Annotated in this window: 56 protein-coding genes, 1 tRNA gene and 2 pseudogenes; 25 read left to right on the forward strand and 34 right to left on the reverse strand. The window is 73.9% G+C overall.

Annotated features, from left to right (window positions below; genetic code table 11):
• Positions 1-103: 103 nt before the first annotated feature.
• Positions 104-180: transfer RNA gene (locus tag ACFWTC_RS27090), tRNA-Trp, on the reverse strand.
• 54 nt (positions 181-234) lie between these two features.
• Positions 235-378, reverse strand: coding sequence for a hypothetical protein (locus ACFWTC_RS27095; protein ID WP_384029308.1), 144 nt, complete (start codon positions 376-378; stop codon positions 235-237).
• 408 nt (positions 379-786) lie between these two features.
• Between ACFWTC_RS27095 and ACFWTC_RS27100 the strand changes: the two genes are divergently transcribed.
• Together ACFWTC_RS27100 and ACFWTC_RS27105 are read left to right on the forward strand one after the other, a co-directional pair.
• Entirely contained in the window at positions 787-2118 is a 1332-nt protein-coding gene (locus ACFWTC_RS27100) for a glycoside hydrolase family 18 protein (protein WP_383921710.1), read from the forward strand.
• Positions 2119-2409: 291 nt separating this feature from the next.
• Positions 2410-3306 (forward strand): aldo/keto reductase, encoded by an 897-nt coding sequence (locus ACFWTC_RS27105; protein WP_384029310.1) that lies wholly within the window; start codon positions 2410-2412, stop codon positions 3304-3306.
• Between the two features lie 44 nt (positions 3307-3350).
• On the opposite strand, the gene ACFWTC_RS27110 is transcribed toward ACFWTC_RS27105, so the two are convergent.
• Complete coding sequence (locus ACFWTC_RS27110; RefSeq protein WP_383921715.1) at positions 3351-4367, reverse strand: PfkB family carbohydrate kinase; 1017 nt, start codon at positions 4365-4367, stop codon at positions 3351-3353.
• Entirely contained in the window at positions 4364-5059 is a 696-nt protein-coding gene (locus ACFWTC_RS27115; RefSeq protein ID WP_384029312.1) for a bifunctional 4-hydroxy-2-oxoglutarate aldolase/2-dehydro-3-deoxy-phosphogluconate aldolase, read from the reverse strand. Before ACFWTC_RS27115 ends, ACFWTC_RS27110 begins: the two co-directional genes overlap by 4 nt.
• A gap of 88 nt (positions 5060-5147) precedes the next feature.
• Between ACFWTC_RS27115 and ACFWTC_RS27120 the strand changes: the two genes are divergently transcribed.
• Positions 5148-6038 (forward strand): IclR family transcriptional regulator C-terminal domain-containing protein, encoded by an 891-nt coding sequence (locus ACFWTC_RS27120; protein WP_383921720.1) that lies wholly within the window; start codon positions 5148-5150, stop codon positions 6036-6038.
• Here ACFWTC_RS27120 and ACFWTC_RS27125 read toward each other — a convergent pair.
• Complete coding sequence (locus tag ACFWTC_RS27125; RefSeq protein ID WP_384074755.1) at positions 6010-8304, reverse strand: hypothetical protein; 2295 nt, start codon at positions 8302-8304, stop codon at positions 6010-6012. The two genes, ACFWTC_RS27120 and ACFWTC_RS27125, sit on opposite strands and share 29 nt — an antisense overlap.
• 121 nt (positions 8305-8425) lie before the next feature.
• Positions 8426-8587 carry a hypothetical protein gene (locus ACFWTC_RS27130; RefSeq protein WP_383921724.1) on the reverse strand — a complete coding sequence of 54 codons (162 nt, stop codon included), beginning with the start codon at positions 8585-8587 and terminating at the stop codon, positions 8426-8428.
• A gap of 119 nt (positions 8588-8706) precedes the next feature.
• On the opposite strand from ACFWTC_RS27130, the gene ACFWTC_RS27135 reads away from it, so the two are divergent.
• Both ACFWTC_RS27135 and ACFWTC_RS27140 read left to right on the forward strand, forming a co-directional pair.
• Positions 8707-8808, forward strand: coding sequence for a hypothetical protein (locus ACFWTC_RS27135; RefSeq protein WP_383921891.1), 102 nt, complete (start codon positions 8707-8709; stop codon positions 8806-8808).
• A 372-nt stretch (positions 8809-9180) separates the two neighbouring features.
• On the forward strand, positions 9181-10920 hold the full coding sequence (locus tag ACFWTC_RS27140) for a sigma-70 family RNA polymerase sigma factor (RefSeq protein ID WP_383921727.1): 1740 nt from the start codon (positions 9181-9183) through the stop codon (positions 10918-10920).
• Between the two features lie 49 nt (positions 10921-10969).
• On the opposite strand, the gene ACFWTC_RS27145 is transcribed toward ACFWTC_RS27140, so the two are convergent.
• Positions 10970-12361 (reverse strand): glutamate decarboxylase, encoded by a 1392-nt coding sequence (locus ACFWTC_RS27145; RefSeq protein WP_383921730.1) that lies wholly within the window; start codon positions 12359-12361, stop codon positions 10970-10972.
• A 424-nt stretch (positions 12362-12785) separates the two neighbouring features.
• Here ACFWTC_RS27145 and ACFWTC_RS27150 point away from each other — a divergent pair, with 424 nt between their 5' ends.
• Positions 12786-13178 (forward strand): tyrosinase family oxidase copper chaperone, encoded by a 393-nt coding sequence (locus ACFWTC_RS27150; RefSeq protein ID WP_383921733.1) that lies wholly within the window; start codon positions 12786-12788, stop codon positions 13176-13178.
• Positions 13175-14023, forward strand: coding sequence for a tyrosinase family protein (locus ACFWTC_RS27155; RefSeq protein ID WP_383921736.1), 849 nt, complete (start codon positions 13175-13177; stop codon positions 14021-14023). The genes ACFWTC_RS27150 and ACFWTC_RS27155 overlap by 4 nt, the downstream gene beginning before the upstream one ends.
• Here the strand turns inward: ACFWTC_RS27155 and ACFWTC_RS27160 are convergent.
• Positions 13978-14682: a response regulator gene (locus ACFWTC_RS27160; protein WP_383921739.1), complete on the reverse strand. Its 705-nt coding sequence runs from the start codon at positions 14680-14682 to the stop codon at positions 13978-13980. The two genes, ACFWTC_RS27155 and ACFWTC_RS27160, sit on opposite strands and share 46 nt — an antisense overlap.
• Positions 14679-16472 (reverse strand): ATP-binding protein, encoded by a 1794-nt coding sequence (locus ACFWTC_RS27165; protein ID WP_383921742.1) that lies wholly within the window; start codon positions 16470-16472, stop codon positions 14679-14681. Before ACFWTC_RS27165 ends, ACFWTC_RS27160 begins: the two co-directional genes overlap by 4 nt.
• A gap of 106 nt (positions 16473-16578) precedes the next feature.
• Between ACFWTC_RS27165 and ACFWTC_RS27170 the strand changes: the two genes are divergently transcribed.
• Both ACFWTC_RS27170 and ACFWTC_RS27175 read left to right on the forward strand, forming a co-directional pair.
• Entirely contained in the window at positions 16579-17982 is a 1404-nt protein-coding gene (locus tag ACFWTC_RS27170) for a cation:dicarboxylate symporter family transporter (protein WP_383921745.1), read from the forward strand.
• 270 nt (positions 17983-18252) lie between these two features.
• Positions 18253-20016, forward strand: a complete 1764-nt coding sequence (locus ACFWTC_RS27175) for a S8 family serine peptidase (RefSeq protein ID WP_384029336.1) — start codon at positions 18253-18255, stop codon at positions 20014-20016.
• A 130-nt stretch (positions 20017-20146) separates the two neighbouring features.
• On the opposite strand, the gene ACFWTC_RS27180 is transcribed toward ACFWTC_RS27175, so the two are convergent.
• From ACFWTC_RS27180 to ACFWTC_RS27190, 3 genes are all read right to left on the reverse strand, one after another.
• A complete protein-coding gene (locus tag ACFWTC_RS27180) occupies positions 20147-20815 on the reverse strand; it encodes a (2Fe-2S)-binding protein (protein WP_384029316.1) in 669 nt (222 codons plus the stop codon).
• 74 nt (positions 20816-20889) lie between these two features.
• Positions 20890-21015, reverse strand: a complete 126-nt coding sequence (locus tag ACFWTC_RS27185; protein WP_383921751.1) for a hypothetical protein — start codon at positions 21013-21015, stop codon at positions 20890-20892.
• Between the two features lie 126 nt (positions 21016-21141).
• The gene (locus tag ACFWTC_RS27190; protein ID WP_384029318.1) at positions 21142-21942 is read right to left on the reverse strand and encodes an alpha/beta fold hydrolase; all 801 of its coding nucleotides are present in this window, start codon (positions 21940-21942) and stop codon (positions 21142-21144) included.
• 140 nt (positions 21943-22082) lie between these two features.
• On the opposite strand from ACFWTC_RS27190, the gene ACFWTC_RS27195 reads away from it, so the two are divergent.
• Positions 22083-22769 carry a GNAT family N-acetyltransferase gene (locus tag ACFWTC_RS27195; RefSeq protein WP_383921757.1) on the forward strand — a complete coding sequence of 229 codons (687 nt, stop codon included), beginning with the start codon at positions 22083-22085 and terminating at the stop codon, positions 22767-22769.
• Between the two features lie 133 nt (positions 22770-22902).
• Here ACFWTC_RS27195 and ACFWTC_RS27200 read toward each other — a convergent pair whose 3' ends face one another.
• Complete coding sequence (locus tag ACFWTC_RS27200; protein ID WP_384029319.1) at positions 22903-23931, reverse strand: TolB family protein; 1029 nt, start codon at positions 23929-23931, stop codon at positions 22903-22905.
• Between the two features lie 310 nt (positions 23932-24241).
• Here ACFWTC_RS27200 and ACFWTC_RS27205 point away from each other — a divergent pair, with 310 nt between their 5' ends.
• Positions 24242-25567 (forward strand): alpha/beta hydrolase-fold protein, encoded by a 1326-nt coding sequence (locus ACFWTC_RS27205; protein ID WP_383921763.1) that lies wholly within the window; start codon positions 24242-24244, stop codon positions 25565-25567.
• A 36-nt stretch (positions 25568-25603) separates the two neighbouring features.
• Here ACFWTC_RS27205 and ACFWTC_RS27210 read toward each other — a convergent pair whose 3' ends face one another.
• Entirely contained in the window at positions 25604-27145 is a 1542-nt protein-coding gene (locus ACFWTC_RS27210; RefSeq protein WP_384029321.1) for a carboxylesterase/lipase family protein, read from the reverse strand.
• Positions 27146-27270: 125 nt separating this feature from the next.
• Here ACFWTC_RS27210 and ACFWTC_RS27215 point away from each other — a divergent pair, with 125 nt between their 5' ends.
• Entirely contained in the window at positions 27271-27630 is a 360-nt protein-coding gene (locus tag ACFWTC_RS27215; RefSeq protein WP_384029322.1) for a hypothetical protein, read from the forward strand.
• Between the two features lie 97 nt (positions 27631-27727).
• Positions 27728-28006 carry a chaplin gene (locus ACFWTC_RS27220; protein ID WP_351278881.1) on the forward strand — a complete coding sequence of 93 codons (279 nt, stop codon included), beginning with the start codon at positions 27728-27730 and terminating at the stop codon, positions 28004-28006.
• A gap of 83 nt (positions 28007-28089) precedes the next feature.
• On the opposite strand, the gene ACFWTC_RS27225 is transcribed toward ACFWTC_RS27220, so the two are convergent.
• The 4 genes from ACFWTC_RS27225 to ACFWTC_RS27240 are packed head-to-tail and all read right to left on the reverse strand — an operon-like array spanning position 28090 to position 30259.
• Entirely contained in the window at positions 28090-28953 is an 864-nt protein-coding gene (locus tag ACFWTC_RS27225; RefSeq protein WP_383921772.1) for a tyrosinase family protein, read from the reverse strand.
• A gap of 16 nt (positions 28954-28969) precedes the next feature.
• Positions 28970-29338 carry a tyrosinase family oxidase copper chaperone gene (locus tag ACFWTC_RS27230; protein ID WP_384029324.1) on the reverse strand — a complete coding sequence of 123 codons (369 nt, stop codon included), beginning with the start codon at positions 29336-29338 and terminating at the stop codon, positions 28970-28972.
• A 59-nt stretch (positions 29339-29397) separates the two neighbouring features.
• The gene (locus ACFWTC_RS27235) at positions 29398-29934 is read right to left on the reverse strand and encodes a GNAT family N-acetyltransferase (protein WP_384029326.1); all 537 of its coding nucleotides are present in this window, start codon (positions 29932-29934) and stop codon (positions 29398-29400) included.
• A 16-nt stretch (positions 29935-29950) separates the two neighbouring features.
• Positions 29951-30259, reverse strand: a complete 309-nt coding sequence (locus tag ACFWTC_RS27240) for a TRIC cation channel family protein (protein ID WP_383921897.1) — start codon at positions 30257-30259, stop codon at positions 29951-29953.
• Positions 30260-30276: 17 nt separating this feature from the next.
• On the opposite strand from ACFWTC_RS27240, the pseudogene ACFWTC_RS27245 reads away from it, so the two are divergent.
• A pseudogene (locus ACFWTC_RS27245) lies at positions 30277-30839 on the forward strand (DinB family protein).
• 312 nt (positions 30840-31151) lie between these two features.
• On the opposite strand, the gene ACFWTC_RS27250 reads toward ACFWTC_RS27245, so the two are convergent.
• Positions 31152-31346, reverse strand: a complete 195-nt coding sequence (locus ACFWTC_RS27250; RefSeq protein ID WP_383921779.1) for a hypothetical protein — start codon at positions 31344-31346, stop codon at positions 31152-31154.
• 211 nt (positions 31347-31557) lie between these two features.
• Between ACFWTC_RS27250 and ACFWTC_RS27255 the strand changes: the two genes are divergently transcribed.
• Positions 31558-31833, forward strand: a complete 276-nt coding sequence (locus ACFWTC_RS27255) for an isoamylase early set domain-containing protein (RefSeq protein WP_383921782.1) — start codon at positions 31558-31560, stop codon at positions 31831-31833.
• Positions 31834-31973: 140 nt separating this feature from the next.
• On the opposite strand, the gene ACFWTC_RS27260 is transcribed toward ACFWTC_RS27255, so the two are convergent.
• The 5 genes from ACFWTC_RS27260 to ACFWTC_RS27280 all read right to left on the reverse strand — a co-directional run bounded on the left by ACFWTC_RS27260 (position 31974) and on the right by ACFWTC_RS27280 (position 36158).
• Entirely contained in the window at positions 31974-32171 is a 198-nt protein-coding gene (locus ACFWTC_RS27260; RefSeq protein ID WP_384029328.1) for a hypothetical protein, read from the reverse strand.
• A gap of 104 nt (positions 32172-32275) precedes the next feature.
• Positions 32276-33940: a serine/threonine-protein kinase gene (locus ACFWTC_RS27265; protein WP_384029330.1), complete on the reverse strand. Its 1665-nt coding sequence runs from the start codon at positions 33938-33940 to the stop codon at positions 32276-32278.
• Between the two features lie 219 nt (positions 33941-34159).
• Positions 34160-35335: a cytochrome P450 gene (locus ACFWTC_RS27270; RefSeq protein WP_383921790.1), complete on the reverse strand. Its 1176-nt coding sequence runs from the start codon at positions 35333-35335 to the stop codon at positions 34160-34162.
• The gene (locus ACFWTC_RS27275) at positions 35332-35982 is read right to left on the reverse strand and encodes an MAB_1171c family putative transporter (RefSeq protein ID WP_384029331.1); all 651 of its coding nucleotides are present in this window, start codon (positions 35980-35982) and stop codon (positions 35332-35334) included. The genes ACFWTC_RS27270 and ACFWTC_RS27275 overlap by 4 nt, the downstream gene beginning before the upstream one ends.
• On the reverse strand, positions 35979-36158 hold the full coding sequence (locus tag ACFWTC_RS27280; RefSeq protein ID WP_383921796.1) for a hypothetical protein: 180 nt from the start codon (positions 36156-36158) through the stop codon (positions 35979-35981). Before ACFWTC_RS27280 ends, ACFWTC_RS27275 begins: the two co-directional genes overlap by 4 nt.
• Before the next feature lie 66 nt (positions 36159-36224).
• Here ACFWTC_RS27280 and ACFWTC_RS27285 point away from each other — a divergent pair, with 66 nt between their 5' ends.
• Positions 36225-37331: an AI-2E family transporter gene (locus ACFWTC_RS27285; RefSeq protein WP_383921799.1), complete on the forward strand. Its 1107-nt coding sequence runs from the start codon at positions 36225-36227 to the stop codon at positions 37329-37331.
• A gap of 6 nt (positions 37332-37337) precedes the next feature.
• Here the strand turns inward: ACFWTC_RS27285 and ACFWTC_RS27290 are convergent.
• A pseudogene (locus ACFWTC_RS27290) lies at positions 37338-38352 on the reverse strand (saccharopine dehydrogenase family protein).
• Positions 38353-38423: 71 nt separating this feature from the next.
• Here ACFWTC_RS27290 and ACFWTC_RS27295 point away from each other — a divergent pair.
• Positions 38424-39404 carry a GlxA family transcriptional regulator gene (locus ACFWTC_RS27295; RefSeq protein ID WP_383921805.1) on the forward strand — a complete coding sequence of 327 codons (981 nt, stop codon included), beginning with the start codon at positions 38424-38426 and terminating at the stop codon, positions 39402-39404.
• Positions 39405-39452: 48 nt separating this feature from the next.
• On the opposite strand, the gene ACFWTC_RS27300 is transcribed toward ACFWTC_RS27295, so the two are convergent.
• The 3 genes from ACFWTC_RS27300 to ACFWTC_RS27310 are packed head-to-tail and all read right to left on the reverse strand — an operon-like array spanning position 39453 to position 42744.
• Positions 39453-40577: an acyl-CoA dehydrogenase family protein gene (locus ACFWTC_RS27300; RefSeq protein ID WP_383921808.1), complete on the reverse strand. Its 1125-nt coding sequence runs from the start codon at positions 40575-40577 to the stop codon at positions 39453-39455.
• On the reverse strand, positions 40574-41764 hold the full coding sequence (locus tag ACFWTC_RS27305) for an acyl-CoA dehydrogenase family protein (RefSeq protein ID WP_383921811.1): 1191 nt from the start codon (positions 41762-41764) through the stop codon (positions 40574-40576). Before ACFWTC_RS27305 ends, ACFWTC_RS27300 begins: the two co-directional genes overlap by 4 nt.
• The gene (locus ACFWTC_RS27310) at positions 41761-42744 is read right to left on the reverse strand and encodes an NADPH:quinone oxidoreductase family protein (RefSeq protein WP_383921814.1); all 984 of its coding nucleotides are present in this window, start codon (positions 42742-42744) and stop codon (positions 41761-41763) included. The genes ACFWTC_RS27305 and ACFWTC_RS27310 overlap by 4 nt, the downstream gene beginning before the upstream one ends.
• 234 nt (positions 42745-42978) lie before the next feature.
• Here ACFWTC_RS27310 and ACFWTC_RS27315 point away from each other — a divergent pair, with 234 nt between their 5' ends.
• From ACFWTC_RS27315 to ACFWTC_RS27325, 3 genes are all read left to right on the forward strand, one after another.
• Positions 42979-44220, forward strand: a complete 1242-nt coding sequence (locus ACFWTC_RS27315; protein WP_384029332.1) for a hypothetical protein — start codon at positions 42979-42981, stop codon at positions 44218-44220.
• A gap of 50 nt (positions 44221-44270) precedes the next feature.
• A complete protein-coding gene (locus tag ACFWTC_RS27320; protein WP_384029334.1) occupies positions 44271-45200 on the forward strand; it encodes an SDR family oxidoreductase in 930 nt (309 codons plus the stop codon).
• Positions 45201-45303: 103 nt separating this feature from the next.
• Positions 45304-45951 carry a TetR/AcrR family transcriptional regulator gene (locus ACFWTC_RS27325; protein ID WP_383921823.1) on the forward strand — a complete coding sequence of 216 codons (648 nt, stop codon included), beginning with the start codon at positions 45304-45306 and terminating at the stop codon, positions 45949-45951.
• 30 nt (positions 45952-45981) lie between these two features.
• Here the strand turns inward: ACFWTC_RS27325 and ACFWTC_RS27330 are convergent, their stop codons facing one another.
• Both ACFWTC_RS27330 and ACFWTC_RS27335 read right to left on the reverse strand, forming a co-directional pair.
• Positions 45982-46815, reverse strand: a complete 834-nt coding sequence (locus ACFWTC_RS27330; protein WP_383921826.1) for an enoyl-CoA hydratase/isomerase family protein — start codon at positions 46813-46815, stop codon at positions 45982-45984.
• 54 nt (positions 46816-46869) lie between these two features.
• The gene (locus tag ACFWTC_RS27335) at positions 46870-47634 is read right to left on the reverse strand and encodes a PIG-L deacetylase family protein (RefSeq protein ID WP_383921829.1); all 765 of its coding nucleotides are present in this window, start codon (positions 47632-47634) and stop codon (positions 46870-46872) included.
• A 394-nt stretch (positions 47635-48028) separates the two neighbouring features.
• Here ACFWTC_RS27335 and ACFWTC_RS27340 point away from each other — a divergent pair, with 394 nt between their 5' ends.
• Positions 48029-48316: a hypothetical protein gene (locus ACFWTC_RS27340; protein ID WP_383921833.1), complete on the forward strand. Its 288-nt coding sequence runs from the start codon at positions 48029-48031 to the stop codon at positions 48314-48316.
• 121 nt (positions 48317-48437) lie between these two features.
• Here ACFWTC_RS27340 and ACFWTC_RS27345 read toward each other — a convergent pair whose 3' ends face one another.
• A complete protein-coding gene (locus ACFWTC_RS27345) occupies positions 48438-48881 on the reverse strand; it encodes a transglycosylase SLT domain-containing protein (RefSeq protein WP_384074759.1) in 444 nt (147 codons plus the stop codon).
• Positions 48882-49176: 295 nt separating this feature from the next.
• Entirely contained in the window at positions 49177-49755 is a 579-nt protein-coding gene (locus ACFWTC_RS27350) for an AMP-binding protein (protein WP_384029047.1), read from the reverse strand.
• Between the two features lie 212 nt (positions 49756-49967).
• Here ACFWTC_RS27350 and ACFWTC_RS27355 point away from each other — a divergent pair, with 212 nt between their 5' ends.
• Positions 49968-50357, forward strand: coding sequence for a VOC family protein (locus tag ACFWTC_RS27355; RefSeq protein ID WP_384029049.1), 390 nt, complete (start codon positions 49968-49970; stop codon positions 50355-50357).
• A gap of 255 nt (positions 50358-50612) precedes the next feature.
• Positions 50613-51071 carry a hypothetical protein gene (locus ACFWTC_RS27360; RefSeq protein ID WP_383921842.1) on the forward strand — a complete coding sequence of 153 codons (459 nt, stop codon included), beginning with the start codon at positions 50613-50615 and terminating at the stop codon, positions 51069-51071.
• An 82-nt stretch (positions 51072-51153) separates the two neighbouring features.
• On the opposite strand, the gene ACFWTC_RS27365 is transcribed toward ACFWTC_RS27360, so the two are convergent.
• Positions 51154-52047 (reverse strand): hypothetical protein, encoded by an 894-nt coding sequence (locus ACFWTC_RS27365; RefSeq protein ID WP_384029051.1) that lies wholly within the window; start codon positions 52045-52047, stop codon positions 51154-51156.
• A gap of 10 nt (positions 52048-52057) precedes the next feature.
• Complete coding sequence (locus tag ACFWTC_RS27370) at positions 52058-52621, reverse strand: papain-like cysteine protease family protein (RefSeq protein WP_383921848.1); 564 nt, start codon at positions 52619-52621, stop codon at positions 52058-52060.
• Between the two features lie 328 nt (positions 52622-52949).
• Here ACFWTC_RS27370 and ACFWTC_RS27375 point away from each other — a divergent pair, with 328 nt between their 5' ends.
• Entirely contained in the window at positions 52950-53213 is a 264-nt protein-coding gene (locus ACFWTC_RS27375; protein ID WP_383921851.1) for a hypothetical protein, read from the forward strand.
• Positions 53210-53368, forward strand: coding sequence for a hypothetical protein (locus tag ACFWTC_RS27380; protein ID WP_384029053.1), 159 nt, complete (start codon positions 53210-53212; stop codon positions 53366-53368). The genes ACFWTC_RS27375 and ACFWTC_RS27380 overlap by 4 nt, the downstream gene beginning before the upstream one ends.
• Positions 53369-53522: the final 154 nt, after the last annotated feature.

A 53522-nucleotide genomic window follows, 5' to 3' on the forward strand; every position in this document is an offset into this window, starting at 1 on the left:
ACTGAATGGCGCCAAGAGGTGCAGCTGATCCTTCATGCACTCGGCTAGCACGATTACTCACAGTGCACTGATCACACAACCTGAGCCAGAACCCGTGAATTGATGGCAGGGGCGGCAGGATTCGAACCTGCGACCTTCGGTTTTGGAGACCGGCGCTCTGACCAGCTGAGCTACACCCCTTCGGTGAAACCAACCATGACACGACAGGGTCTGAAGATCCACTGATTTCTGCGGTCAACCGGGTGGAATTTCGGCGGCGACGTGCGCACCGGATGCCTTGAGCCAGTCGATCAGCTCGACGTCCTCGCTGTTCAGAGCGATGTCGAGCGGCGTCAGCCCGTCGTAGCCGATCCAGTTGATGTCCGCTCCTTGAGACAACAGGTATTGCGCCGTGGACAGTTGAGCGCGGGGCGGGTCTCCAGGAGGCTCCGCAGTGCGGACAGGTCGCCGCCGCAGATCGCGGCCGCGACCGAGACGGCGAGCGGGTCGCCGGCTTCCAGCGTCTGGGGCCGCATGGGGCGTCCTCCCGTAGGCTGCCGACCGGCCTACGAGCCCTCCGGGCCCACCGCGGCCGGTACCCCGGCCCGGGCGGGCGGAGCGGCTGCCGAACGACCGGCGCAGCGAGCCGTCGCCACCGCCTCGGCGTTCTGCGCACCCGCCGGTCGACGTGCCCGCGCCGCACCGATTTCCGGCCGCCCTCTTGACCACTCTGGTCCAGACCAATAGTTTCCGGCATGCACCGCGCACGCGCTCACGCCCCACTCCCCGCATCCGCAAAGGAAGCCCATGCGCCGCAGCATGCTCGGCAAACTGGCCGTCGCCGCCTGCTCCCTCTCCCTGCTGACCGCCTTCGCACCCTCCGCCGGCGCCCATGGCGACGGTGGGAAGGGACACGACCGCTCGTACAAGAAGGTCGGCTACTTCACCCAATGGGGTGTCTACGGACGGGACTTCCAGGTCCAGGACCTCGACGCGAACGGCTCCGCCGGCAAGCTCACCCACATCAACTACGCCTTCGGCAACGTCAGCGCCGACGGCAAGTGCTTCACCGGCAACGTCCCCGGTGAAGCCGATGCCTGGGCCGACTACGCCCGGCCCCTCGACGCCGCGAACTCCGTGGACGGTGTGGCGGACACCTGGGACCAGCCGCTCGCCGGCAACTTCAACCAGTTGCGCGAGTTGAAGGCGAAGCACCCGGGCCTCAAGGCCCTGATTTCCCTCGGTGGTTGGAGCTGGTCCACGCACTTCTCGGACGCCGCGTTGACGCCCGCCTCCCGCAAGGCCCTCGTGACCTCCTGCCTCGACCTCTACATCAAGGGGAACCTGCCGCAGGACGGCGCCCGCGGCGGTGCGGGCGCCGCGGGCGGTGTGTTCGACGGGATCGACCTCGACTGGGAGTGGCCCGGTTCGGCCGGTGACGCGGACACCAAGTTCCGGCCGGAGGACAAGGCCAACTTCACCGCGCTCGTCAAGGAGTTCCGCACCCAGCTCGACGCGTTGGCGAAGAGCCAGAAGCGGAAGGCGAAGTACGAGCTGACGGCCTACGTCCCGACGGCGACGGCCAAGATCGACGCGGGCTTCGACGTCCGCCGGATCATGCGCGACTTCGACTTCGTGAACCTCCAGGGCTACGACTTCCACGTCTCCGGCGAGGGGACCACGGCCCAGCAGTCCGCGCTCCGCGCCCGGAACGACTTCAGCGTCGACGGCACGGTGGAGGCCTGGAAGCGGCGTGGCGCGCCCGCGCACAAGCTCGTGGTGGGCATGCCGTTCTACGGGCAGGGCTGGACCGGCGTCAGCGGTGGCGGGGACGGCATGGGCCAGCCGGCCACCGGCCCGGCGCCGGCCACCTGGGCCGCCGGGTACGAGGACTACAAGGAGCTGAAGAAGCTCGCTGCCTCCGGGTCGTACCAGGTGCACCGCGACCGTCGTGGCGGCCATGCCTGGCTCTTCGACGGCACCACGCTGTGGACGTACGACGACCCGCAGGTGCTGCGCACGAAGACCGCCTACGTCCGCGAAGAGGGCCTGGGCGGCGCGATGTTCTGGTCGCTCGACGCGGACACCGCCGACGGCGAGCTGATCACCGCCGTGGACCGCGGCCTGCGCGGCCGCTGACCGGCGCCCCCGCGGGGGCCCTGCAGACCGGCGCCGCCGGGCCGCGGACACCGATCCGGCCCGGCGGCGTCACACCACGTACCACCCCGCCCGGCCCGTACGACCCCGCGCACACCGGGCCGTGCGGGGCCGTACGGGCCGTACGGGCCGGGGAGCGCGGCCCACGAACCCACGGCCGCTGCGCGGGAGTCGCCCCGGCAGGCCGCCGGCCGGCTTCCTCCGGCCGTTCGGCGCCCGGTCGCCCCGCGTCCCGGCCGCGGGCCGGACCGGGACACCCGGTACGGTCACCCGATGACCACCGAAACGATCGCCGCAGCCTCCGCGGGGACCTGGCAGCTCGGCGACCTGACCGTCAACCGGATCGGCTTCGGCGCGATGCGCCTCACGCACCTGGCCGACGGCTCCCCCTCGGACCGCGCGCGCGTGACCGGGGTCCTGCGGCGCGCCGTCGAGCTCGGCGTGAACCACATCGACACCGCCGCGTTCTACTTCTCCCCGCTGCGCTCCGCGAACGAGCTGGTCAACCGGGCGCTGGCTCCGTACGCCGACGACCTCGTCATCACCACGAAGGTCGGACCGGGCTGCGACGCGTCCGGTGCGTGGTGGTGGGCGGAGCCCGGGCAGCTGCGCGGGCAGGTGGAGGAGAACCTGCGCCAGCTGGGCCGCGACCACCTGGACGTGGTGAACCTGCGCATCGCTCGCCGCGAGACGACCGGGTCGATCGCCGAACACTTCGGCGCGCTCTCCGACCTCCGGACGGCCGGGCTCATCCGTCACCTCGGCCTGTCCAACGCCCGGCCCGACCACCTCGCCGAGGCCCGGGCCATCGCGCCGGTGGTGTGCGTGCAGAACCCGTACGGGATCGGTTCCCCGGCCGGGGACCACGCGTTCCTCGACGCGTGCGGGGAACAGGGCATCGCCTTCGTCCCCTTCTTCGCCATCGCCGGGGCGGGCCGGGAGGCGGGCGTGATCGCGGACGACGGCGAGCGGGTGCGCGCCGTGGCCCGGGCCCACGGCGTCTCGGCGGCGCAGCTGCGCCTCGCGTGGACGCTGGGCCGCGGACGGCACGTCCTCGCCATTCCGGGGACCGGCAACCCGGACCACTTGGAGGAGAACCTCGCGGCGGGGGCCGTCCGCCTGTCACCCGGGGAGATCGCGCTCCTGGGCGCGGCGGAGCCGACGGCGTAACGGCCCCGCGGACCCCGCCGCGCCCCCACCGGCCACGGCCCCGGCTACCGGACAGCCCCCTCGCCGAGGCCTCCGCCGCGGGTCGCCTCGTGGGTCGCTCCGTGGCTCGCTCCGTGGGCCGCCGCCAGCGCCGCCGTCTCCGCGAACGCGGGGACGCACCCGGTGCCCCCGCGCCCGGACACCGAGAGGGACGCCGCGGCCATGCCGTACGCCACCGCGTCCGCAAGGCGGTCGCCGAGGGCGATCCGGGCGGTGGTGGTACCGGTGAAGCAGTCCCCCGCGCCGGTCGCGTCGACGGGGGCGGGGTTGACGGGTACGGGGTGGTGCGCGACCCGTCCGCCGTCGTCGAGCAGCAGCGGGCCCGCGCCCGCGGTGACGGCCACCGTGCGGGCGCCGAGCGCGCGGCAGCGGGCCACGGCCGTACGCGGGTCGGCCGTGTCCAGGAGCGCGAGCGCGTCGGCGGGGCAGGACGTCTTGAGCAGCCCGGTCAGCGGGGCGATCAGGGCGAGCAGCTCCCGGGCCTCGGTCCGACCGGTCAGCCGGGAGCGGAAGTTGGGATCGTACGAGAGGTGCCCCCCGGCCCCGTGCACGGTCCGGGCTGCGGCCAGCACCGCGTCTCGGCTCCCGCGCGAGAGCGCGCCGGTGATCCCGCTGGTGATGAGCGCCTTCGAGCCGGTCAGCAGCGCACGCCAGGAGTCGACGTGGGCGGGCGAGAGGGTGGAGCCGGCGCTGTGGGTGCGCCAGTAGACGAACTCGCGGTCGCCCTCGGTGTCGGCGCCGAGCAGGTAGGCCCCGTTGGGGCGCGGGGCGCGGCGTACGTGGGAGACGTCGATGCCGAGGTCGGCGGCGCGGCGCAGCAGCGGGATGCTGAGTTCGTCGTCTCCGACGACGGCGAGCAGGGCGGTCCGGGCCCCTGCGGCCGCGGCGGCTGCCGCCGCGTTGAGGGCGTCCCCGGAGTAGGAGATGCGGGCCGGGGTGCCGTCGGCAGCGGCGCGCAGGGCGGCGTCGGCGTGGACCTCGACAAGGACTTCGCCGAGCACGAGCACGTCGTACCCGGTCACGCCCGCCCCTCCGGGACACGGCCGCCGCCGGCGACACCGCCGGCGCCACCGACACCGGCCTCGGCGCCGGAGCAGTCGGCGCAGCACGGGCCCGCCAGCGCGGCGAACACGGCGGCCAGTTCACCGGGGTCGTCCGGCAGCCCGTTTCCGATGCCGACCGCACCGGCACCTGCGGCGAGCCAGTCGCGTACCTCTTCGGGCCGGATCCCGCCGGTGGGGATGATCAGGGCCTCGGGCAGGACGGCCTTGAGGGAGCGGATGAACTGTGGGCCGCCCACGTGGGCCGGGAACACCTTCGCCGCACCGGCGGACCGGACGGCCGAGGCGACCTCCCCGGGAGTGAAGCCGCCCTCGATGAAGACCGCGGACCGGCGGGCGGCGGCCGCCCGGACCTCGGGGGCCGGGTACGGGGAGATCAGGAACGCCGCACCCGCGTCCAGGGCGGCCTCGGCCTGGGCGGTGGTGGAGACGGTGCCGACGCCGACGAGGGCGGGACGGCCGTGGGCGTCGGCAAGCGGGACCGTGCGGCGGACGGCGTCGGCCCAGCCGGGCGTGGAGGTGGTCAGCTCGACCGCGCGGCAGCCTGCGGCGAGCAGGGCCGAGGCCCTCCGGACGGCTGCGTCGGCGTCGGGGCTGCGCAGCACCGGCAGCAGCCGCTGGGCGGCTATCACCGCGTACGGGTGGCAGGACAAGGAACCCTCCCGCTCGTTCCACGTAGTGGAACGAGGTATCGTGTGCCGGAACCAGTTGGTCTAGACCCTACACAGGACGGGAGTTCCCGTGTCACCGAACGACCCGATCGACCGGCCGACGGACAGCCCCACGGACCAACCGACGGACCGAGCGACGGACCAGGCGACGGACCAGGCGACAGACCGGCCGACAGACCGGCCGACGGACAGCGCCCCGGACGACGCGCGCGGCGGACGGACCTCCTCCGCCGGGTCGGCGCTGGAGAAGTCCCTCCGCATCCTGGAAGCGGTCGCGGCGCCCGGCGGCCCGCACCGGCTGGCCGACGTGACGGCGGCGGCGGCCGTGCCCAAGTCGAGCACCTTCCGTATCCTCGCCTCGCTGGTCGAGCAGGGCTTCGTACGCCAGGACTCCGAGAGCCGCTACGGGGCGGGTCCGCGGCTGCGCGGCCTGTCCGCTCTGGTCACCGGCGGGGAACCGGCGAGCATCGGGCGCATCCTCGGTGAGCTCCAGCAGACCACCGGCCAGACCGTGCACCTCGCGCTGCACAGCGGCGAGACCATCACCTACATCCAGAAGCTGGAGAGCGACCAGCCGTTCCGCACGGCGTCCCGCGTCGGCATGCGCATGCCGCTGCACACGACCGCCATCGGCAAGAGCATCCTGGCGCACCTGCCCGAGGCGGAGGTCCGGGGGCTGATCGCCGCCGCCGGACTCCCGGCGCGGACTCCGCGCACGCTGACCACCGCCCGGGAGCTGAGCGCGCAACTGGCCGAGGTGCGCGCCCGTGGCTTCGCCCTGGACGACGAGGAGAACGAACCCACCATCCGCTGCATCGGTGCGGCGGTCCTGCGGCCGGACGGCCGCCCGGTCGGCGGGGTCAGCGTCACCACCGTCACCTTCCTGGTCTCGCGCGAGGAGATCGAGGCGTACGCCCCTGCCCTGCGCAGCGCTACGGAGGCCCTGGCTCCGCTGCTGTGAGCCCGGCGCGGAGCGCGCGTGCGCGCCACAGGTGGCGGTGGCCCGGCTCCAGGAACTCCCCGGCCTCCACCAGCACCCGGGACAGCAGCGCGGAGGCCTCCCCCCGCCGCCCGGCGGCGATCAGCGCCCGCGCCCACTCCAGCCGGGAGTGCACGACGTGCGGGTGCTCCGGGCCGAGGACGCGGGCGCGGTCGGCGGTCAGGGCAGCCCAGGCCCGCACGGCCTCGGCGGTGCGCCCGGTACGGGCCGCCAGCGCCGCCTGACCGGCGCGGACCGCCAGGGTGTGCGGATCGTCGGGGCCGAGCCGGCCCTCCGTGTCCGCGAGCAGCGCGGCCCACTCCCGCCCGGCGTCGGCGGGTTCCGCCCGGCGGTACCAGATCAGGCCGCGCCGTACGGCCAGCACCCGGGGGTGGTCCGCCCCCAGTACGGGCACGGTGTCGGCCAGCAGGGACGCCAGTTGCCGGGCCGCAGAGCGGGGGTCGCCGGACTCGCCGGTGAAGAACGCCAGCTGGTGACGGGCGGCCAGGGTGTCCGGATGCCCCGCGCCGAGCACGGCCCGGGCGTCGGCGACGAGCAGCCCGAACCGCGCGGCGGCGGCGCGGGGATGCCCAGCCTCCCCCGTGAAGAAGGCCAGTTGGTGACGGGCGGCCAGGGTGTCGGGGTGGCGGGGGCCGAGCCGCAGTTCACGCCGCCGGGTGATCGCGGCCAGGTCGGCGGCGGCCCGGCGCGGCCGGCCCGCGTCGCCGACCGCGAGCGCGAGGGGCAGCTCCGCCTCGGCCACCCCGCCCCGCCGGGCCGCGGTGAGGGCCCGTACCGCGCGGGCTGGCCGCCCTTCCTGACGGGCGACGAGGCCCAGGTCGTACGCGTCCCCGGGCCCGGCGCGGACCAGCAGCCCCTGCCACAGGTGCTCGGGAACCGGCCCGAGCCCCGGCGCGTCCAGCAGGCGGCGGTCGGCCGTGTACCCGAGCCGGTCGCTCCCGGCCAGCAGCCCCCGCGCGGCCGCGCCGGGGACCGCCTCGCACGCCCATGCCAGGGCTTTCGCGAACGCCTCCTCCGCGTCCCGTCCGGCTGCCGCAGCGGCGCCTCGGCCGACATCCGCTCCGGAACCGCCGCCGAGGGTCCCTCCCGGAGCCCCCTCGGAACGGCCGCCGAACGCGTCCCCGGGACCCCGGCCCGACCCCGCCCCGAAACCCCCGCCGGGGGTCTGCCCTGCGCGCCTCCCGCGCGCCTCCTCCGGAGCCGGCCCGCACGCCCCGCCCGAAGCCCGCCTCCCGCAGTCCGCCCCGGACCCCGGGCCGGTGCCCCCGTCCGGCGCGGGGTCCGGGGCGGACTCCGCGCCGTCGGGCGAGGGCAGGTAGGCCGGGTACAGCGCCCGCAGCCACGCGCGGGCCACCGGGCGGCGCAGCCCGGCCCGCCGGCAGTCCACCGCCGCGGCGACCACGGCGGCGCCGCCCGGCTGGGCGCCGGGGGGCGGGCCGCCGGTCCACCGGGCCACCAACCGCTCGCCGCCCGCCAGGACTTCGGCGGGACCGCGGCCCTCCCCCGCATCCAGGGCGGCCCCGATCCGCGGGTCCTCCCGGCGGGCGGCCGCCCTGCCCAGTTCCCGCGGCGTCCAGGACCGGGCGAGGGGGACCACGACCGCGCGGCCGAGCAGGTCGTACTCGGCCCGCCAGGCACCCCGGTCGCAGCCGGTGAGCCGGCTCGCCTCGCGCGCCCGGTACCGCCGGTACTCCGCGGCCCGCATCGTGGCCACCACCACCGCCCGGCGCAGCCCGTCGAGGTGCGCGGCCGTGAGGCCTCCGGCCCCGAGGTGGTCCTCCAGGCCGTCCAGCCACAGCACCGCGCGCCGCCGCCGCGCGGCGACCCGTACCGCCTCGGGCAGGGCGGCACGGGAGAGCGGCCGGACGAACGCGTACCGGGGGTGAACGGCCCGCACCACCTCGTACGCGAGCCGGGTCGCACCGGCGAGGGCCTCCCCCACCACCAGAACGAACCGGGGGCCGGGCTCGGCGAGGGCGGCCCGCAGCAGGGTCTCGGCGTCGCGCGGCACGTACGCGGGCGGTCCCCCCGGGCCCTCGGCCGGGTGCGCCCCGGCCCGCTCGGGCGGTACGTCCCGCAGCAGCGGAATCCGGCCGCCCGGAGTCCGCCACACGTCCGCGTCCGCGCGGGGCCCGCCCCGCGCGGATGCGTTCCCGCGCGCCGGTGCGGTCTGCCGCGGCGAGAACAGCTCCGGTAAGAACTTCGTGGTCGAGAAAGATGCCGACATGCCGCCCCCCACATGCCCCGTGTCGTCCTATGGTTCCCCGTAAGTCCGTTCGACTACCCCAACGAACCTGCGGGAAGCCGCAGTTCCCCGGATCGGATGCGGCCGTGCACCGCGCGGCCGGTCACCGCGCGGCCCTGCACCGCCCGGCCCTGCACCGCCCGGCCCCCGCGACGAGGACGAGGCGGGTGCGCACCGCTTCGCCGACGGCCCAGCCGCAGCGGACGGCCGCGAAGGCGAGGGCCAGCGCCGGCAGGGGCAGCAGCTGGAGCGCGTGCATGCCCACGAAGTGGGCGATCCTCAGGTCTCCCCCGGTGGCGTCCCGCCCACGCAAGCCCCGGGACCGCACGAAAGAGAGAATTCACTTTGCGCATAGGCGCGTTGAGCCGCACCACGGGCGTACCGGTGCCCACGATCAAGTTCTATCTGCGCGAAGGCCTCCTGCCGACGGGCAAGTTGAGCAGCCCGAACCGGCGCATTACGGCGAACGGCACGTCCGCAGAATGAACTTGATCCGCGCCCTCACCGACGTCGGGAGCCTGCCCCTGGCCGCCGTCGGCAAGGTGGTGGAGGCGGTGGAGGACCTGGACCGTCCGGTGCACGGAGCGGGTGGTGGTCGGCACCGTCCTGGGGGATGCGATGCCGGCCTGCCTGCGGCGGCTCGCCCAGTCGGACGCATCGGCGCGGCGCTACCCGCGCCCGGACGCCCCGGAGGCGGCCCGGCCGACTTCGGGATAGACGTTCGAGAGGGACGCGAACGAGGGACGCGCGGGAGGGACGTCCGGAAAAAGTGTTCGAGAAAAGCGTTATCGAGGCCCCTCTCGACGGTCTCCCAGGTATCGGGCATCATCGACCGCCGGTACGGACAGGGAACATCACATGAGTACTCAGCACACGGCAGCGCTGGTGGCAGCGGCCCGCGCGGGCGATCCCCGCGCCCAGGACGAGCTCGTCAGCACCCACCTGCCGCTCGTCTACAACATCGTCGGGCGGGCCCTGAACGGGTCCTGCGACGTGGACGACGTGGTGCAGGACACCATGCTCCGGGCGCTCGACGGACTGGGCGGCCTGCGCGCGGACGACAGCTTCCGGTCCTGGCTCGTGGCGATCGCGATGAACCGGGTACGGGCGCACTGGCAGGCCCGCCAGAACGGTCTGGGCACGAGCGGCCTGGAGGCGGCCGAGGACGTCGCCGACCCCGGGGCCGACTTCGTGGACCTGACCGTCGCCCGCCTCAACCTGGCGGGCCAGCGCCGGGAGACGGCCCGCGCCACCCGGTGGCTGGAGCCGGACGACCGGGCGCTGCTGTCGCTGTGGTGGCTGGAGTGCGCCGGCGAGCTGACCCGGGCGGAGGTGGCCGCCGCGCTGGAACTGCCCCCGCAGCACACGGGGGTGCGGGTGCAGCGGATGAAGGCCCAGCTGGAGGCGGCCCGGGTGGTCGAGCGGGCCCTGGACGCGCAGCCGCCGTGCGAGGAGCTCCGGCAGGTGACCGCGGGCTGGAACGGGGCGCCCTCCGCCCTGTGGCGCAAGCGCATAGCCCGCCATGCCCGGGAATGCGTACGGTGCTCCGGCCTGTGGAGCGGCCTGGTTCCGGCGGAGGGCCTGCTGGCCGGTCTGGCCCTCGTGCCGGTCTCGGCGGCCCTGCTGGCAGGGATGCGCACGGCCGGGGCGGCCGGCTTCGACCACGCGGCCGCGGCCTTCGCCGACGGCTCCGGGGCGGACTTCGCGAACGCCGCCACCCAGCTCACCCCCACCGTGTCGGGCCCCGGCCGGGCGGCCCGGCGCCGCGCGGGCGACAAGGGCGGAGCGCCCGCCGGTGGACCGGCCGCCGGCGGGCCCGGTTCCGGCGAGGCGGTCGCGGCCTCCCGCGGCGCGCTGCGCCGGCGCCGCCGCAGCCGCCGCCAGGTGGTCGGCGGCGCCGTGATCGCCGCCTGTGTCGCGGGCGGCGGGCTGGCGTACCTCGGCACGCTCCCCGGCTCCGGCACGACCGAGGCCGGCGGCAGCGTGTCCCCGGCACCGCTGGCGGCGCTCTCGGCCACCGGCCCCGGCGCGCCCCTCCCCAGCGGCCCGGCCTCCGCCTCGGCGCCGGAGTCCTCCTCGCCCTCCCCGTCGCCGTCCGCGTCGGCCTCGGCGGCGCCCTCCACCGCACCGAGCCCGAGCGCGAGCCCGACGCCGCAGAGGAGCCGCTCCAGCGCCCCCGCCCCCAAGCCCTCGGCCCCGGCGCCCGCGCCGGCTCCGCCGGGCGTCGCGGGCCAGGTCGTCGCGCTGGTCAACAAGGAGCGCGCCACGGCGGGCTGCGGTCCGCTGAAGGAGGACCCGCAGCTGCGCGCGGCCGCCCAGGGCCACTCCGACGACATGGCGAAGCGGGACTTCTTCTCGCACACCAGCCCGGACGGCGCGGACCCCGGCAAGCGGACGACCGCGGCCGGGTACCGCTGGTCGACGTACGGGGAGAACATCGCCAAAGGCCAGCAGACGGCCCAGTCGGTGATGGACTCCTGGATGAACAGCTCGGGGCACCGCGCGAACATCCTCAACTGTTCCTTCAAGGACATCGGCGTCGGCATCCACCAGGGTGCGGGCGGCCCCTGGTGGACGCAGAACTTCGGGGCCCGCTGAACGGTCCCGGAACCCCGGCCCCGCCGGGGTTCCGGGGGTTCGGCGGATCCTAGTGGTGGAAGCCGGACCTCGGCTCCGTCGCCGGGACCGGCGGCGGAGAGGCCGTGAGGTGCTCCACGGCCCGGCGCAGGTCCTCGACGAGCAGGGCGATCTGGTCGCGGGTCACGCCGTGCCGGACGAGGACGCGCTGGATGACCGTGTCCTGGCGGTCGGCCGGCAGCGGGTACGAGGGCACCTGCCAGCCCCGCATCCGCAGCCGGTCGGAGAGGTCGTAGAGGCTGAACCCGGCCGCGGCCGGGTCGGTGAGGGTGTAGGAGACGGCGGGCAGTGCGCTCTTGCCGTCGTACAGGAGGGTGAACGGCCCCATCGCGGCCACCTCCCCGGCCAGGTACTGGGCGGTTTCGGCGCAGGCCTGCTGGACGCGGCGGTAGCCGCCCCGGCCGAGGCGCAGGAAGAGGTAGTACTGGGCGATGATCTCGCCGCCGGGGCGGGAGAAGTTGAGGGCGAAGGTAGGCATGTCGCCGCCCAGGTAGTCCACGTCGAAGACGAGTTCCGCGGGGAGCAGGTCCGCGGTGCGCCAGACGATCCAGCCGACGCCGAGGGGCGCTAGCCCGTACTTGTGGCCGGAGGTGTTGACGGAGGCCACGCGCGGCAGCCGGAAGTCCCAGACCACGTCGGGGTGCAGGAACGGTGCGACGAAGCCGCCGCTGGCCCCGTCGACGTGGATCGGGACGTCCCAGCCGTGCTCGGCCTGGATCCGGTCGAGTGCGGCGGCGAGCTCCGCGACCGGCTCGTAGTCGCAGGTGTAGGTGACGCCGAGGATGGCGACGACGCCGATCGTGTTCTCGTCGACGTGCGCGGCGAGCTGGTGCGGACGCAGTCCGGTGGCGCCCTCTTCCAGGGGGACCTGGCGCAGCTCGACGTCGAAGTACCGGGCGAACTTCTCCCAGCAGATCTGCACCGGCCCGCAGACCAGGTTGGGCCGGTCGGTGGGCAGTCCCTGGGCCCGGCGGCGCTCGCGCCAGCGCCACTTCAGGGCGAGCCCGCCGAGCATGGCGGCCTCGCTGGAGCCGGTGGTGGAGCAACCGGCCGCGGTGGTGTTCTCGGGGGCGTTCCACAGGTCGGCCAGGATGTTGACGCAGCGGGACTCGATCTCGGCGGTCTGCGGGTACTCGTCCTTGTCGATCATGTTCTTGTCGAGGCACTCGTTCATCAGGCGGTGCACGCCGTCGTCCGACCAGGTGGTGCAGAAGGTGGCCAGGTTCTGGGCGGCGTTGCCGTCGAGGAGCAGCTCGTTGTGGAGGAGTTCGTAGACGACCTCGGTGGGCGAGTGGTCGTCGGGCATCCGGTACTTCGGGAGGATCTGGCCGCTGAGGGCGGACGCGAACACGTCCGAATCGGCGTCAGGGCCCCATACGTCCTTCGTCTCATGGAGAGCCATATCGGGACTATAGGGTAATAAGCCGCACACCCGACTGAACCGCCCTGGGCCTCCCTTCAGCAACCTTCACGGACCGACCCGGGCGACACCGCGGGAAGAAGTCCGCCACCATCGGGGACGGCTGGAGGCGCGTACGGCACGCCCCGCGACGGAGCTCCACGAGCGGTCGCGGGCGGTTCGCGGGCGGTTCGCGGGCGGTTCGCGGTGCGGCTTCCGGCCGACTCTGCGATGTGACCCCTCCCATAGGGGCCCGGGTCCGCCGAAGAAATTACTGCCCAGTAGGGTTACCCGCGTAGATCTTCCCGTCCGCACCGCTGGAGCCGGTACGAACGGGAAGATCATCCAACTTGTTCTACCAGCAACTTATCCTTTCATGTCCGGATACAGGCCAACCGTGTTCCGTCCACTGATACCTCTTCGCTCCATGAACACGATCACCCGCCGGCAGGCCTTGGGAACCTCTGCCGGTGTACTCACCGCACTCGGCCTCGCCGCTGCCGCCACGAGCGCCAGCGCCGCCCCCGCCCCGTCCACACCCACCGACGCGGGCACGGTCAACGAGGTCTACAAGGGCCGCCGCATCCAGATCACCCCGGGCGCGGGCGGCCACCACGGCGGCCACCACTCCCCCGGCCAGCCCACCATCCGAATAGACGGCCGCGAACTGCACGTGATGCGGAACGCCGACGGCACGTGGATCAGTGTGGTCAACCACTACGAGACCTTCGCCGACCCGACCTCGCTGGCCCGCGCCGCCGTGCGCGAGCTCCAGGGCGCCACCCTCGCCCCGTTCGCACCGATGGGAGGCGCGGCATGACCGTGCGCAAGAACCAGGCCGCGCTCACGCCGGAGGAGAAGCGCGCCTTCACCAACGCCCTGCTGGAGCTGAAGCGAACCGGTCGCTACGACCGGTTCGTCACCACCCACAACGGCTTCATCATGAGCGACACCGACTCGGGCGACCGGGTGGGCCACCGCTCCCCGTCCTTCCTGCCCTGGCACCGCCGCTTTCTTCTCGAGTTCGAAGCGGCGCTGCAGGCGGTGGACGCGACGGTGGCGCTCCCGTACTGGGACTGGACCACGGACCGCACCTCCCGTTCCTCCCTCTGGGCGGCCGACTTCCTCGGCGGCACCGGACGCGCCCGCGACGGACAGGTCCTCGACGGACCGTTCGCGTACGCGACGGGCAAGTGGAACGTGAACGTGCGGGTGGACGGGCGCGCGTACCTGCGCCGGGCCCTCGGCGAGGGCGTCGCCCAGCTGCCGAGCAAGGCCGAGGTCGACGCCGTGCTGGCCATGCCGGTGTACGACGCCGCCCCCTGGAACAGCTCGTCGAGCGGCTTCCGCAACAACCTGGAGGGCTGGCGCGGCGCCAACCTGCACAACCGGGTCCACGTGTGGGTCGGCGGCCAGATGGGCACCGGCGTCTCGCCCAACGACCCGGTGTTCTGGATGCACCACGCCTACGTGGACAAGCTGTGGGCCGACTGGCAGGCCCGCCACCCCCAGTCCACGTACCTGCCCGCGGCCGGCACGGCGAACGTCGTGGACCTGCGCGACACGATGCGGCCGTGGAACGACGTGACCCCGGCCGACATGCTGGACCACCGGAAGTTCTACACGTTCGACACCGAGCCCGCCGCGGCCGCCAGCCAGCGGTAGTGCAGTTCGGGGCGGCCGACCTGGCCGTACCGGGGGGTGCGGTCCGCGCGGCCGCTGTCCACCAGGTGCTCCAGGTAGCGGCGGGCGGTGATCCGGGAGATCCCGGCCGCCTCGGCCGCCCCCGCCGCGGTCAGCCCCTCGGTCGCCGCCCGCAGCAGGGCGGCGACCCGGTCAAGGGTCGGCGCGCTCAGCCCCTTGGGGAGCTCGGCGGGGCGGGGCGCGCGCAGGGCCGCCATGGCCCGGTCCACGTCGTCCTGGCCGGCCGCCTCGCCCGCCGTGGCGCGGAACTCGGCATAGCGCAGGAGCCGTTCCCGCAGGGTGGGGAACGCGAAGGGCTTGAGCACGTACTGGACCACGCCGAGGGAGACGCTCTCGCGGACCACGGCCAGGTCCCGCGCGGAGGTCACGACGATCACGTCGACGGGGTGTCCGGCGGCGCGCAGCCCGCGCGCGAAGCGCAGGCCGTGCCCGTCGGGCAGGGTCAGGTCGAGCAGGAGCAGGTCGACGCGGGTCCGGTCCAGGACGCGGGTGGCCTCGGCGAGCGAGTGCACGGCGCCGACTGCGGTGAACCCGGGCACCCGGCCGACGTAGAGCGCGTGCGCGTCGGCGGCCACCGGGTCGTCCTCCACGACCAGCACCCGCACTTCCCCGCCCGTCATGCCCGGTCCCCGTCGGGCCGGGCCGTCCGGGGCTCCGGCCCCGCCGCCGCCCGGGAGTCCTGCCCGGCGGCGTGTCCCGCCCGCCCGCCCGGGGCCTCGCGCGGCGGGCCCGGGCCCTGCCGGGGCACCCGCCGGGCGGCCTGTTCGGGCACCCGACCGGCGGCCCGGCGCTCCCCCGCCGGGTCGCCCCCGGTCTCCGGCGCCGCGGCCGCCAGGGGAAGGCGTACGGTGAACTCCGCGCCGCCGCCCGGTCCCTGCGCCGCGGTGACCGTGCCGCCGTAGCGGTCGGCCACCTGCCGGACCAGCGCGAGGCCGAGCCCGCGCCCCTCCCCCTTGCCCGACCAGCCGCGGCGGAACACGTCCACGCCCTCCGGGAGCCCGGGGCCGTTGTCCGCGACCCGCAGGAGCAGTTCGCCGCCCGCCGGACGCAGTGTGACCGCGATCCGCGCGGCCGGTACGCCCGCGACGGCGTCGACCGCGTTGTCGATCAGGTTGCCCAGCACCGTGACGAGGTCGCGCGCCGGCGGCAGTCCACCGCCCGCGGCGAGCCGGCGGCTGTCCGGGGTTACGACGAGTTCCACGCCCCGTTCGTGCGCCTGGGCGGCCTTGCCGAGGAGCAGCGCCACCAGGACCGGCTCGCCGACCGCGGTGATCACCTCGTCGGTGAGCGCCTGCGCCAGCTCCAGTTCGGCGGTGGCGAACTCCACCGCCTCCCGCTCGCGGCCGAGTTCGATGAGGGAGACCACCGTGTGCAGCCGGTTGGCGGCCTCGTGGGCCTGCGAGCGCAGCGCCTGGGTGAAGCCGCGCTCGTGGTCCAGCTCGCCGGTCAGCGACTGGAGCTCGGTGTGGTCGCGGAGCGTGATCACTGTGCCGCGGCGGCCGCCGCCCGCGACGGGCGAGCTGTTGACGACGAGCACCCGGTCCGCCGTCAGGTGCACCTCGTCCACCCGCGGGCGGTCCGCCAGCAGGGCCCCGGTGAGCGGAGCGGGCAGGCCCAGGTCGGCGATGGCCGCGCCCCGCATCCCGCCGCCCAGGCCGAGCAGTTCGCGCCCGGCGTCGTTGACGAGGGTGATCCTGCGCTGCCCGTCGAGCATGAGCAGTCCCTCGCGGACCCCGTGCAGGGCCGCCTGGTGGTAGTCGTACATCCGGCTCAGCTCGGCGGCGTTCATCCCGTGCGTGTGGCGGCGCAGGCGGGCGTTGACCACGTACGTGCCCATGCCGCCGAGGGCGAGCGCGGCGGCGGCGACCCAGGCGAGGGCGGCGAGCTGCGCGGCGAGCCGGTCGCTGATCGCCCGGACCGTGATGCCGGCGCTGACCATGCCGATGACCCGGCCGCCGTCGTCGAGCGGGGTGACCACGCGGATCGAGGGGCCCAGCGTGCCCGTGTAGGTCTCGCTGAAGGATTCGCCGCGCAGGGCGGGGGCGGTGTTCCCGAGGAAGGGCTCGCCGATCCGGCGCGGGTCGGGGTGGGTCCAGCGCCGGCCGTCGGGGGCCATGATCGTGACGAAGTCGACCCCCGAGTCGACGCGGACCCGCTCCGCGTAGGGCTGGAGCCGGGCCGAGGGATCGGCGCCGCGCACGGCCTCCCGTACGGCCTCGCGCACGGACGGGGAGTCCGCGACCGCGTGGGCCACGGCTCCGGCCTGGCGGCGGGCGGCCTCCTCGGCCTGGCCTCGGGCGTTCGCGTACGCGAAGACGGCACAGCCTGCGACGACCACGGCGACCAGCAGCACCTGCATGGCGAAGAGCTGGCCGGCGAGGCTGCGCGGCGGACGGGGCAAACGGAACATGACGCTCAGTGTGCACCCGGCCGTGAACTCAATGAACGCAAGGGTGACCGGGGTCACATCGGCGGGCGATGGTCCTCCCGGGACGTATTCACCACCAGGAGGCATCGTGGCCGCCAGGCGCGACAGAACGCACTATCTCTACATCGCGGTGATCGCCGCGGTGCTGCTCGGCATCGCCGTCGGCTTCGCCGCACCCGGCGTGGCCGTGGAGCTCAAGCCGCTGGGCACCGGCTTCGTCAACCTCATCAAAATGATGATCTCGCCCGTGATCTTCTGCACGATCGTGCTGGGCATCGGATCGGTCCGCAAGGCCGCCAAGGTGGGGGCGGTGGGCGGGCTCGCGCTCGGCTACTTCATGGTGATGTCCACCGTGGCCCTCGCCATCGGCCTGCTGGTCGGCAACCTGCTGGAGCCGGGCAGCGGCCTGCACCTGACCGAGGCGGCGCGCAGCGCGGGCGAGGCGCAGGCCAAGGCGGGCGGGGCGGAGAGCACCTCGGAGTTCCTGCTCGGCATCATCCCGACCACGATGGTGTCCGCCTTCACCGGCGGCGAGGTGCTCCAGACGCTGCTGGTGGCGCTGCTGACCGGATTCGCGCTGCAGGCCATGGGCGCCGCGGGCGAACCGGTGCTGCGCGGGATCGGACACGTGCAGAAGCTGGTGTTCCGGGTACTGGCGATGATCATGTGGGTCGCCCCGGTGGGCGCCTTCGGGGCGATCGCGGCGGTGGTCGGGGCCACCGGCATCGACGCGTTGAAGTCACTGGCCGTCATCATGATCGGCTTCTACGCGACCTGCCTGCTCTTCGTCTTCGTCGTGCTGGGCACGCTGCTGCGGGTGTGCACCGGGGTCAGCGTGTTCGCGCTGCTGCGCTACCTGGGCCGGGAGTTCCTGCTGATCCTCTCGACCTCCTCCTCGGAGTCGGCGCTGCCCCGGCTGATCGCCAAGATGGAGCACCTGGGCGTGTCGCGCCCGGTCACCGGGATCACGGTGCCTACGGGGTACTCCTTCAACCTGGACGGGACCGCCATCTACCTGACGATGTCCTCGCTGTTCGTGGCGGAGGCCATGGGCAAGCCACTCGCCCTCGGCGAGCAGATCTCCCTGCTGCTGTTCATGATCATCGCTTCGAAGGGGGCGGCCGGGGTGACCGGCGCCGGGCTCGCCACCCTCGCCGGCGGCCTCCAGTCGCACCGGCCGGAACTGGTGGACGGGGTCGGGCTGATCGTGGGCATCGACCGGTTCATGAGCGAGGCCCGGGCCCTGACGAACTTCGCGGGCAACGCGGTGGCGACGGTGCTCATCGGAACGTGGACGAAGGAGTTCGACCACGCGCGCGCCGGCGAAGTCCTGGCGGGACGCCTGCCGTTCGACGAGAGCACCCTGGTCGACGACGCGCACGGCGGCGACTTCGGCGGGGCCGGAGGCGCCGGGAAGGACACCGGTGAGGGCGCCGGGAAGGATGCCGTACCGGTGCAGCCGTACGGCGACAAGGACGGCGTCCCGGCCTGACCGGAACGCCCGCACGGGAAGGCCGGGCCGGGCTCGCCCCCACGGTGCCCAGCCCGGTCGGACCCGGCACAGACCACACATCTCACCCATACTCGGTTAGCCGCCACCGATAAACGAACCCCCGTCTTGCAAAAGGTACTTCCGCACCGGGGCATGTGTCTGACATCTTGCGTCCACCACTCGTTTCGTACGGCCCGGTAGGTGCGACCCACCGGGTCATCGGAGGACGCATTGATACCCCACATATCCAGCAGACCTCGACGCACCCTGGTGCTGGCCGCCGCCCTGGGTGCGGCGCTCGCCTTCGGGGCCCCCGCCGCGCTCGCCGGTACCGCCCCGGTCTCCCCCGCCGCCCCGGCCCCGGCCCCCGCGCCGCAGGCAGCGGCACCGACTTCCCAGAGTGCGACCTGGGCCGCCGGAACCCGCGCCTACCTCGTGATCACCGCCCCTGGTGACAGCTCGGCGGTGCGCTCCGCCGTCACCGCCAACAGCGGCACGGTCTTCGCGTACTACGACGCCATCGGCGTCATCGTCGCCCACTCCTCCTCGGCCTCCTTCGCCGCCACCCTGCGCGGCGTCAGCGGAGTCCAGCAGGTCGGCGCCACCCGCACCTCCGACGTACCGGCGGACGCCTACAACCCGGCGCTGCCCGCCAACCCGGCGCAGTCCGCGACCGGCTCGGGCGAGCCCGTCCGCGCCGACATGACGCAGATCAAGGCCGACCAGGCCTGGGCCGTCACCACGGGCTCCGCCGGCGTCAAGGTCGGCATCCTGGACACCGGTGTGGACGACCAGCACCAGGACCTGGCACCGAACTTCAACGCGGCGGACTCCGCCTCCTGCGCGTACGGCAAGGCGGACACCCGCGCCGGCGCCTGGCGTGACGTCGGCACCCACGGCACGCACGTGGCCGGCACGGTCGCCGCCGCCAAGAACGGCAAGGGCGTCATCGGCGTGGCCCCGGGCGTGAAGATCTCCTCGGTGCGCATCGCGGAGCCGGGCTCCTCGCTCTTCTTCGCCGAGAACACCGTCTGCGGCTTCATGTGGGCCGGTGACCACGGCTTCAAGGTCACCAACAACAGCTACTACACCGACCCGTGGCAGTTCAACTGCCCGGACAACGCCGACCAGGCCGCGATCATCGAGGGCGTCAAGCGCGCCCAGGAGTACGCGGAGGGCAAGGGCTCGCTGCAGGTCGCCGCGGCCGGCAACTCCAACCTCGACCTGGCCAACAAGACGACCGACACCGAAAGCCCGAACGACTCGACGCCGGTCACCCGCACCATCACCAACGCCTGCCTGGACATCCCGACCGAGCTCCCGGGCGTGGTCACGGTCTCGGCGATGGGCACCACCGCGAAGGCCTCGTACTCCAACTACGGCCTGAACGTTGTGGACATCACAGCGCCCGGCGGCGACGGCACCGGCATCTACAGCACCCTGCCGGGCGGCAAGTACGGCAGCATGAGCGGTACGTCGATGGCCTCCCCGCACGTCGCGGGCGTGGCCGCGCTGCTGGCGAGCACCAACCCGGGCATCACCCCGGCGCAGCTGCGCGACAAGCTGGCCACCCAGGCCAACGACGTCGCCTGCCCGTCGGACACCCGCTGCAAGGGCACCACAGCCAGGAACGGCTTCTTCGGCGAGGGCCAGACCGACGCCCTCAAGGCCGTCGGCTCCACCCCGCCCCCCGGCAAGTTCTTCGAGAACACGGGTGACTTCGCCATCGGCGACAACACCACGGTCGAGAGCCCGGTCACGGCGAGCGGGGTCACGGGCAACGCCCCGGCCACGCTCAAGGTCGGCGTCAGCATCGTGCACACGTACATCGGCGACCTGAAGGTCGACCTCGTGGCTCCCGACGGCTCCGTGTACACGGTGCACAACCGCTCGGGCGGCAGCACCGACAACATCAACCAGACCTACACGGTCAACGCCTCCTCGGAGGTCGCGAACGGCACCTGGAAGCTCCGGGTGAACGACAACGCCGGCGGCGACACCGGCAAGATCGACTCCTGGAGCCTCACCTTCTAGGACGACGTCGCAGTGCTGCTGCGGGGCCGTCGAGGGCAGTGCAACTGCGCCCGACGGCCCCGTTTCGGTTTCACCCGCGCGCCCGGCGGATCCCCGCTCCGGCGGGGGCACCGCTGGGCGGGCGCGACGCCTACCCGGTCCGCAGGACGCAGTCCCCGCAGAAGCCGCCGCCCGGCACCTTGTAGTAGAGGCAGCAGCTGTTCCGGACGAAGGCCACGCCGAGCCCGGGCTCGTGGAGGAAAGTGCCGGTGCCGGCCAGCGGCCCGCTGCCGGCCAGCAGCGCGGCCGCCGCGTCCACGGCCGCGTCCCCCTCGATCCGGTCGGTCAGCACCCGCAGGGCTCCGACGAGCCCCGAGGCGGCGTTGCCCCGCAGGATTTTGGGCGAGACCCCGAACCGTTCGCGCAGGCCTGTGTCCAGCAGGTCCAGGTTCCCGAGGACGGTCTGCGCCAGCGCCCCGGCCGGCAGCGCGCCGGGCTCGGGCAGCCACAGTTCCAGCGAGCCCGCGCGGGGCAGCCGCCACCACACCCGGCCGGCGTCCAGATCCGGCACCCGCCCGGCCAGCGCGAGGCACCCGAGTCCGAGCGACCACAGCCGCGAGGCGATGCCGAACTGCGCGGTCGAGGCGGCCACCCGGTCCGGTCCGGTGCCGATCCGGCGGCCCACCTCGGCCACGTACGGTTCCAGGTGTTCCCCGTACAGCTCGCCCAGCGGCCGGAATCCGGGGCCGGGCGGCTCCTTCCCGGACGGAACGGCGAAGAAGGGCCCGACGGCGGCCAGCCGTCGCAGTACGTCGTCCAAGGTCAGGCTCCCGGTCCGGTGCCGGGAGCGCGCCCGGCGCCCGGTTCCCCCACGCAGTGCATGCCCCGATGATCTCAGGCACGGGCCGGCGCCCGGCGGGGCGGGCCCCGGCCGGACGGCTTCACCTCCACGCCCACGGCGTTGACCAGCAGCGTGAGGTGGCCCGCCGCGGCCGGGGAGCGGCGCCACGACACGGTCACCGCGTCCCTCGACGACGCCGACCGCCTCGACGTGCCCGCGCGCGCACCCCGCTGCTGCACCTGGAGCGGATCCGGCTGCTCAGCGCCGTTGGGCACCCGGCACACGACGAAAGACCCCGGACCGGGTCACAACCCGGCGAGGAACTCCAGCAGCACCCGGTTGAAGGCCTCCGGCTGCTCCACACCCGGCAGGTGGCCCGCCCCCTCGATGACGGCGAGCACCGAGTGCGGCATCAGCTCGTGCAGCGCCCGCGCCTCGGCAACGGGGGTGTAGACGTCGTCCGCGCCGACCACCACCAGGCAGGGCTCGCCCGCGGCGGCGAGCACCGGCCGGTAGTCCGGACGCTCCGCGCGGCCGCGCAGGGCGGCGGCCGCGCCCCGGGGATCGGTCGCGCGCATCATCGCGCCCACATGCGCGGCGGCGGCGGGCATCCCGGTCACGTTGTAGGGCGCCAGCATCTTGTCGATGACCTCGTCGGCGTACGGCCCCATTCCCTCCGCGAGGAGCCGCTCGGCAGCCGCCCGGCGGAACTCCGCACCCTCCGGCGTCTCCGGAACCGGGGACGTGTCGGAGAGGACGAGGGCGCGTACCAGACACGGGTGGCGCAGTCGCATCTCCATCGCTATCTGCCCGCCCATGGACACACCGCCGACGACCGCCTGTCCGATTTCCAGGCGGTCGAGCAGAACGGCCAGGTCGTCCGCCATATCGGCGAGCATGGCCTTGCCGGGGATCACCGGGCTTTCCCCATATCCCCGCAGGTCAGGAGTGATGAGCCGGTAGCCGGCGGCGGTCAGCGCGGCCGTCTGTGGGGCCCACATCGTGCGGTTGAACGGATGTCCGTGAATCAGGATTACGGGCGTCCCGGGGCGGGGACCGAGATCATCGAAAAGGAGTCGCGCGCCATTGCCGAATCGGGGGTTCATGAGAGGACTTTAAGGGGCTACATTGAGCCACTCGCGTTCACCTGACAGCCCGTTGCCTTTCACTCGTGTTTTGCACGGGGGGCGACGTCAGGGACGCAGACTGTGCAACCACCCCACCGCCTAGAAGGACCGAAGGCTCCGTGCCCGTACCCGTACTCCTCGCCGGCCGCACCGTGCGGCTCGAGCCCCTCGCCCCCCACCACACCGAGGCCCTGGCCGTGGCCGGGGCCGAGGATCGTACGACTTACGCCTTCACCCCCGTGCCGCACGGGCTGCAGGCGTCCCACGAGTACATCGACCGTGCCCTCGCCGATCAGGCGGCGGGTCGATCGCTCCCGTTCGCGGTGGTCAGAGCCACCGACGGACGGGTGGTCGGTTCGACCCGGTTCCTGGAACTCGACTACTGGCAGGGGCCCCTGGTGTGGCCCGCCGTGCCGGGCGTCCCGTTCGGCGATCCGGCGACGGCGATCCCCGATGCCGCCGAGATCGGCAATACCTGGCTGTCCCCGGGCGCCCAGGGCACCGGCATCAACACCGAGGCGAAGCTCCTCATGCTCCGCCACGCCTTCGAGACCTGGGGCGTCCGGCGTATCTCCCTGCGCGCGGACGCCCGCAACGGCCGCTCCCGAGCCGCGATGGAACGCCTCGGCTTCACCTCCGAGGGGGTCCGCCGGGCCCATTCCCGGGGGCTGGACGGAGCGGTCCGCAGTACGGCCTTCTACTCGATTCTCGACGAGGAGTGGCCGACCGTGCGGTCGGTCATCGAGCTGAAGCTGTCGCCCGCGGCGCAGCGCAAGCGGCGCCGCAGGACCCTGGTGCCGGCCTAGTCCCGGCCCGGTCGCTCCCGGCCCGGGCCCTCCCGGCCGGGGCCTGAACGGTCCTGCGCCGCGCCTTTCCCGTCCCCCGGCCTTCCTCGATCACCCCGCACCGAACCGTCCGCCCGCACGACTCCGGTCCGGATCAGTCGAGGAAGGCCGGGCCCAGGGCCGAGGACATGAGCGGGGCCGGGGCGCCGGTGCCGTCGGCCGGCAGGGAGTACAGGTCCGCCCCGAAGTCCCCCGGGAGGGAGTAGACGACGGTCCGGTCGTCCGCCCACACGACCTGGTCGTCGGCGCTGCGTTCCTCGGCGAGCGGGGTCTCCGCCAGCGTGTCCAGCTCCAGGGCGTACAGCCGCCACGGTGCTTCGGCCGGCCGCCCGGGCACCCGCTTCTTGAACACCACCCGGGTTCCGTCGGGCGACAGCGACGGGCACTCCGCGTTCTCGCGCAGCGTCGTCACCGTCCGCGCCACCAGGTCCCCGCGGACCAGGTGGGTCCGGCCGCCGGTGGCCAGGGTCGCGTAGAAGGTCCGCTCGTCGGCGGCGAAGGTGACCCCCCAGAAGTTCACGTCGGCGCTGCGGTACGGCTTGCCGTCCCGGACCACCGCGAAGTCCTCCAGCGAGGCGTCGAGGCGGCCGGTACGCAGGTCGACCACGGAGGTCCGCGTCGAGAAGTCGGTACCGGCGTACGAGTCCCCGCCGACGAAGACCGTCCACGCGGCGAGGTGTCCGCCGGGCGAGACCCGGGCGCGGGTCGGTATGCCGGCCAGCGGGTACGCCGCGACCTCGGCGAGCCGGGCGTCCAGGACGACGGCCCGGTAGCCGCCCTGGACTCCGTCCCCGATAGCCCGGAGGCAGATCCCGGTGCCGGCCGCCGCGTGGAAGCGCAGACAGCTCACCCCGGAGGCGGTGCGGTCACCCCCGGGCTCGGCGGCCGGGACGGTGGCGAGTTCGTCGCGGTGCGGGCCCCAGGCCATGGTGCGGAACACGATCCGCCGGCCGCCGTCGCCGGGGGCCAGGGACACCGCGCCCCGGGAGACCCGGAAGCCGCCCTCCCTGGCCCGGTCCTTCTCGTCGGCCCGGGAGGAGGCCCGCAGCACGGCGCCCACCGCCACGGCGGCGAGCAGGACGAGGACGACGGCGAGGATCGGCATCCGGCGCTGGAGGGTCATCAGGGCCTCTCGGTACGGGTGCGCGCCCGGTGCCTGCCCGGCGCGGCTCGGGAGCTCCGGGCGGAACGGTCCGGCGGCTGCGCGGACGCACCGTACCCGGCGGACCCCGAGGGGGCCAGGGCCGGTCGGCCAACGGACCGGAAACTTCGCGGGTCCGGCGGGAGCCGGGCAAGGTCTTGGCCTAGAGCACCCCAAGAGAAGGGAAAACGCGGAACCCTGGCATGCTTTCGTACATCCTTCGAACGGAAGGAACCCACGCCAGACCACCCCGCCCCACCCAGGCAGCACCACCTCCGGAGAGCCACCGCACATGTCGTACGCACCCGACGGGCAGCAGCACCAGCCGTACCGGCCGGAAGGGCGGCAGTCCCGGCCCCAGCCGCCCCACGGCGGACAGCAGTACGGGCAGCAGCCGCACCACGGGGCGCCGCAGCCACCGTACGAACAGCAGCGGTACGAGCAGCAGCCGTACGGCCAGGAGCGGCACGGGCAACAGCCGTACGGTCAGCAGCCGTACGGCCAGGAACCCTACGCACAGGAGCAGTACGGGCAGGAGCCGCCGGAGGCCCCGCGCCCCCGGAAGTCCCGGGTCCGCCGCTGGGTGATCGCCGGCACGTCCGTCCTGGCGCTCGCGGGCATCGCGGCGCTCGTGATGAACCACTACGAGATACCCCCGTTCACCGACAAGGGCGCGGCGGTCTCGTTCGGCCGGCCGCCCGCGGCCGACTCCGGCAAGGCCGGCGCGGAGGCCCCGCAGCCGGTGAACTCCAAGATGCTGATGCCCACGGGCCCGGCCGCCGACTTCAAGAACGCGGCGACCCTGGCGGACGGGACGCACATCGCCGTCACCACGCTGGACGGCAAGAAGTCGGGCTTCAAGGGCAAGGTGTGGGTCTGGGCGCCCAAGGAGTACAACGATCCGAAGTTCGCCAAGAGCGGCTTCCCGGTGATGATCGCCCTGCCGGGCGGCGCCGGATACCCGAGCAACTACTGGATGGGCACCGATCTGGGCCTCCAGACCAGCATCAGCAAGTGGTACGCGGAGGGCAAGAGCAAGCCCTTCATCCTGGCGATGCCGGTGCTCAACCCCGGCCCGGACGACAAGGGCGTCTACTGGGACGCCTCCGACATCCCCGGCCAGCCGAAGATGGGCACCTGGCTCACCGAGGACGTGCCGGACCTGATGAAGGCGAACTTCCGCACCGTCAAGTCCCGTGACGGCTGGGCGTTCATGGGTTCGTCGACCGGCGGGTTCGCCGGCCTGAAGGCCGTGCTGAAGCACCCGGACAAGTTCAAGGCCGTGATCGCCTCCGGCCCGGACGTCGTCCCGGACTCCTCACTGTGGAAGGGCCACGACAAGGAGAAGGCCGAGAACAACCCGGAACTGCTGGCGAAGCAGCTCATCGACAGCAAGGGGCCGGACGTCTACCTCGCCTTCCAGGTGGGCGACAGCGAGAACAACAAGAAGACCCTGCCCGACGTGCAGAAGTTCATCGCCACGTACGGCAAGGGGCCGGTGCACACCACCCTGAGGGTCATCAAGGGCGGCCAGCACAACGCCAAGACCTACGTCCCGAACATGGGCGAGGGCCCCATCCAGGAGATCAGCAAGGTGATGGAGGGACCGGTGGAGTAGCCTCCGCCTCCCCCGCCTGCTCCGCTGCCCGTCGCCTCACCGGCGCGGCGCCGCGACCTCCCGTGCAGGCTCCCGCTCCGGCCCGCCGAACGCCTTCGGCGGGCCGCTGCCGTTCCAGGGCTCCCAGCCCGGGTCGCCGGTCACCGCGAAGCTCACCCAGGCCGCGTGCATCTCGTGCGCCAGCTCCCGCGGGGCATCCGGTCCGGCCAGCCACGCGGACTCCGGCACGTCGAGGGTGTCGAACACGAAGCCCAGCTCCAGCGCGTGGCAGGAGCCGAGGCCGGGGACGCCCGAGCTCCAGCCGAACTCGTACAGGAAGCTCGGCGCGGGCCGCCGCGCACCCGCCAGCCGTCGCAGCGGGTCGCGCAGCAGCCGGTCGGTGAGCAGTTGCCCGGCGAGCTCGGCCGGGCTCGCGCCCGGCAGTGAGCCACGCAAGTCCCGTACGGCGGCACGGTCCTTGCCGGCGCGCAGGCGCGCCAGCTCCACGGCGGCCGGGCCCATCCGGTCGAGCAGCCGCATCCCTCCCGTGGGGGCGAGCCAGAGCCGGTACTCGTCGCGGGTCCAGCCCGCCAGCAGGGGCACGTCCCCGCAGACGCCCCGGCCGGCCAGGGCGTCGAGGGGGTCCTCGGGCAGCGTGTCCGGGTCCGTGACCAGGCCGAAGGCCGGCCCGCCCAGCAGCGGCCCGGACCGGCGCAGCACGGCCCCCTGCGCGGCGAGCAGGGTCGGCAGCGGGGTGGCGGCGAACGCCCCGGCGGTGGCCGGCGTCTTGAGCAGGGACGCCATCCGCCGGACCATGGTGCGCACCCCGTCGCGCGGCAGCACCTCGGGGGCGCCGCTCTGCAGGACGGCCCGGGCGAAGAGCCCGGCGGCGCGGGGCGCCGCGAGCAGGGCCCCGATGCTGATGGCCCCCGCCGACTCGCCGAAGACGGTGACGCGTCCGGGATCGCCGCCGAAGGCCGCGATGTTGTCCCGGACCCACTCCAGGGCGGCGATCTGGTCGAGCAGGCCTCGGTTGGCGGGGGCGTCCGGGAAGAGCCCGTAACCGAGCACGCCGAGACGGAAGTTGAAGGAGACCAGCACGACCCCGTCGCGGGCGAAGGCGGAGCCGTCGTAGACCGGGACGGCGGAGGAGCCGCGGGTGTGCGCCCCGCCGTGGATCCACACCATGACGGGCAGCCGGGCGGCCGGCGCCGGATCGGGGGTCCACACGTTGACGCTCAGGCAGTCGTCCCCCGGGATCTCCGGGTCGGGCAGCAGCGCGGCGAAGGTGTCCGGGTAGGGCACCTTGGGCGCGGTGGGGCCGTAGGCGCCCGCGTCGCGCACGCCGTCCCATGCGGCCGGGGGCGCGGGCGCCGCGAAGCGGAGGGCTCCGACGGGCGGCGCGGCGTACGGGACGCCCAGGAACACGGCGGTCCCGGCGGCGCCGGTCCGCCCCTCCACGAGGCCGTACCGGGTCCGGACCCGGGGGCGGGTCCCGTCGCCACCAGGCCCGTCGCCACCAGGCCCGTCGCCACCAGGCCCGTCGCCGCCGGGTCCGGTGCCGCCGGGTCCGGTGCCCGCGCCGCCCGCTGCGCCCATCTCGTCCTCCTGGAATCGGCCGCTCCGCACAGGTGTGGTCCGCGCACGTTCGCACAGCCGTACCACGGGTGACAAGGCGTGACCGTGCCCGGGCGCGTCCCGGTTGGTCCGGCATGCGATCCCTCATGCGACCCCTCATCCGACCCCCGCGAATCGACCCCACCGCGCGCGGCGCCGTCCGCTCCGGGACGGTGCCCGTGCTGTTGCTGGCGGCCGCCGCGCTGGCCGGCGGTCCGGCCCGCGCCGCCACCGGGCCGGACTTCCAGTACCTCGGCCAGGACGACCGGGTGCACGGGCTGACCGCGCCGAACGGCTGCGTCGAGGCGGAGGGCGGCGGCACCAGGACCGTCACGAACCACACCCGGGGCACGGCGACCCTCTACCGGGAGCCGGGCTGCGCGGGCCGCGTGGAGGTCCTGCGGCCAGGGACCGTCACGCAGGTGCGGCCGTACTTCGCCTCCGTCCGCTTCTCCGTCACCGGGTAGGCGCAGGGACCGTGACCCCTTGGCCATCCCTGCGTTGTATGCCATGTCAAACGCCGCAGATTCTGCGGCGCCCCATATTTCTCACGAGGAGATCTTGATGTCGCGTATCGCGAAGGCAGTCGCCATCACCGCTGTCGCCGGTAGCGCCATGGCCGCCGGCGCGGGTCTGGCCGTCGCCGACGCCGGAGCGCACGGTGCGGCGGTCGGTTCCCCCGGTGTCCTGTCGGGCAACCTGCTCCAGGTTCCGGTGCACGTCCCGGTCAACGTCTGCGGCAACACCGTGAACGTGATCGCTCTGCTCAACCCGGCGTTCGGCAACACCTGCGTCAACCAGTCGGGCGGCGGCGAGCACCACACCGAGGGCTACGGCGGCTGATCACCGGTCATCGACCGCCTGATCGCCCGATCGACGAAGGGCCCCCGCCGGTCGGCGGGGGCCCTTCCCGTGCCGTCCTCGCGTCATGCGTAGCGGTAGAGGCCGCCGTGGCCGAGCATCTCGCGGGGGGTGACGTCCCACGGGGGCATCGGCTCGTCCAGCGCGATCACCCGGCCGCGCTGCGGGTCGCCGAGGGCGGGGGGCGCGGCCGGCAGGTACCCGGACCCGGGGTGCTTCCGCTGCCAGCGGTCCCAGATGAGGTCCACGAAGGCGTGGTGCAGCCAGAACGCCGGGTCGTTGGGCGCGGTGCCGCCCGTCATGTGGCCGCCGATCCACTGGTGGACCTTGTTGTGGTTGCGCCAGCGCTCGCTCCTGGGCGCGGCCCAGCCCTCCAGTTTGTTGCGGAACCCGCCGGCGGTGGTCGTCGAGTCCCAGGGTGCGACGTCGTAGGCCGGGTCGTCGAGGGCCCACTGGAGCTCGGCCGGCGTGGGCAGGGCGATCGGGTTGTGCGGCCGGCCCAGGTTCCGGGTCAGGAAGCGGGACTCCGTGATGCCCACGGTGACCGTCCAGTTGCCCCGGTCGTAGGCGAACGGACCGGTCATCACCTGCCGGTCCTCTGCCCGGCCGGTGCCGCCGAGGAAGTCGTCGGCCCAGAGCGGGGAGACGGGGCTGGTGTCGGTGGTCCAGTCCCAGTACGGGATCGAGACGCCGGGGTCGACGGCCTGGAGCCGCTTCTCGAACTCCAGCAGGTAGCGCCGGTGCCAGGGGAAGAACGACGGGGACATGTGCCCGACGCGCAGCCTCCGGTCGCGGTCGGGCACGAAGTACTTGTCGTGGGTGCGCACGAAGGAGTCGTAGGTGCCGTTGCGCTTGAGTTCCAGCACGGCCGCCGTGAAGCGCTTCTTCTGCGCGCTGGTCAGGTCCTTCTGGTTCTGCCGGGTGTACACGTCGGGGCTCCTCGCCTCAGCCGTGGTGCGGGGCGGACGCCAGCGCCAGCTGGGCGGAGCCCAGTTCGTCGACGGCGGCGCGCGCCAGTTCCAGGCGCGTCGGATAGGACTGGAAGTGGTTGATCCCGCTCAGGTAGCTGCCGTCGGCGCGGCGCATCACGTGCAGCGGGCGTCCGTCGATGCGCACTCCGGCCCGGTCCACGGCGATGTGCCGGCCGCGGTACGTCTCCTCGGCGAGCGGCGCCGGCGTGAGCGTCTGGCGGGGCCGCCAGGCGCGCAGTACGGGCCCCAGCGCCGCGGCGGTGCCGGCGAGCACGGCCGCGGTGAAGGCCGTGCGCAGGACCGCGCGGCGGGTCAGTGGTACGGCGGTGGATGCTGCGGACATACGGTCTCCCTCGCTCGGTGGCCGGCGCCGACGGGTCTAACGCGGCGCGGCGGGCGAGGTCACCCTGCGGCGCCCCGGGGCCGCTTGTAGTAGAGGGTGGTGGGGTGCAGGCGGCCGTCCGGGTCGGTGGCGTAGTCCGGGATGGTGCCGACCTCGGTCCAGCCCGCGGACCGGTAGACGCGCTCGGCGGCGCTGCCCGTCTCGGTGTCCAGGAACAGCAGCGCCACCCCGGCGCGGGCGGCGGCCGCCTCGGCCTCGGCGAACAGCGCGCGGGCGGTGCCGCGGCCGCGGGCCGCCGGATGGACCATCAGCTTGCGCAGCTCGGCCCGGTGGCGGCCGTTGGGCTTGGACTCCCGGTACCAGCTGACGGTGCCGTCGAGGCGTCCGTCGTCCGAGCGGGAGACCCAGAGCGCCAGGGAGCCCTCCTCGACGGCGGGCAGCAGGGAGTCCCACCAGGCGGCGGCGCCCGCGTGGTCGAGTCCGGCGAGGAAACCGAGCGAGGACCCGCCCGCGACCACGTCGAGGAGGAGCGCGGCGAGTTCGTCGCGGTGGGCGCGCAGGTCCGGGGCGGAGAGCGGGGTGATGGCGGCCGTCATGCGGCGAGCATAGGGATCAGGCGGTGACGCGCCGCAGGCGGGGCAGGTGCAGGCCGCGGAAGACGGCGGTCATCCGCAGGACGAGGACCAGGCCCGCGGAGAGGGCGGTGTTGAGCGTGTCCGGGGTCCCGGCCCGGTGCAGCCCGAGGTAGGCGGCGGCTCCCGCGAGCGCGGCCGTCGCGTACACCTCCTCGCGCAGCAGGAGCGGCGGGAACTCCCCGAATAGCACGTCCCGGACGACCTCGCCGGTGACACCCGTGAGGACGGCGAGGATGAGGACCGCGAGGGGCGTGCCGTGCGCGTCGATGGCGGCGCGGGCGCCGATGAGAGGACGCCCGCGAGGTGCGCCTCGGGAAGCTCGACGGGCTGTCGGAGTACGACGTGCGCCGCCCGATGACCGCGTCCGGCACCAATCTGCCGGGTCTGGTGAAGCACCTGACCGGCGCCGAGGCCCTCTACTTCGGCGATTCCTTCGGCCGGCCCTTCGTGGCGCCCGGGCTGTGGATCACGGGCGACGCCGGGCCGAATGCGGACCTGTGGGCCCGGGCCGACGAGACGCGGGAGCAGATCGTCGGCTCGTACCGGAGGGTCTGGGCCCACTCGGACGAGACGATCGAGTCGCTGGGGCTGGACGCGGTGGGCCGGGTGGCGTGGGGGCGCGGGACGAGGTGACGCTCCACCGGGCCATGGTCCACATGATCGCCGAAACCGACCGGCACGCGGGCCACGCGGGCCACGCGGGCCACGCGGACATCGTGCGGGAACTCATCGACGGAACCACCGGTCTGCGTATCGGCGCCGCGAGCGTGGCGCCCGGCGACGCGGCGTGGTGGGGCGACCACCGCGACCGCCTGGAGCGCACGGCCCGGGAAGCCGGCCGGCGCGGCCCGGCGGGGAACGTCTGACGCGCGGCCGAGGCCGGGCCGAGCGGGTTGTCCGGGCGACCGCGACCGCGGCCCCCCTGTTCGGCGAGGCCCTGTTCGGCGAGGCCCGGCTCGCCGGGGCCCTGGCCGCCACCCACGGGCTCGGCGCCGCGGACACCCTGGCCCGCCTGTCGCGGGCCGCGTCCGACCACTCCGGCGGCCGCGCGGTCGACGACACCGCCCTCGTGCTGCTGCGTGTCAGCGGTCCGCCCGCCGCGGGCCGGGCATGACAGGGCCCGGCCGGGGGCTACGTTCCCGGCCGGGCCCTGCGTACGGGGGCGAGTGGAGCTCCGGTCAGAGCTCCTCGTCGCGCTGTTCCTGCTCGCGCTGCGGGTCGTCCTCACGACGCCGCGCGGGTTCGTCACGGTCCGGGTCGCGGGACGTCCGGCCGAACTCGGGGTGCACCGGGTCCGGTCCGCAACCCCGGTCGCGCGCCGGCTCACCGGGGTGCCTGCGGGGTCCCTGTCGTCCGTCCTGCGTACCGCCCATGACGGCGACTCCTTCGGTTCCTGCGTGCCCTCGACGTACCGGTGGTGCCTGCCCTTCCCACGCTGCCACGGTTCGTCACGGACCGCACCTTTTGCCTCACGTGGCGTGAGGGACCGTCGGTGGTGACGTGCCGGGCTCCGGAATGCGGACCGCGCCCGGGGATCCGAGGATGGACGCCATCACACCCACCCCAGTCGTCAGGAGCTTCCCCATGCTGGAGCGCACCCCGCTCACGGACCGCACCGAGGTCACCTTCGTCCTTCCGGCGGACACTCCGCCCGGCCCGGTGAGCGTGGTCGGCGACTTCAACGACTGGCGGCCCGGCGCCCACACCCTGCGGGCCCGCGAGGACGGGCAGCGGGCCGTCACGGTCGAGCTGCCGAAGGAGAGCACGCACTCGTTCCGGTATCTGGCCGCCGGTGACTACTGGTTCAACGAAGGGAGCGCCGGCGATCAGGACGGCCCGAACAGCCGCCTGCACACCTGACCGGTCGGCCCGCGCGCCCCGGGTCACATGAACAGGGCGCCGACGATGGCGCAGTACGGCGGCCGGCGCCGTCGGCGCCGTCAGGGTCCCCCACGGATGGGCGTGCCACCAGGACATCCGCACGCGGGGGAACTGCCCCCTCACCTCCCTGGAGTCGGGGCGTGCGCGTCCAGCACCGGCACCTCCCGCAGTCGGCGCGTCGGCCGCTCCGCCTCGGCCGCGCGCCACAGCCGCAGGCCGAGCACGTACGGGCGGGTGCTCTCCGAGGTGATGGCCACGCGTCCCGGCGCCGGGTGGAAGGGTCCGGCGGCAAATGTGATCGGGCGCAGTGCGGTCACGAACTCCATTGGCTTGGCGCGCTGTAGAGGTTGACGCCGACGGCGTTGTCGATCCGCAGTTCGTCGCCGATAACGCGATCTCCGCCATGGACGTGGGGTTACGTCTACGTCTGGCGGCCGACCACGAACCGGGTGCAGACGGCGACCGTGCTGATCACCGCCCCGGACAGCACCGCGGGGCGGTCCTCCGCCACGACCGCGGTGAGGTCGACCGTGAGGTAGCCGGGCGGGCGGTTGATCCAGCGGTCCGCCCTCAGGTTCATCCGGCCGTCCTCGAACGAGCCGACCATGGTGAACGACCCGTTCGGCACCGTCGGGTTGTCGGGGTGCGCGGAGAACGCGAAGACCGCCTCCAGGGCCTTGCCTCCCGGCGAGGTGATCCTGAGGTGGAGCCGGGTCAGGCCCTGACCGCACAGGTACGTGCCCTCCCACGAGCCGACGACCGGCAGGGGCCGTGCCGACGGGCTCCGCGGCTCGGACGTACGCGGCTCCGCGGTCCGCGTGGCCGAGGGGCGTGCCGTGCCGGTCCGCGTGCCGGGGGTAAAGGTCCTGCTGTCGGCGGTGCTCCCCGATGCGCCCCGGCCGGCGGTCGGCGTCGCGTACGAGGACGACGGCGAGGGAGCCGTGGAGATCGGGGACGAGGCGCCGGCGCTGGAGGCCCCGGTCATCCGGGGCACCAGCCAGACCAGCAGGCCGACCGCGACCACCGCCGCCGCGGCGGCCGTCAGGGTGCTCCGGCGGGAGGACCGTCCCGCCGGGGCCGCGGGACCGTACCCCCGCAGCGTGTCCGTGATGACCGGCGGGTGCGGCGGTACGGGTGGCGGCGCACCGACCGGCGGAGGCGCTCCGACGGGGCCGTGGCCCGGTGGGGTGCGGAGATCAGGCGGCGGGGCCGGATCGGCCGGCGACCCGGGCCCCTCGGACGGCCCGGGTCCCGTCGACGCGAACAACAGGCGGGTCAGGTGCGGGGGCAGCCACTGGGAGCCGGCGTCGGTGTCCGGGCCGCCGGACAGCTGGTCGAGCAGCGCCGAGACCGAGGGCCGCCGGGCGGGGTCCTTCGCCAGGCAGCGGGCCACCAGATCGCGCAGCCGGACGGGCAGGGCGTCGAGGTCCGGCGCGTCGTGGACGACCCGGTACATCAGCTCGGGAGTGGTGCCGGCGCCGAAGGGCCCGGTACCGGAGGCGGTGAAGGCCAGCACCGCGCCGAGCGAGAAGACGTCGGTGGCCGCGGTGACGCCCGCACCGGTGAGCTGCTCGGGGGCCATGAAACCGGGGGTGCCGATCACGGTGCCGGCGCGGGTGAGTTCCGTGGCGGCGTCGGCGAGGGCGGAGATACCGAAGTCGATGACGCGCGGGCCGTCGGACGCGAGCAGCACGTTGGACGGCTTCAGGTCCCGGTGGACCACGCCGTGGACGTGGATGGCCTCCAGCGCCTCGGCGACCCCGGCCGCCAGCGCCCGTACGGATTCCTCGGGCCAGGGCCCGTGGTCCCGGACCGCTTCGCTCAAGGAGGGTCCGGCGACGTAGGCGGTGGCCAGCCAGGGCGGGTTCCCCGTCGGGTCGGCGTCGATGACCCCGGCGGTGTACACGCCGTTCACCAGGCGCGCGGACCGCACCTCGCGGGCGAACCGCCGCCGGAACTCGGGGTCCTCGGCCAGTTCCGGGCGGATCACCTTGACGGCGACCGACCGGCCGCCCCGCGAGCGCCCGAGGTAGACGGAACCCATCCCGCCGCTGCCCAGCCGAGCCACGATCCGGTACGGACCCACTCGGGTGGGATCCCCAGCGCGCAACGACTCCATGTCCCGATCCACCCCACGCCTTTCCGGCCAGTGCGGCGATCGCGCCCCCCGCTGACGCGTCATGATGTCAGCGTTGCGCGCCGCACAACAGCTTTTCCGGACAAGCCGCCGCATAGGGCCCGGCCTGCATTCCGGTCAGCCCGGCGGGCCCGGCCGCTCCGGTCGGGCCCGCCGCGCCGCCGGGCCCTACAGGACGACGGGCAGGGCCTGAAGACCGCGCATCAGGCGGGTCTGCCGCCAGGCGAGGTCCTCGCTCGGGACGGCGGGCCGCATCCCGGGGAAGCGGGTGATGAGCGCCCGCAGCGCGATCTCCGCCTCGGCCCGTGCGAGGGGCGCCCCCAGGCAGCGGTGGATCCCGTGCCCGAACGCCATGTGGCCGGCGGCGTTCCGGTCCAGGTCGAGGTGGTGCGGCTCCGCGAAGCGGGCCGGATCGCGGTTGGCGGCTCCGGGTGCGATCAGGACCGGAACGCCCTCGGGGATCTCGACCCCGCCGAGCCGGAGCGCCTCGGTGGTGTAGCGGAAGGTCGCGATCCCGACCGGGGAGTCGAAGCGCAGCAGTTCGTCGAGGGAGGAGGCGATCAGGTCGGGGTCCCGGTGCAACCGGTCGAGGGAGTCGGGGTGCTGGATGAGGGCCAGGGCGGCGTTGGCGATGAAGTTGGCCGTCGTCTCGTGGCCGGCCACCAGCAGGAGCACGGCCAGGGAGACGACCTCGTCCGCGCCCAGCGTCCCTTCGTCGCCCTGCTGGAGCAGCAGGTGCAGGAGGCCGTCGCCGGGTTCGCGGCGCGCGGACCCGACGAGGCCGGTCATGTAGTCGCCGATGGCGTGCGACGCGGCGTCGATGCGGTCCGGCCGGCCTGCGGCGAACAGCTCGTTCGACCATCGGGAGACCATGGCGCGGTCCTCCTCGGGCACTCCGAGCAGCTGGCAGATGACGGTGACGGGGAGCGGCGCGGCCAGGCCCTCCACGAGGTCGACCGGGGTGCCCGGCTCCCAGCCGTCGAGCAGACCGTCGACGACCTGCTCGATGTACGGGCGCAGCCGCGCGACGGGGCCCGCGGTGAAGAGCTTCGCCGCGGCGCCCCGCTGTCGCGTGTGCCCGGGCGGGTCGCTCGCGAGCATGCTGCGGGACACGGCGGGATGCAGGTTCCGGTGGGAGGGCCGGCCGGCGAAGAAGCGGGCCGTGTCCTTGGACAGGCGGGGGTCGGCGAAGGCCTGCCGGGCCTCGGCGTGACCGGTGACGAGGTACGAGTAGTGCCCCTGGGAGCCGGTGGGGACCTTCTGGACCGGACCCGCGCCGCGCAGGCGGTCGTAGGTCGCGTAGGGATCGCGCAGGAAGCCGGGATCCTGCAGGGGGTCGGTCATGATCCCGACCCGGCGGCCGAGACGGACAGCTCGGCAGTGGCGGTGCCCCGGGGCCGGTGCCGGTGCCGCAGACAGGCGCGCGTCACGAGGAGGAGCCACTCGGTCTCGGCCCGTAGGTCGCCCCTGCGGGAGTGCGTGCCGGCGGCCGGCGGCGCCTCTACCGTGCCGGGCGCCTCCCCGGCCCGCTTCGCGGCGACGGCCGCGGTGAGAACCGCTGCTTCCACTTCCGCGTTCCCTTCCGGGGTGTCGCTTTCGCCCCGGCCGGCGACCGCCTCGGCCGCGGCCGCCTGCACCTGGGGAGAACGGTACCCGCGCAGGGCCGGCACTCCGTCGTTGATCTCGATCACGCGGCGGTGGAGGTGGAAGTCGACGTCCTGCCCGCGGGTGTCGGCGCCGGCTCCGCCCTGGTCGAGGACGAGCTCGGCGACGACGGCCGTGACCTCGCTCCACAGGGGTTCGAGCGCGGCGAAGGACCGCCTTTCCCAGCGGCGGCGCAGGAACTGGCTGACCGGCCAGGTGAGCGCGGGGAGGGCTCGGCCGCGAAGAACACGGTCATCCGTCGGCCGGTGGCCGCCCCGCCCCCGGACCCAGTACGCCGCGAAAGCGAGCAGTACGACGGCTGTGCGCGAGAAGAGGATGTTGATCATTTCCGGCGGTGGGCCTTCCTGTGCGGTGTGGCGAACAGCGCCTCCCAGCTCTCGGCACCCTTCGCGGGCCGGCTCGGCGGCAGTTCGCGTCCGCGGTACATGAGCTGCCGGATGACGCTGGCCATCACCTCGGCCTCGCGCTCGTCCTCGCTGGTGTGGCTGGTCCGTCCGGACATGCGCTGGACGAACGGACCCGACCCTCCGCTGCCGACACGGTCGGGTCCTACCCCTAGGGTGACCCCATGCCTGCCACGTTGAGTTCCACCAAGGCCGCCGCCGCGCTCAGGACATCGGCGCGCGTCTCCGTCGAGTTGCTGCTGGTCCTCGCCATGGCCGCCGTTGCCCTGTGGGTGTTGGGCAGGATGTGGTCGGTCGTCTGGCCGCTCATAGTGGCCTTGTTCCTCACCACACTGACCTGGCCCGTGGCCAGCTTCCTGCGCCGGCGCGGCTGGCGCCCCGCCCTGGCCTCGGCGGTGGTGACCGTCCTGTTCCTGTTCGTCGCCGCGGGCATCGTGGCGCTGATCGCGGTGCCGGTGGCCTCGCAGTCCGGCGAGTTGGCCGACGGCGTCGTCGAAGGCATCCAGCGGCTGCGCGAGTGGGCCGCCGGACCGCCGCTGAACATCGGCGACGACCAGATCACCGGCGCCTTCGACGCCGGGGTCGCCCGCATCCAGGACAGCGTCGGCAGCATGGTCTCCACGCTCGTCACCGGAGTGGGCACCGTGGTCAACGGCGTGGTCACCGCGGTCCTGTCGGTGTTCCTGATGTTCTTCTTCCTCAAGGACGGCCCGCGGTTCCTGCCGTGGCTCACCCGCCAGCTCCCCGGCCGACTCGCCACCGACGTCCCGGTCGTGGCCGCGCGCGCGTGGGACACCCTGGGCGCGTTCGTGCGGTCCCAGGCGTTCGTCGGCCTGCTCGACGCCGTGTTCATCGGCCTCGGCCTGTGGATCGTGGGAGTGCCGCTGGTGCTTCCGCTCGCGGTGCTGACCTTCGTGTCGGCGTTCGTGCCGATCGTGGGTGCCCTGTTCGCCGGTTTCGTCGCGGTGCTCATCGCGCTGGTGTCGAACGGCCTGACGGACGCGCTCATCGTGCTGGCGATCATCGTCGTGGTGCAGCAGTTGGAGGGCAACGTCTTCCAGCCCATGATCCAGAGCCGCGGGCTCGGCCTGCACGCAGCGATGGTCCTGCTGGCCGTGACCCTGGGCGGCAGCCTGGCGGGCGTGGTGGGCGCCCTGCTCTCGGTCCCGGTGGCCGCGCTGATCGCGGTGGTCTGGAACTACCTCCGCGAGCAGCTCGGCGACACACCGGAGGAACCGGCACCGGAAGCGGGCGCCACCGTGCAGCCCTAGGGGGCTCTAGCCGGCGTCGAAGGTCAGGTGGGCCGGGGTGAGCGAGCGCAGGAAGTCCCGGGCGTCGAAGAGTTCGCCCGCGGCGGCCACTCCGGTACGGGCGGCCCGGCCGTCCATGATCCGTACGGCGGCCTCCACGACGAGGGGCGCGGTGACCGCGTAGATGTCACGGCCGGACGCCGTCGACCGGCGGTGGGCGCCGGCCCGGGTCACGATCACGTCGACGACGAACGTCTGCGCCGAGCGCCCGTCGGCGTCCACCGCCGTGGGCGGGGGCGGGGTCGCCCAGGTCGAGCAGGGGCTCCTCGTTGATGCGGACGTGGATCTCCGGGACCCGCAGGTGGCGGGAGATGGTGACCTGGTCGGCCGTGGAGAGCGCGGTGACCTTCCGGGTGCCCAGCGGGGGCGGGAAGTCCCACGTGGAGGTCTGCGGGGGACCCTCGGGCGGAACGAGCCGGTTGCCGGTGAAGACCAGGTGGCGGCCGGCGTTGCGGCGCACGGTCTTGCGGGTCCCCTCGGTCGGGTGCCAGCTGTCGAGGGCGATCGCGACCGTGATCTCGTCGGCGTCCGGCCAGTCGCCCATCGCCGCGCCGGCGAGCAGGTCGCCCAGCCCGCCGTAGAAGGCCATCGACGGGACGACCACCACTCCGGCGGCGCGGGCCCGGTCGTCGTAGCGCAGGAACGTCTCGACGGTGACGGCCTGTTCCGCGGCCACGTCCAGGTACGGGATGCCGGCGCGCAGCGCCGCCTCCACGACGGGGGGCACGGTGTCCGTGAAGGGGCCGGCGCAGTTGACGACCGCGGCCGCCCCGGACAGCGCGCGGTCCAGGGCCGCCGGATCGGAGAGGGACGCGACGCGGGCCCGCGCGCCGGGGTGGGCGCGGGCGGCGGCGTACAGCCGGTCCGCGTCCCGGCCGACCAGGAGCGGGGTGTGGCCGCGGCGGCGCAGTTCGGCGGTGACGAAGGCGGCGGTGTGGCCATAGGCGCCGACGACCGCGACGGTCGGATGGTGTGTGCTCATGCGCCCCATGGTCGGGGCCCCGCGGGGGCGGCACGAGTGGCCGAAACGACGAGATGCGTACACTTTCGGACATGACGTCCGTGGTGGTGGCGCTGTACGACGGGGCGATGCTGTTCGAGGCCGCCGCGGCCTGCGAGGTGTTCGGCGTCGACCGCGGGCTGACCGACGCGTGGTACGACTTCCGGGTGTGCGGCCCGAGCGGGGCCCGGCTCGGCGGCTGGCTGCGGGTCGACACCCCCCACGGCTTCGACGCCCTCGCCGAGGCGGACACCGTCGTGGTCCCGGCCTGCGCCGACGTCGACGCCGACCTGCCGGGCGACCTGGTGGAGGCCGTACGGGCGGCCCACGACCGGGGTGCCCGGATCGTCTCGCTGTGCACGGGGGCGTTCGTGCTGGCCGCCGCGGGCGTGCTGGACGGGCGTCGCGCCACCACGCACTGGGAGCACACCGCCGCGCTCGCGGCCCGCTACCCCCGCGTCGAGGTCGACCCGGACGTCCTCTACATCGACGACCGGGGCGTGCTGACCTCCGCGGGCAAGGCCGCCGGGATGGACCTGTGCCTGCACCTCGTGACCGCCGACCACGGCGCGGCCGTCGCCAACGCGCTGGCCCGCCGGCTGGTGGTGCCGGCCCGCCGCGCGGGCGGGCAGGCGCAGTTCATCGCCGCGCCGCCGGCCGCCGACACCGGCCACGCGCTGTCGGAGCTGCTGCAGTGGACGGCCGGACGGCTGCACGAACCGCTGACCGTGCCCGACCTGGCCCGCCGGATGAACATGAGCACCCGGAACCTGACCCGCCGCTTCGCCGCCGCCACGGGGACCACCCCGCTGCGCTGGCTGCACACCCAGCGCATCCACCGGGCCCAGGAGCTCCTCGAAACGACCGACGACAGCATCGAACTCATCGCCTCCCGCACCGGCATGGGCACCGCCACGACCCTGCGCCGGCACTTCCACCGCGCGCTCGGCGTGCCCCCGGACGTGTACCGGCGTACGTTCCGCACCCACCGCCCGCCGGACGCCGCCACGGCCACTACCGCCACGGCGGGCTGACGGGCCGTCGAGGGCCCCCGGCGGCCTCCGCCGGGGGCCCCGCGCCCGTTACGGCGCGGGGAGTTCCGCGAAGTCGGCGACCAGGCCCCGGTGGTGGCCGGCCGTGCCGAGGGCGAGGGAGTCGGCCTTGGCCCGCTTGAGGTAGAGGTGGGCCGGGTGTTCCCAGGTCATGCCGATGCCGCCGTGCAGCTGGACGCACTCCTCCGCGGCCCGGACGGCGACGCCCGAGCAGTAGGCCTGGGCGACGGCCACCGTCAGGGGCGCGTCGGGCGACCCGGTGGCCAGCGCGTCGGCCGCGGCCCGGGCGGCGGCGCGCGCGGACGCCACATCGAGCCAGAGCCGGGCGAGGCGGTGCTTGAGGGCCTGGAAGGAGCCGACGGGCCGGTTGAACTGGTGCCGGCCCCGCACGTACTCCACGGTCTGCGTCAGGCACCATTCGGCGATCCCGAGCTGTTCGGAGGCCAGCAGACCGGCACCGGACAGCAGGGCGCCGGCCACCGCCGCCCGGGCCGTCACCGGGTCCGCGAGCCGCGTTCCGGCGGCGGCGTCGAAGGTGACCCGGGCGAGCGGGCGGGTCAGGTCCAGCGGTACCAGGGGCGTCAGTTCGGCCGAGGCCGCCGGTACGGCGTACAGCCCGGTGTCGGCGAGGACCAGCAGGACATCGGCGGCCGCCGCGTCCGCCACGGAGGTGACGGCGCCGGTCAGCACTCCCCCGCCGCCGTCGCGGACCAGTGCCGGCAGGGGCGCGCCCGGGGCGAGGGTCAGCGGTACGGCCGGCGCGCACACCTGTCGGCCGGAGGCCAGCTCCCGCAGCAGCGGCGCGACGTCCGCGGTGTCGCAGCCGAGCAGGATCTCCGTCGCGAGCACGGAGCTGGTCAGGTAGGGCAGGGGGGCGACGGCCCGGCCCAGCTCCTCCAGGACGACGGCGGCCTCGCGGTGGCCCGCGCCCTGGCCGCCGAGCTTCTCGGGGACCAGGAGCCCGGCGACGCCGATCCCGGCGGCGAGGGTGTCCCACAGGGCCGGGTCGTGCGGGCGGCCGCTCTCGGCCCGGGCGAGGACGGTCGCGGCGTCGCAGCGGTCGGCCAGCAACGACCGTACGGCCGAGCGGAGTTCCTCCTCGGTCTCGGAGTAGAGCAGGTCGAGGGGGGCGCTCGGGAGGGGCGAGTCGGTCATCGGGCCAGGTCCTTCCAGGCGAGGTCCTTGTCGTCGCGCGGTTCGGCGGGCAGGCCGAGGACGCGTTCGGCGACGATGTTGAGGAGGATTTCGCTGGTGCCGCCCTCGATGCTGTTGCCCTTGGCACGCAGGTAGCGGTATCCGGCGTCGCGGCCGGTGAAGTCGACGAGTTCGGGCCGGCTCATGGTCCAGTCCTCGTACAGGAGGCCCTCCTCGCCGAGGAGTTCGACTTCCAGGCCGCTGATCTCCTGGTTGAGCCGGGCGAAGGTGAGCTTCATGCCCGACCCCTCAGGGCCGGGCTGTCCGGCGACGAGCTGCTGGCGCAGCCGCTCGCCGGTGAGCCGGGCCACCTCGGCTTCGACCCACAGCTCCAGCAGGCGCTGGTGGAGCGCGTGGGTGCGCAGGGCGGGGCGCTCGCGCCAGGCGGCGGCGACCGGGGCGATCATGCCGCCCTCGCGGGGGATGCGCATGCCGCCGATGGAGACGCGTTCGTTCATCAGGGTGGTGCGGGCGACCGCCCAGCCCTCGCCGACGGGTCCGAGGCGGTGGGCGTCGGGGATGCGGACGCCGGTCAGGAACACCTCGTTGAACTCGGCCTCGCCGGTGATCTGGCGCAGCGGCCGGACCTCGACGCCGGGGGCGTGCATGTCGCAGAGGAAGTAGGTGATGCCCCGGTGCTTGGGGAGCGCCGGGTCGGTGCGGGCGATCAGGATGGCCCAGCGGGCGGTGTGGGCACTGGACGTCCACACCTTCTGGCCGTCCACCACCCATTCCCCGGCGGCCTCGTCGAGGACGGCGCGGGTGCCGAGCGCGGCGAGGTCCGAGCCGGCGCCGGGCTCGCTGAAGAGCTGGCACCAGACCTCCTCCCCCACCCACAGCGGGCGCAGGAAGCGGCGCTTCTGCTCCTCGGTGCCGTACGCGAGGAGGGTGGGGGCGGCCATGCCGAGGCCGATGCCGATGCGGCGCGGGTCGTTGTCGGGGGCGCCCGCGGCGTCCAGTTCGGCGTCGACGACGACCTGGAGGGAGCGGGGGGCGCCGAGTCCGCCGAGGCCCTCGGGGTAGTGGACCCAGGCGAGTCCGGCGTCGAACCGGGCCCGCAGGAAGTCCGTACGGGGCGTGCCGGCGGGCGGGTGCGCGGCGAGCAGGCCCGCCACCCGGGTGCGCAGTTCCCCGGCGGTGGCGGTCATCGGGCACCTCCGTCCAGGGCCGGTACGACGACCAGCCGGCCGGTGGTGGTGCCGTCGGCGACGCGTTGCACGGCGTCGGCGGCCCCGGCGAGCGGGACCCGCTCGCTGACCAGCGGTTTGACGGCGCCCTCGGCGGCGAGCCGGGTCAGCTCGGCGTGGCAGGCGCCGATGGCGGCGGGCTCCTTGATCGCGTACAGCCCCCAGTGGAGGCCGAGGACGGCGTAGTTCTTCACGAGCGCGTGGTTGAGCGCGGGGGTCGGGACGGTGCCGCCGGCGAATCCGACGACGACGATCCGGCCCTCGAAGGCCACGCACTTGGCGGACGCGGTGTAGGCGTCGCCGCCGACCGGGTCGTAGACCACGTCGGCGCCGTGGCCGCCGGTGAACTCCTTCACGCGGGCGGCGATCCCGGCGGCGTCCTCCGTCTCGCGGTCGATCACCAGGTCGCAGCCGAGTTCCTCGGCGGTGCGCACCTTGGCCTTGCCGCCGACGACGCCGATGACGGTGGCTCCGGCGGCCTTGCCGAGCTGGACGGCGGCGCTGCCGACCCCGCCTGCGGCGGCGTGTACGAGCAGGGTCTCGCCACGCTGGAGCCGGGCCCGGCGGTGCAGGCCGAACCAGCCGGTCTGGTAGCCGATGTGCAGGGCGGCGGCCTCGGCGTCGTCGAGCGAGTCGGGGGCGGGGAGCAGGGCGCGGGCGGGGGCGGTGACGTACTCGGCGAAACCGCCGTGCGGGAGGCCGGGGTTGGCGATGACGCGGCGGCCGTCCTCGGTCTCGGCGCAGACCTCGACGCCGGGGGTGAAGGGAAGGGGCGGCTTGATCTGGTACTGCCCGCGGGCCAGCAGGGCGTCGGGGAAGTTGACGTTGGCCGCGAGCACCCTGAGCTTCACCTCGCCCTCGCCGGGCACCGGCTCCGGAACCTCTTCGAGGCGCATGGCCTCACGGGGCTCTCCGGGGGTATGTACTCGCCATGCCTTCATCCGGGGCCTCCAGCCGCCGTCGGTGAACCACGCTCCGCGGGCATACTAAGCGGTCGCTTGCCTTCCTGGGAAGCCATGGGGGAAGGGAGCGGTCCGGAGGGGTGCCGAAGCCGGCCGGACCGGCCCGGATTATTCCGTGTACTTCACACCGACTGATCGGGCAGCATGGATGCCGAAACTCAACACGCCCGTGCGCACGGGCAGATGACATCCGTACCAGGGGGGAACCGCACCATGAACAGAACCCGTAGGAGAAGCACCGCGTCCGCCGCCGGCCGCCCGGGGTGCGCGGCGTCCGCGACCGCCCGTGCGAGAAGCACCCCGTCCGCGACCGCCCGTACGAGGAGCGCCGCGTCCGCCGCCGTCGCCGCGGCCGTCCTCGCGGGCCTCGTCACGGCCGCCGGACCGGCGGTCGCGGCCGGGCAGGCGTGCACCCCGGGGATCGTGACGCTGCCGTCGCTGACGGACGGCGCCGGCGGCGCGGTGACCGGCTTCGGGGCGAACGGCCTCGCGGTCGGCTCCAGCGGCGGACGGCCCGTCTACTGGACCGCCGACCGCGCGATCCACGAGGTCCCGCTGCCGGAGGGCTTCCGCAGCGGCCAGGTCCGGGCGGTGAACGCGCGCGGCCTGATGGTCGGCACGGCCCAGAGCGACGCCCAGGGCAATCCCCAGGCGACCTTCACCTACCGGATCGGCGACCCGTCGGTCCGGCTGATCACCGCGCCCTCCGCCACCTCCTCCGGGGCGGACGTCAACGACGCGGGTCACGTGGTCGCCCTGGACGGCGGCGTGGCGAAGGAGTGGATCGACGGCGCCGTCGTGCGCGAGCTGCCGGTTCCCGCCGACGCGCACCCGAGCACCGTGATCACCTCGGTGGACGGCATCAACAAGCGCGGCGACATCGTCGGCACGGCCTACACGAACTACGTGGACTGGGAGAACGACACCAGCGTCAGCTGGACCTTCCCCGTGGTGTGGCCCGCCGGGAACTACCCCGCCCGCAGCCTCCCGGTGTGGAACGAGGCCGAGCGCGACATCGGCAGCCGCGCGAGCGACATCGACGGCAAGGGCCGGGTCGTGGGGTACGAGCAGGAGAGCTACCGGGACGTGCAGCGCCGGACCCCGGCGCTCTGGAAGCAGTCCTACACCGCCCTGCCGGCCGACCCCGGCCCGGTAGCCGGCTACGGCCACCTCACCCTGGACGCCGTCAGCCCGACCACGAACGTGACGGTCGGCACGGCCGTGACCTACGTCGACGGCTACGCGGCCCGCACCCAGGCCGCCTACTGGCCCGGCAAGGGGCCGGTGCTGGCCCTCCCGTACCCGGCGGGCGGCTCCGGCGACACGCTCGGCGCGGCCCTCACGGTCTCCGACGACGACCGGGTCGGCGGCTCCTACCGGAACTGGTCCGGCGGCGGGTTCGGCGCCGTGATCTGGACCTGCGCGAGCAAGCAGGCGTACCTCCCGCAGGGCTGATCCCGTCACGGGCATGGCGATCTGCGCGCCCGCGCGCTATCGATGCCCCCATGACGGACGACGCCACGAGCAACGACGCCACGAGGGACGACATCGCGCGCGGGCTGCCCGCGCCGCCGCCGCTCGGCGCGGCCGCCCTGCCCACCGGGACGTACGGGGGGCAGGTGGTCCTGGTCACCGGCGGCGGCACCGGGCTGGGCAAGGCCATCGCCGCCGAGTTCGCCCGGCTCGGCGCCGACCTGGTGATCGCCGGCCGGCGGCCGGCGCAGCTGGAGGCGGCGCGCACGGAACTGGCGGCCGTCCCCGGCGCGGGCCGGGTGACGGCCGCCGTCTGCGACATCCGGGACCCCGAGCGGATCGAGGAGGTCTTGGACGCGGCGGAGGCGGCGCACGGGCTGCCGGACGTACTGGTCAACAATGCGGCCGCCAACTTCCCCTCCCCCGCCGAGGACCTGTCCCCCAACGCCTGGCGGGCGGTCGTGGACATCACCCTGACCGGCACCTGGTTCGCGACCCGCGCGTTCGCCCGCCGCCACCTCGCCGCGGGGACCCCGGGGTCGATCGTGAACATCGGCGCCTCGTACGCCTGGACGGGCGGCCCGGGTTTCGCGCACAGCGCGGCCGCCAAGGCCGGCGTGAAGAACCTGGTGGAGACCCTCGCCGTCGAGTGGGGCCCGTACGGCATCCAGGTCAACGGGCTCGTACCCGGACTCTTTCCGCACGCCGACATGACCGCGGACGTCCGGGACGGTCTGGAGCGGGCGGCGCCCGAGGCGAAGGACGCCCGGCAGCCGGCGTTGCGGGTCGGCGTCCCGCGCGAGCTGGGCTGGGCGGCGACGTTCCTGGCCTCGCCGTACGCCCGCTTCGTCACGGGCCACACCCTGGTGGTCGACGGCGCGAACTGGCAGCGCCGGTCCCTGGTCCAGCCCGAGGTCGTCCCCGTACGGGAGCAGCTGGGCCGGGGGCCGTTCCGCCCGTGAGTGGGCCGTTCCGCCCGTGACCGGCGCGGTGCGCCGCTCCGCGGCTGCGCCGCGACCCGTCCCGCCGCCCGGGTGTGGCAGATTGCCTCCCGGAGGTGGTGTGGTGACGGCGGTGCACGGGACGAGGAGCGGTACGGGTGGCCCGGGCGGGGCCGGAGCCGCGGCGCAGGGGCGGCCGTCCCTGACGGAGCGGCGCCGGGAGGCCACGCGGTACGAGATCGCGGAGGCCGCTGCCGCGCTCTTCGGCGAGCGGGGGTACGAGGCCACGACGGTCGACGACATCGCGCGGGCGGCGGGGATCTCCCTGCGGACGTTCTACCGGTACTGCCCGACCAAGGAGGACGCCCTGACCCCCGTCCTGACGGCCGGGGTCGTGGAGCTGGTGGAGCAGCTGGCCCTGCGCCCCGCCGAGGAGCCCGTGACGCAGGCCGTGCAGGCGGCTTTCAGCGCCTCGACGGCCGGCGCGCGGTACGCGCAGGCCCGGACGGTGCGGCTGATCCGGGTGATGGGCGGGGTTCCGGCGGTCCGGATGCGCTGGCTCGCCGCCGCCCGCGCGATGCAGGACCGCCTGGCCCCGGTCCTCGCGGCGCGCACCGGCCGCCCCGAGTCCGATCTGGAGACCCGGCTGCTCGCGGCGGTGCTGATCGACGCGGTCACGGTGGCGCTGGAGCACTGGGCCGCGGGAAACGGCAGCGAACCCCTGACGGACGTGTCCGCGCGCGCCCTGGCCCTGCTCCGGCTGGAGCGCTGAGACCGGGCCCGTAGGGGGCGGCCGGCCCCGTCATCCCCCCGTGAAGTGCGGGGGACGGCGCTCTGCCTTCGCCCCGTAGCCCTCGCGGCAGTCGTCGGAGGTGAGGGTGAGGGCCGCGGTCATGGCGACGCGGTCGAGGGCGGCCGGGAGGGCGGCGTCGGCGTAGGCGTCGACCGCGCGCTTGATCCCCTGGACGGCGAGGGGGGCGTTCGCGGCGATCTCCGCCGCCAGCGCGCGGGCGGTCGGCTCCAGTTCCGTTGCGTAGACCACCAGTTGGACCAGGTTGAGGCGCTGCGCGGTCGCGGCGTCGATGCGCCGGCCCGTCAGGGCCAGGTACTTGGCCCAGCCGGCGCCCGCCTCGCGGGCGATGCGCAGGTCGCCGCCCGCGTCCACCGCGACCCCCAACTGCGCCTCCGGCAGGGCGAACACGGCGTCCTCGGCGGCGACCCGGATGTCGGCCATCAGTGCCAGCTCGAAGCCGAAGCCGAGGCAGTACCCCTGGACGGCCGCCACCACCGGCTGCGGGAGGCGGGCGAGGACCGCGAAGCGCTCGTGGACCCAGCGGATGCCCTCGTAGTAGTTGCGGGTCCGCTCGGCGGCCGTCGCCCCGGAGACGGCGCCGCCGGGGGCGGTCACGTCGATGCCCGCGCAGAAGGCACGGCCCTCGGCCCGGAGCAGGACCGCCCTGACCCCCGGGTCGAAGCGGATGCGGTCCGCCAGCAGCCCCAGTTGCCGGGTGGACTCCCAGCTCCATCCGTTGAGCCGGTCGGGACGGCACAGGGTGAGGACGGCGAGGCCGTCCGCCACCTCCAGCCGGATCCGCTCCTCGCCCTCCGCGATCTGCGTGCTGACGGTATCGATCACCAGTGCCTGCACCCCCGTTGACAGCTGACGGACCGTCAGCCTAGGGGTGTCGGGTCAGCGGGGGAAGACCTCGAACAGCACCGCCGGCCTGCCGCCGAAGCGGGCTGCGGCCTGCTCGGCGTACCCGGTGAGGAAGCCGCGTACGTACTCCTCGGGGTCCTGGTCGGTCAGCACCTCGATGTACGCCTTGTGCTCCATGAGCGACTTCACCGCCCGCTCCATTCCCGGACCGGCGTCGGCGGCGTGCGTCGGGGTGGTCGTACCGGTCACCGCCACCCAGCGCACTCCGTTCCAGGGCTCCAGGCCCTGTTCGGTGAGCAGCTCGGGGAAGATCCACCGGTTGCCCGCGTCGGAGGCGGCGTCGAGGGTGGCGCGGCCGACGGCCTTGTGGTCGGGGGTGTTCCAGGCACCGCCGCCGCCCTCGCCGCCCCAGGTGTCGCGGTGGTTCATGGTGACGACCAGTTCGGGGCGGTGCCGGCGGATGGCGGCGGCGATGTCCCGGCGCAGGTCGAGACCGTACTCGACGACACCGTCCCGGTAGTCCAGGAACTCGACGCGGGACACTCCGACGACCGCCGCGCTCGCGCGCTGCTCCGCCTCGCGCAGCGGGGCGCAGGTGGCGGGGTCGATCGTGTCGATGCCCGCTTCGCCGCGCGTGGCGAGGAGGTAGCCGACCTCGCGGCCGCCGTCCGTCCAGTCCGCGATGGCGGCGGCGCCCCCGTACTCCAGGTCGTCGGGGTGGGCCACCACCGCGAGGGCGCGCCGCCAGTCGGTGGGCATGGGCGGCAGCGGAGCCCGCTGATCACGTGCGTCGGTCATGCCCCGCACCCTAGACGAACGGACCCGCGCGGCGGGGGCAGGGGGCGCGGCAACCGGTACTCGCCGGTTCCCTTGCGGGCGCCGAACACGCCGGTACGACAACGCTTGCGCCGGCCGCCCGCGCGCGGTCGGCGCAGGCCGGCGCAGGTCAGGACGACCGCTGCCGGACTCGGGCCTCGGCGGCGGTCTCCAGGCCGCCCAGCCAGCTTCGAGTCCTTCGCAGAGGAGCGCGGTGGCGCTGTGGGCACGTCCGCTTCGTCCTGGGGGCCGGTGTGCGCCTCCTCCGTGCTCACGCGGACGCCGCCCTGCTCCCTCGGCCGCCGAACCGGACAGCATGTGAGCGCGCCGCACGGACCGGGTCGCGGAGCGCGTGCCGGCGTGTGAGCCTTTGTGCATGGACTGGGCGTCGTGGACCACCGTCAACGTCTTCGCGGGCCGGGGCGGTGTGCGTACCGAGGAAGCCGGTGCGCTGACGGGTGACCTCACCGTGCACACCACCTGGACGGGCGCCGAAGCGCGCGTGTCCGTGCAGTACAGCGGCTCGTCCGACTGGTTCACGCTCGCGGGCAGCCCCCTCCCCTGTGCGTCGGAACGGGACAGCCGGGACCTCCACGACGTGGTGGTGGAGCTGGTGCGCGCGGGGAAGGCCGCCGACGGCCTGCCGCCGACCGTCGCCGCGTAGCCGGGCGGACTCCCGGCCCGGCGCCACGCGCCCGGCCGCATACGCAAAAGACGCCCGGCGGGGAGTTCCCGGCCGGGCGTTCAGGTGCGTGTACTACCTGCTGGTACTGCCTGCTGGTGGCTTAGTACCAGTGGTGGGACTGCCAGAAGTTCCAGGCGCCGACGGGGCTGCCGTAGCGGGAGTTCATGTAGTCCAGGCCCCACTTGATCTGGGTGGCCGGGTTGGTCTTCCAGTCCGAGCCGGCGGTGGACATCTTCGAGGCCGGCAGGGCCTGGACCAGGCCGTAGGCGCCCGAGGAGGAGTTCGTGGCGGTGTGGTTCCAGCCGCTCTCGCGGGACACGATGTTGTTGAAGGCCGCGAACTGCGCCGGGTCCTTGATCATCTGCTGCGCGATCGCCTTGGCGTTCATCGGGGCGGCCTGCGCGGGGACGGCGGCGAGCATGGAGCCGGCGACGCCCAGGGCGAGGACGGAGCCCGCGATGGTCTTCTTGGAGGCGGCGATGCGGCGGATGACGGCGTTGGACACGGAATGACCTTCCGACGGGGACAGGGACGGTCGCGGCATGCCGGAGGCATGCGTGAGCCACTCACGCGATGGAGAGGGGTTCGTCTGCGGCGGGTGAAGTACCCCTGCCGGCTGGCGACTCATCCAGTTCTACAGACGCCCCGACCCCGTGGCAACGCCGTCACCTACTAGGGACCCTCGCAGCCCGGGTCGGTGGGCCCGGCCCCTGCCCGGTCGCCATCCGCACAGGTGGGGGCGGGTGCGGGCGGGCACGACGGGCCTCCTGGGGGCTACTACCCCGGCTCGTACGTGACGTGGGTCCTATGGGGCGGGTCACCTCCCGGACCCCCGGATCTCACCGACCGTTACGGCCCGTAGCCCTTCGGGTGGCCGCTCCGGAGGCCGGATCACGTCGGACGTGCCCTTCAGGCCGCGCGCGGTGAGGTGATGGGCGGCACGTCGGGGTGCGGTTCGAGGGTGACGGGGGCTTGCGCGGGGCCGGGGGCGCCCCGACGTCCAGCTCGCGCCACACCGGGAAGTCCAGCGGCGACAGCGTCACCGCAAGGTAAAGGGCCCCCGCGCCCACATCAGCGGACCCACGACACCCGACCCGACGCCCGACAGGGCCAGTACGCCCAGCAGCACCGGCACGCGGGGCCCGTCGAGGTCCACGACGGCGACCCCCTCGGGGACGTCGGGCGCGCCGGAGGCACCCCGCCACGACCAGGACGCGGGCGCCGCTGTCCGAGATCACGTACGCGATCCGGTCGGCCGGGTAGCCCGGATCCACCGGGACGTACCGTCCCCCCGAGCGCAATACGCCCAGGTACTCGCCGGTGGTGCAGTCGAGGCGCGAGGGGTCGAGCTGCTGCGCGAACCAGACGCCGTTCTGCGGCGGGGTCAGGGGCAGCGGCCCGCGGTCGTGAGTGGCCATGCGGTGGTCAGTCTCCTCTGTCGGATCGGTCGATCAACGACGACGTGACGCCACTCTCCGTGACCGGTGAACCGGCTTGAAAGTCCCACCCATACGCCTCTTGCCGGCCCTCGGCCGCGCCCTCCGAAACCCGGTACCGCCAACCCGTGACAGCCGGTAAGCTCCGCGCCGCTCACCACTACCTGCCACCACCACGCGCTGCCCGGAGACTCATGACAAGCAGGTTCACCGAACTGGCCGTCGACTGCCGCGATCCGGAACGGCTCGCGGCCTTCTGGTGCGGGGTCCTGGACTTCGAGGTGATCGACCGGAGCGAGGGCAGGGTCGAGATCGGCTCCTGGGTGCCCACCGTCGACGACGTCCGGGCCCGCCAGATGCCGCCCACCCTGCTGTTCGTCCGGGTGCCCGAGGGCAAGACGGTGAAGAACCGCCTCCACCTCGACGTCAGCCCGATCGACGGCAGCACCGAGGCCGAGACGAGGCGACTGCTCGGCCTCGGCGCCACCACGACGGACGTGGGACAGGGCCCGGACCGGAACTGGGTGGTCATGGCCGACCCCGAGGGCAACGAGTTCTGCGTCCTGCGCACCCTGGCGCCGTAACCGGCGGGTCGCAGGCCGCGAACGAGCATCCGCCACCGCCCAGCGTCGGCGCTGCGCACGGCCGACGGGCGCGACGGCGAGCGCGAGCCACCCGTGGACACTTCGCCATCCGTCGCGGACGGCTCGTACGGCTCCGGCCCCGGCGTGCGGCCGGACCTCACCACATCACCCGATCTCTACAGGTGTAGAGTTCCGTTCGCCTCACCACCCTCTACGGGTGTAGAGGATGATCTGACCCAACCTCAAGGAGTCACGATGAGCGCCACCGCCCCCTCCGTCGTCAGGCACGGGCCCGAGCCCCTGCGGCCCTTCAAGGTGGGCGCCGGCGGCTTCGTCCTGCTGGGTACGGGCCACCTCGCCCTTGCCGCCGCTGCGGCCTGGGGCGACCCGACACCGCAACAGGCTGCCTCCTCGGCAGCCTTGCGGGCGACGGGCATGACGCTGCTCGGCCTGGAACGCAGCACCCTCGACGTCGTCAACGGCATGAGTGCCGTCATGGCCCTGTTCGTCATCTCCTCTGCACTCCTTGCCCTGTTCGCAGCCCGGCAGGCCCCCGCCCTGGTCGAACGGCGCACCGCCTTCGGATGGACGCTCCTCGCCACCTCACTCGTCGGCCTGGCGATATCGGCCGTCTTCCTGCCCCCTCCGCCGATCGCCGTCCTCACCGTCACCAGCTGCGCCTTCGCCCTGTCCCTGCGCCGGGCAGCACGCTGACCTCGACCTCGGCAACCACCGAACGAATACGCTCCGCCCCGGCCGGCTGCCGGGGCGGAGCGAGGGGCGCACGGGGGTGGGCTCAGCGGGCGCTTGCGCGCCTGTGACGACGGAGCACGGCGACTCCGCACGCGAGGGCGAGTGTCGCGCTGGAACCGCCGGCGAGGAGCAGGGTGGAGGACGGGGCCCCGCCCTCCGTGCGCGGGGTGCCGTAACCGCTGGCATAGCCCCTGCTGTCGTACTCCGACCCGGGCAGCTTGTCGGCGTAGCGGGCCTTGACCAGCTTCTGGTAGTCACTGAGCGATACCGACGCCTGGCCGCCCAGCCCTTGTCGGGCCTGGTCGTTGAGCGGCTCGACGGTGAAGAGTTTGAGCTGGTACCAGCCGCGGTTCTGCGGCTCGGTGAAGACCAGCGTGCCCACGGTGGCCTTGCTCGCGTAGGCGGCGTCGCTGTCTCCGTCGCGCACGGCCGCCAGATGCCAGCCGCCACCCTCGGTGGGGGCGAGCATGACGGTCGCGTTGCGGCCGTTGACGGTGGTGCTCAGCGAGGAGACCAGCTGCGTCAGCTTGACCGCCTTCGTGGGCAGGGGCTGGACGGTGCCCGCGACGAACCCGGGGGTGATCTCGTTCCGTGCCACCGGGTCCTTGATGGTGAAGACCGGGAGCCCCCGGCACGGCTCGGCCGTCTCGGGGATCGTCTGGACCGGGCCGCCGGCGGCGTCGCCGGCGGGCACCGGAGTACGCAGGAAGCGGCAGACGGTGTCGCGTACGTCGGCGGAACGCACCGCGTTGAGAGCCGCCTGATAGTCCGGGATGTCGGCCGGGAGGGGGTCCTTGGCCGTCGCCGTGTGGGCCGGACCGGCGACGGAGAGCAGAGCGGAGGCGCTCAGTGCGATGACGGTGGACAGTCGGGAGAGGCGGGAGAGGCGGGAGGCCGCCCGCTTGCCGGACATTTCGGTGCCGCTGGTGTCGCGCATGTCGCCTGCCTTAGCGGGAGATACCGATGCGGGAGTGGGTCCACTTGGAAGAGCTGTTGCTCACGTAGTCGTTGTAGTTCCACCACGTGTACGTGGTGGTGTCCGGCCACGGGTCGGCCACGGCGATCGTGGTGTTCGACGTGTCGAACCCGTAGACCACGTTCATGTGACCGCCACCGGAAGCCCACCCGATGCGGGCACCGATCGGCCGGGCCGCCTTGACGTCGGTGTACACCTGGTTGAAGCTGGCCGCGCTGTTCAGGCCGGAGCCGGTGCGGGTCATGCCGAGGCTGCTCCAGCCTTTGGCCATGTCGTCGAGCGTGGCCGGCTGGTTGTTGCAGCCGTAGTAGGGCTGGGCCCGGTTGCAGAAGTCCGTCTGTGTGGAGCCGAAGCCCTGGAACTTCGCGATGGTCAGCCCGGAGGCGACCCAGCACCACTGGGACTTCTCCTGTTTCAGCATGCTGATGGTGTCCTGGCCCACTTCCGCGTGAGCCGTGCCTCCCGCGGCGGTGAGCGATCCCGAGGCGGCCAGCGCGATGGCTGCCGCCGTGGTTGCGTACCTGAACCTGCCCATTTTCCTGCCTTCCCCTGCTGGGTAGAACGAGATGAACGGGGCAATCTGGCAGGAATATGACAGCGCATCATGTCTGCGGCACATAGGGGCCTTGCGGAGGATTACCCCGTACCGGCTATTTGTCGGGTCATCGCTCGACTCGAGCCCTACAGCTCACGCTCGCCCGCCGAAGCGGGCGCGAGGAGTTGGGGAGCTGATCGGACAACTCACTCGTTGGGAGCATTCGCGTCCCTCTGGCGTGGGACGGAGGGAAATCGCGGACCGCTGCCGGTGGCGTGGCCGGTTGACTGGGGCTCCTTGACGATCTGTCGGCAGAGGAGCACGGGGCATGACCGGAGAGTCGCGGGACCAGGCACAGCAGTCGAAGCACGGGCACGGAGAGCAGGGGCGGGGGCAGGGGCAGGCGCACGGGCGCGGGCACGGTGAGCAGGCGCGGCAAGCGCCCTGGAATCCGTTCGCCGCACTGGAGGAGGTCGGGCTGCTCGCACTCGGCGCCGTCGATCTCGCGCTGGACCAGGTACGGCAGGCGACCGGCCTGGGCGAGGACGCGGCCCGGCGTTCGGACCTGCGCGAGCTCGTCGCCGCGGGGTGAAGGAGCTGAGGGCGCGCGGGGAGCTCGCCTCCCGGCGCATCGTCGCGGCGGACGACGACAACTACCTGGAGCTGATGGCCCACCGGGCCGCCGCACGCCGCCCGCGGGCCGCCGACACCGCGACGGCGCCGGCAGCCGGGCCGGCGCATGCATGACGACCTCGCGTTCCGGCAGCGCATCGACACGCACCTGCACCGGCTGGTCGACGAGGAAGAAGCCGAGCTGTTACGACTGTCCAGCGAACTCGGCCCGCTCTGCGCCCAGTTGCGCAGCTCGCTGACGCGCGGGAAGCGGATGCGGGCCGCGTTC

Origin of the sequence: Streptomyces sp. NPDC058619, from assembly GCF_042717785.1 — a bacterium.
Classification (GTDB): domain Bacteria; phylum Actinomycetota; class Actinomycetes; order Streptomycetales; family Streptomycetaceae; genus Streptomyces.

What these genes read in the sequence shown, in the direction of transcription:
- ACFWTC_RS27285 (WP_383921799.1), top strand. Translation starts at nt 36,225, where the DNA reads ATGCCTGCCACGTTGAGTTCCACCAAGGCCGCCGCCGCGCTCAGGACA.
- ACFWTC_RS27375 (WP_383921851.1), top strand. Translation starts at nt 52,950, where the DNA reads ATGACCGGAGAGTCGCGGGACCAGGCACAGCAGTCGAAGCACGGGCAC.
- ACFWTC_RS27100 (WP_383921710.1), top strand. Translation starts at nt 787, where the DNA reads ATGCGCCGCAGCATGCTCGGCAAACTGGCCGTCGCCGCCTGCTCCCTC.
- ACFWTC_RS27205 (WP_383921763.1), top strand. Translation starts at nt 24,242, where the DNA reads ATGTCGTACGCACCCGACGGGCAGCAGCACCAGCCGTACCGGCCGGAA.
- ACFWTC_RS27305 (WP_383921811.1), bottom strand. Translation starts at nt 41,764, where the DNA reads ATGACCGCCACCGCCGGGGAACTGCGCACCCGGGTGGCGGGCCTGCTC.
- ACFWTC_RS27140 (WP_383921727.1), top strand. Translation starts at nt 9,181, where the DNA reads ATGAGTACTCAGCACACGGCAGCGCTGGTGGCAGCGGCCCGCGCGGGC.
- ACFWTC_RS27320 (WP_384029334.1), top strand. Translation starts at nt 44,271, where the DNA reads ATGACGGACGACGCCACGAGCAACGACGCCACGAGGGACGACATCGCG.
- ACFWTC_RS27255 (WP_383921782.1), top strand. Translation starts at nt 31,558, where the DNA reads ATGCTGGAGCGCACCCCGCTCACGGACCGCACCGAGGTCACCTTCGTC.
- ACFWTC_RS27165 (WP_383921742.1), bottom strand. Translation starts at nt 16,472, where the DNA reads ATGTTCCGTTTGCCCCGTCCGCCGCGCAGCCTCGCCGGCCAGCTCTTC.
- ACFWTC_RS27275 (WP_384029331.1), bottom strand. Translation starts at nt 35,982, where the DNA reads ATGATCAACATCCTCTTCTCGCGCACAGCCGTCGTACTGCTCGCTTTC.
- ACFWTC_RS27350 (WP_384029047.1), bottom strand. Translation starts at nt 49,755, where the DNA reads ATGGCCACTCACGACCGCGGGCCGCTGCCCCTGACCCCGCCGCAGAAC.
- ACFWTC_RS27345 (WP_384074759.1), bottom strand. Translation starts at nt 48,881, where the DNA reads ATGCCGCGACCGTCCCTGTCCCCGTCGGAAGGTCATTCCGTGTCCAAC.
- ACFWTC_RS27125 (WP_384074755.1), bottom strand. Translation starts at nt 8,304, where the DNA reads ATGTCGGCATCTTTCTCGACCACGAAGTTCTTACCGGAGCTGTTCTCG.
- ACFWTC_RS27210 (WP_384029321.1), bottom strand. Translation starts at nt 27,145, where the DNA reads ATGGGCGCAGCGGGCGGCGCGGGCACCGGACCCGGCGGCACCGGACCC.
- ACFWTC_RS27200 (WP_384029319.1), bottom strand. Translation starts at nt 23,931, where the DNA reads ATGACCCTCCAGCGCCGGATGCCGATCCTCGCCGTCGTCCTCGTCCTG.
- ACFWTC_RS27340 (WP_383921833.1), top strand. Translation starts at nt 48,029, where the DNA reads ATGGACTGGGCGTCGTGGACCACCGTCAACGTCTTCGCGGGCCGGGGC.
- ACFWTC_RS27235 (WP_384029326.1), bottom strand. Translation starts at nt 29,934, where the DNA reads ATGACGGCCGCCATCACCCCGCTCTCCGCCCCGGACCTGCGCGCCCAC.
- ACFWTC_RS27335 (WP_383921829.1), bottom strand. Translation starts at nt 47,634, where the DNA reads ATGACCGACGCACGTGATCAGCGGGCTCCGCTGCCGCCCATGCCCACC.
- ACFWTC_RS27295 (WP_383921805.1), top strand. Translation starts at nt 38,424, where the DNA reads ATGACGTCCGTGGTGGTGGCGCTGTACGACGGGGCGATGCTGTTCGAG.
- ACFWTC_RS27160 (WP_383921739.1), bottom strand. Translation starts at nt 14,682, where the DNA reads ATGACGGGCGGGGAAGTGCGGGTGCTGGTCGTGGAGGACGACCCGGTG.
- ACFWTC_RS27190 (WP_384029318.1), bottom strand. Translation starts at nt 21,942, where the DNA reads ATGAACCCCCGATTCGGCAATGGCGCGCGACTCCTTTTCGATGATCTC.
- ACFWTC_RS27150 (WP_383921733.1), top strand. Translation starts at nt 12,786, where the DNA reads ATGAACACGATCACCCGCCGGCAGGCCTTGGGAACCTCTGCCGGTGTA.
- ACFWTC_RS27105 (WP_384029310.1), top strand. Translation starts at nt 2,410, where the DNA reads ATGACCACCGAAACGATCGCCGCAGCCTCCGCGGGGACCTGGCAGCTC.
- ACFWTC_RS27360 (WP_383921842.1), top strand. Translation starts at nt 50,613, where the DNA reads ATGAGCGCCACCGCCCCCTCCGTCGTCAGGCACGGGCCCGAGCCCCTG.
- ACFWTC_RS27280 (WP_383921796.1), bottom strand. Translation starts at nt 36,158, where the DNA reads ATGTCCGGACGGACCAGCCACACCAGCGAGGACGAGCGCGAGGCCGAG.
- ACFWTC_RS27155 (WP_383921736.1), top strand. Translation starts at nt 13,175, where the DNA reads ATGACCGTGCGCAAGAACCAGGCCGCGCTCACGCCGGAGGAGAAGCGC.
- ACFWTC_RS27230 (WP_384029324.1), bottom strand. Translation starts at nt 29,338, where the DNA reads ATGTCCGCAGCATCCACCGCCGTACCACTGACCCGCCGCGCGGTCCTG.
- ACFWTC_RS27355 (WP_384029049.1), top strand. Translation starts at nt 49,968, where the DNA reads ATGACAAGCAGGTTCACCGAACTGGCCGTCGACTGCCGCGATCCGGAA.
- ACFWTC_RS27220 (WP_351278881.1), top strand. Translation starts at nt 27,728, where the DNA reads ATGTCGCGTATCGCGAAGGCAGTCGCCATCACCGCTGTCGCCGGTAGC.
- ACFWTC_RS27215 (WP_384029322.1), top strand. Translation starts at nt 27,271, where the DNA reads ATGCGACCCCTCATCCGACCCCCGCGAATCGACCCCACCGCGCGCGGC.
- ACFWTC_RS27370 (WP_383921848.1), bottom strand. Translation starts at nt 52,621, where the DNA reads ATGGGCAGGTTCAGGTACGCAACCACGGCGGCAGCCATCGCGCTGGCC.
- ACFWTC_RS27310 (WP_383921814.1), bottom strand. Translation starts at nt 42,744, where the DNA reads ATGAAGGCATGGCGAGTACATACCCCCGGAGAGCCCCGTGAGGCCATG.
- ACFWTC_RS27145 (WP_383921730.1), bottom strand. Translation starts at nt 12,361, where the DNA reads ATGGCTCTCCATGAGACGAAGGACGTATGGGGCCCTGACGCCGATTCG.
- ACFWTC_RS27300 (WP_383921808.1), bottom strand. Translation starts at nt 40,577, where the DNA reads ATGACCGACTCGCCCCTCCCGAGCGCCCCCCTCGACCTGCTCTACTCC.
- ACFWTC_RS27250 (WP_383921779.1), bottom strand. Translation starts at nt 31,346, where the DNA reads ATGGGCGGTACGCAGGACGGACGACAGGGACCCCGCAGGCACCCCGGT.
- ACFWTC_RS27315 (WP_384029332.1), top strand. Translation starts at nt 42,979, where the DNA reads ATGAACAGAACCCGTAGGAGAAGCACCGCGTCCGCCGCCGGCCGCCCG.
- ACFWTC_RS27270 (WP_383921790.1), bottom strand. Translation starts at nt 35,335, where the DNA reads ATGACCGACCCCCTGCAGGATCCCGGCTTCCTGCGCGATCCCTACGCG.
- ACFWTC_RS27365 (WP_384029051.1), bottom strand. Translation starts at nt 52,047, where the DNA reads ATGCGCGACACCAGCGGCACCGAAATGTCCGGCAAGCGGGCGGCCTCC.